This is a genomic window from Nonomuraea sp. LP-02, from assembly GCF_036289125.1.
In the GTDB taxonomy this organism is placed as follows: domain Bacteria; phylum Actinomycetota; class Actinomycetes; order Streptosporangiales; family Streptosporangiaceae; genus Nonomuraea; species Nonomuraea bangladeshensis.
This window is the reverse complement of record NZ_JAXCLK010000001.1, coordinates 4,118,260-4,172,315: the sequence shown is the minus strand read 5'-3', so window position 1 is coordinate 4,172,315 and position 54,056 is coordinate 4,118,260. Positions and strand designations below refer to the sequence as shown.

57 protein-coding genes and 2 pseudogenes (2 of these 59 only partly in view) are annotated in these 54,056 nt (G+C 72.4%); 30 read left to right on the top strand and 29 right to left on the bottom strand.

The features are described from left to right. The 4 genes and pseudogenes from vanY-N to SMD20_RS48365 form a co-directional block, all read left to right on the top strand. Positions 1–319: the 3' portion of a D,D-peptidase/D,D-carboxypeptidase VanY-N gene (vanY-N, locus tag SMD20_RS19340; protein WP_329582903.1), read on the top strand. It extends 242 nt beyond the left edge of the window; 319 of the gene's 561 nt are visible here — the last part of the coding sequence; its start codon lies beyond the left edge, outside the window; its stop codon occupies positions 317–319. Between the two features lie 138 nt (positions 320–457). Beyond that, entirely contained in the window at positions 458–841 is a 384-nt protein-coding gene (locus SMD20_RS19335) for a YybH family protein (protein ID WP_329582900.1), read from the top strand. Continuing rightward, entirely contained in the window at positions 838–1,578 is a 741-nt protein-coding gene (locus tag SMD20_RS19330) for an SDR family NAD(P)-dependent oxidoreductase (RefSeq protein ID WP_329582897.1), read from the top strand. Before SMD20_RS19335 ends, SMD20_RS19330 begins: the two co-directional genes overlap by 4 nt. A gap of 4 nt (positions 1,579–1,582) precedes the next feature. Beyond that, positions 1,583–1,985: pseudogene (locus SMD20_RS48365) on the top strand (hypothetical protein); the annotation flags it as partial. On the opposite strand, the gene SMD20_RS19320 reads toward SMD20_RS48365, so the two are convergent. Genes SMD20_RS19320 through SMD20_RS19310 form a run of 3 tightly spaced genes read right to left on the bottom strand, consistent with a single transcriptional unit; the run spans position 1,900 to position 4,942 of the window. Further along, the gene (locus SMD20_RS19320; protein ID WP_329582892.1) at positions 1,900–2,592 is read right to left on the bottom strand and encodes an aspartate/glutamate racemase family protein; all 693 of its coding nucleotides are present in this window, start codon (positions 2,590–2,592) and stop codon (positions 1,900–1,902) included. The pseudogene SMD20_RS48365 and the gene SMD20_RS19320 overlap by 86 nt on opposite strands. A gap of 14 nt (positions 2,593–2,606) precedes the next feature. Further along, positions 2,607–3,989 (bottom strand): UDP-N-acetylmuramoyl-tripeptide--D-alanyl-D-alanine ligase, encoded by a 1,383-nt coding sequence (locus tag SMD20_RS19315; protein ID WP_329582889.1) that lies wholly within the window; start codon positions 3,987–3,989, stop codon positions 2,607–2,609. Then, on the bottom strand, positions 3,986–4,942 hold the full coding sequence (locus SMD20_RS19310) for a D-alanine--D-alanine ligase family protein (RefSeq protein WP_329582887.1): 957 nt from the start codon (positions 4,940–4,942) through the stop codon (positions 3,986–3,988). Before SMD20_RS19310 ends, SMD20_RS19315 begins: the two co-directional genes overlap by 4 nt. Positions 4,943–5,089: 147 nt before the next feature. Between SMD20_RS19310 and SMD20_RS19305 the strand changes: the two genes are divergently transcribed. Next, positions 5,090–5,764, top strand: coding sequence for an MOSC domain-containing protein (locus SMD20_RS19305; RefSeq protein ID WP_329582884.1), 675 nt, complete (start codon positions 5,090–5,092; stop codon positions 5,762–5,764). A 16-nt stretch (positions 5,765–5,780) separates the two neighbouring features. On the opposite strand, the gene SMD20_RS19300 is transcribed toward SMD20_RS19305, so the two are convergent. Then, entirely contained in the window at positions 5,781–7,034 is a 1,254-nt protein-coding gene (locus SMD20_RS19300; protein ID WP_329582881.1) for a glycoside hydrolase family 18 protein, read from the bottom strand. 124 nt (positions 7,035–7,158) lie between these two features. On the opposite strand from SMD20_RS19300, the gene hemW reads away from it, so the two are divergent. Then, on the top strand, positions 7,159–8,379 hold the full coding sequence (gene hemW, locus SMD20_RS19295) for a radical SAM family heme chaperone HemW (RefSeq protein ID WP_329582878.1): 1,221 nt from the start codon (positions 7,159–7,161) through the stop codon (positions 8,377–8,379). Here hemW and SMD20_RS19290 read toward each other — a convergent pair. Genes SMD20_RS19290 through SMD20_RS19280 form a run of 3 tightly spaced genes read right to left on the bottom strand, consistent with a single transcriptional unit; the run spans position 8,376 to position 10,435 of the window. Beyond that, the gene (locus tag SMD20_RS19290; RefSeq protein ID WP_329582876.1) at positions 8,376–9,074 is read right to left on the bottom strand and encodes a DUF4870 domain-containing protein; all 699 of its coding nucleotides are present in this window, start codon (positions 9,072–9,074) and stop codon (positions 8,376–8,378) included. The two genes, hemW and SMD20_RS19290, sit on opposite strands and share 4 nt — an antisense overlap. Then, positions 9,071–9,883, bottom strand: coding sequence for a DUF3097 domain-containing protein (locus SMD20_RS19285; RefSeq protein ID WP_329582875.1), 813 nt, complete (start codon positions 9,881–9,883; stop codon positions 9,071–9,073). Before SMD20_RS19285 ends, SMD20_RS19290 begins: the two co-directional genes overlap by 4 nt. Positions 9,884–9,901: 18 nt before the next feature. Continuing rightward, complete coding sequence (locus tag SMD20_RS19280; protein WP_329582873.1) at positions 9,902–10,435, bottom strand: hypothetical protein; 534 nt, start codon at positions 10,433–10,435, stop codon at positions 9,902–9,904. Positions 10,436–10,847: 412 nt separating this feature from the next. On the opposite strand from SMD20_RS19280, the gene hrcA reads away from it, so the two are divergent. From hrcA to SMD20_RS19265, 3 genes are read left to right on the top strand one after another with little or no spacing between them, the layout of a single operon-like run. Further along, a complete protein-coding gene (hrcA, locus tag SMD20_RS19275; protein WP_091083786.1) occupies positions 10,848–11,861 on the top strand; it encodes a heat-inducible transcriptional repressor HrcA in 1,014 nt (337 codons plus the stop codon). 11 nt (positions 11,862–11,872) lie between these two features. Further along, positions 11,873–13,006: a molecular chaperone DnaJ gene (gene dnaJ, locus SMD20_RS19270; RefSeq protein ID WP_329582869.1), complete on the top strand. Its 1,134-nt coding sequence runs from the start codon at positions 11,873–11,875 to the stop codon at positions 13,004–13,006. 1 nt (position 13,007) lies between these two features. Further along, on the top strand, positions 13,008–13,736 hold the full coding sequence (locus SMD20_RS19265; protein WP_329582866.1) for a 16S rRNA (uracil(1498)-N(3))-methyltransferase: 729 nt from the start codon (positions 13,008–13,010) through the stop codon (positions 13,734–13,736). Between the two features lie 8 nt (positions 13,737–13,744). Here the strand turns inward: SMD20_RS19265 and SMD20_RS19260 are convergent, their stop codons facing one another. Further along, entirely contained in the window at positions 13,745–14,389 is a 645-nt protein-coding gene (locus SMD20_RS19260; RefSeq protein ID WP_329582864.1) for a hypothetical protein, read from the bottom strand. Continuing rightward, positions 14,386–14,898 (bottom strand): SigE family RNA polymerase sigma factor, encoded by a 513-nt coding sequence (locus SMD20_RS19255; protein ID WP_033408433.1) that lies wholly within the window; start codon positions 14,896–14,898, stop codon positions 14,386–14,388. Before SMD20_RS19255 ends, SMD20_RS19260 begins: the two co-directional genes overlap by 4 nt. 278 nt (positions 14,899–15,176) lie before the next feature. On the opposite strand from SMD20_RS19255, the gene SMD20_RS19250 reads away from it, so the two are divergent. The 8 genes from SMD20_RS19250 (at position 15,177) to era (ending at position 21,179) form a co-directional block, all read left to right on the top strand. Next, positions 15,177–15,521 carry a histidine triad nucleotide-binding protein gene (locus tag SMD20_RS19250; RefSeq protein WP_329582861.1) on the top strand — a complete coding sequence of 115 codons (345 nt, stop codon included), beginning with the start codon at positions 15,177–15,179 and terminating at the stop codon, positions 15,519–15,521. A 140-nt stretch (positions 15,522–15,661) separates the two neighbouring features. Beyond that, entirely contained in the window at positions 15,662–16,702 is a 1,041-nt protein-coding gene (locus tag SMD20_RS19245; RefSeq protein WP_329582859.1) for a PhoH family protein, read from the top strand. Beyond that, the gene (gene ybeY, locus SMD20_RS19240) at positions 16,699–17,175 is read left to right on the top strand and encodes an rRNA maturation RNase YbeY (protein ID WP_329582856.1); all 477 of its coding nucleotides are present in this window, start codon (positions 16,699–16,701) and stop codon (positions 17,173–17,175) included. Before SMD20_RS19245 ends, ybeY begins: the two co-directional genes overlap by 4 nt. Continuing rightward, positions 17,148–18,476 carry a hemolysin family protein gene (locus SMD20_RS19235; protein ID WP_442942488.1) on the top strand — a complete coding sequence of 443 codons (1,329 nt, stop codon included), beginning with the start codon at positions 17,148–17,150 and terminating at the stop codon, positions 18,474–18,476. Before ybeY ends, SMD20_RS19235 begins: the two co-directional genes overlap by 28 nt. A 297-nt stretch (positions 18,477–18,773) precedes the next feature. Next, a complete protein-coding gene (locus SMD20_RS19230) occupies positions 18,774–19,433 on the top strand; it encodes a hypothetical protein (RefSeq protein WP_329582850.1) in 660 nt (219 codons plus the stop codon). Positions 19,434–19,457: 24 nt separating this feature from the next. Continuing rightward, complete coding sequence (locus SMD20_RS19225) at positions 19,458–19,775, top strand: cytidine deaminase (protein ID WP_329582848.1); 318 nt, start codon at positions 19,458–19,460, stop codon at positions 19,773–19,775. Between the two features lies 1 nt (position 19,776). Then, positions 19,777–20,256, top strand: coding sequence for an NUDIX domain-containing protein (locus tag SMD20_RS19220; RefSeq protein ID WP_329582845.1), 480 nt, complete (start codon positions 19,777–19,779; stop codon positions 20,254–20,256). A 14-nt stretch (positions 20,257–20,270) separates the two neighbouring features. Continuing rightward, a complete protein-coding gene (era, locus tag SMD20_RS19215) occupies positions 20,271–21,179 on the top strand; it encodes a GTPase Era (RefSeq protein ID WP_329582843.1) in 909 nt (302 codons plus the stop codon). Here era and SMD20_RS19210 read toward each other — a convergent pair. Genes SMD20_RS19210 through SMD20_RS19180 form a run of 7 tightly spaced genes read right to left on the bottom strand, consistent with a single transcriptional unit; the run spans position 21,170 to position 26,104 of the window. After that, positions 21,170–21,646 carry a hypothetical protein gene (locus SMD20_RS19210; RefSeq protein WP_329582840.1) on the bottom strand — a complete coding sequence of 159 codons (477 nt, stop codon included), beginning with the start codon at positions 21,644–21,646 and terminating at the stop codon, positions 21,170–21,172. The genes era and SMD20_RS19210 overlap by 10 nt on opposite strands. 4 nt (positions 21,647–21,650) lie before the next feature. Next, the gene (locus SMD20_RS19205) at positions 21,651–22,409 is read right to left on the bottom strand and encodes an urease accessory protein UreD (RefSeq protein WP_329582837.1); all 759 of its coding nucleotides are present in this window, start codon (positions 22,407–22,409) and stop codon (positions 21,651–21,653) included. A 14-nt stretch (positions 22,410–22,423) separates the two neighbouring features. Continuing rightward, positions 22,424–23,098: an urease accessory protein UreG gene (gene ureG, locus SMD20_RS19200; RefSeq protein WP_329582834.1), complete on the bottom strand. Its 675-nt coding sequence runs from the start codon at positions 23,096–23,098 to the stop codon at positions 22,424–22,426. Between the two features lie 17 nt (positions 23,099–23,115). Then, complete coding sequence (locus SMD20_RS19195; RefSeq protein WP_329582832.1) at positions 23,116–23,784, bottom strand: urease accessory protein UreF; 669 nt, start codon at positions 23,782–23,784, stop codon at positions 23,116–23,118. A gap of 7 nt (positions 23,785–23,791) precedes the next feature. Next, complete coding sequence (locus tag SMD20_RS19190; protein WP_329582829.1) at positions 23,792–25,501, bottom strand: urease subunit alpha; 1,710 nt, start codon at positions 25,499–25,501, stop codon at positions 23,792–23,794. Next, complete coding sequence (locus SMD20_RS19185) at positions 25,494–25,805, bottom strand: urease subunit beta (RefSeq protein ID WP_329582827.1); 312 nt, start codon at positions 25,803–25,805, stop codon at positions 25,494–25,496. Before SMD20_RS19185 ends, SMD20_RS19190 begins: the two co-directional genes overlap by 8 nt. Continuing rightward, on the bottom strand, positions 25,802–26,104 hold the full coding sequence (locus SMD20_RS19180) for an urease subunit gamma (RefSeq protein WP_329582825.1): 303 nt from the start codon (positions 26,102–26,104) through the stop codon (positions 25,802–25,804). Before SMD20_RS19180 ends, SMD20_RS19185 begins: the two co-directional genes overlap by 4 nt. A gap of 198 nt (positions 26,105–26,302) precedes the next feature. Between SMD20_RS19180 and urtA the strand changes: the two genes are divergently transcribed. The 5 genes from urtA to urtE are packed head-to-tail and all read left to right on the top strand — an operon-like array spanning position 26,303 to position 30,787. Beyond that, complete coding sequence (gene urtA / locus SMD20_RS19175; protein ID WP_329582822.1) at positions 26,303–27,508, top strand: urea ABC transporter substrate-binding protein; 1,206 nt, start codon at positions 26,303–26,305, stop codon at positions 27,506–27,508. Continuing rightward, on the top strand, positions 27,508–28,356 hold the full coding sequence (gene urtB, locus SMD20_RS19170) for an urea ABC transporter permease subunit UrtB (protein ID WP_329582820.1): 849 nt from the start codon (positions 27,508–27,510) through the stop codon (positions 28,354–28,356). The genes urtA and urtB overlap by 1 nt, the downstream gene beginning before the upstream one ends. Next, complete coding sequence (gene urtC, locus SMD20_RS19165) at positions 28,353–29,384, top strand: urea ABC transporter permease subunit UrtC (protein ID WP_329582817.1); 1,032 nt, start codon at positions 28,353–28,355, stop codon at positions 29,382–29,384. Before urtB ends, urtC begins: the two co-directional genes overlap by 4 nt. Beyond that, complete coding sequence (gene urtD, locus SMD20_RS19160; RefSeq protein ID WP_329582814.1) at positions 29,368–30,120, top strand: urea ABC transporter ATP-binding protein UrtD; 753 nt, start codon at positions 29,368–29,370, stop codon at positions 30,118–30,120. The genes urtC and urtD overlap by 17 nt, the downstream gene beginning before the upstream one ends. Next, positions 30,095–30,787: an urea ABC transporter ATP-binding subunit UrtE gene (gene urtE, locus SMD20_RS19155; protein ID WP_329582811.1), complete on the top strand. Its 693-nt coding sequence runs from the start codon at positions 30,095–30,097 to the stop codon at positions 30,785–30,787. Before urtD ends, urtE begins: the two co-directional genes overlap by 26 nt. 5 nt (positions 30,788–30,792) lie before the next feature. On the opposite strand, the gene SMD20_RS19150 is transcribed toward urtE, so the two are convergent. Continuing rightward, positions 30,793–33,363: an AfsR/SARP family transcriptional regulator gene (locus SMD20_RS19150; RefSeq protein WP_329582808.1), complete on the bottom strand. Its 2,571-nt coding sequence runs from the start codon at positions 33,361–33,363 to the stop codon at positions 30,793–30,795. Positions 33,364–33,408: 45 nt separating this feature from the next. Next, positions 33,409–34,143, bottom strand: coding sequence for a Mut7-C RNAse domain-containing protein (locus SMD20_RS19145; RefSeq protein ID WP_329582806.1), 735 nt, complete (start codon positions 34,141–34,143; stop codon positions 33,409–33,411). Between the two features lie 26 nt (positions 34,144–34,169). Here SMD20_RS19145 and SMD20_RS19140 point away from each other — a divergent pair, with 26 nt between their 5' ends. After that, positions 34,170–35,075: a TAXI family TRAP transporter solute-binding subunit gene (locus SMD20_RS19140; RefSeq protein ID WP_329582803.1), complete on the top strand. Its 906-nt coding sequence runs from the start codon at positions 34,170–34,172 to the stop codon at positions 35,073–35,075. On the opposite strand, the gene SMD20_RS19135 is transcribed toward SMD20_RS19140, so the two are convergent. Beyond that, complete coding sequence (locus SMD20_RS19135; protein WP_329582800.1) at positions 35,066–35,980, bottom strand: helix-turn-helix domain-containing protein; 915 nt, start codon at positions 35,978–35,980, stop codon at positions 35,066–35,068. The genes SMD20_RS19140 and SMD20_RS19135 overlap by 10 nt on opposite strands. A 105-nt stretch (positions 35,981–36,085) precedes the next feature. Between SMD20_RS19135 and SMD20_RS19130 the strand changes: the two genes are divergently transcribed. After that, complete coding sequence (locus tag SMD20_RS19130; protein ID WP_329582797.1) at positions 36,086–37,609, top strand: MFS transporter; 1,524 nt, start codon at positions 36,086–36,088, stop codon at positions 37,607–37,609. Here SMD20_RS19130 and SMD20_RS19125 read toward each other — a convergent pair. The 6 genes from SMD20_RS19125 to SMD20_RS19100 all read right to left on the bottom strand — a co-directional run bounded on the left by SMD20_RS19125 (position 37,573) and on the right by SMD20_RS19100 (position 44,622). Further along, the gene (locus SMD20_RS19125) at positions 37,573–38,889 is read right to left on the bottom strand and encodes a sensor histidine kinase (protein ID WP_329582795.1); all 1,317 of its coding nucleotides are present in this window, start codon (positions 38,887–38,889) and stop codon (positions 37,573–37,575) included. The genes SMD20_RS19130 and SMD20_RS19125 overlap by 37 nt on opposite strands. Continuing rightward, positions 38,889–39,551: a response regulator transcription factor gene (locus SMD20_RS19120; RefSeq protein WP_329582793.1), complete on the bottom strand. Its 663-nt coding sequence runs from the start codon at positions 39,549–39,551 to the stop codon at positions 38,889–38,891. Before SMD20_RS19120 ends, SMD20_RS19125 begins: the two co-directional genes overlap by 1 nt. Before the next feature lie 24 nt (positions 39,552–39,575). Further along, entirely contained in the window at positions 39,576–40,886 is a 1,311-nt protein-coding gene (locus tag SMD20_RS19115; protein WP_329582790.1) for an MFS transporter, read from the bottom strand. A gap of 126 nt (positions 40,887–41,012) precedes the next feature. Continuing rightward, positions 41,013–43,310 (bottom strand): protein kinase domain-containing protein, encoded by a 2,298-nt coding sequence (locus SMD20_RS19110; protein WP_329582787.1) that lies wholly within the window; start codon positions 43,308–43,310, stop codon positions 41,013–41,015. A gap of 40 nt (positions 43,311–43,350) precedes the next feature. Continuing rightward, complete coding sequence (locus SMD20_RS19105) at positions 43,351–44,325, bottom strand: GNAT family N-acetyltransferase (protein ID WP_329582784.1); 975 nt, start codon at positions 44,323–44,325, stop codon at positions 43,351–43,353. A 51-nt stretch (positions 44,326–44,376) separates the two neighbouring features. Then, positions 44,377–44,622 carry a DUF2630 family protein gene (locus SMD20_RS19100; protein WP_329582781.1) on the bottom strand — a complete coding sequence of 82 codons (246 nt, stop codon included), beginning with the start codon at positions 44,620–44,622 and terminating at the stop codon, positions 44,377–44,379. Positions 44,623–44,881: 259 nt separating this feature from the next. On the opposite strand from SMD20_RS19100, the gene leuA reads away from it, so the two are divergent. Continuing rightward, positions 44,882–46,588 (top strand): 2-isopropylmalate synthase, encoded by a 1,707-nt coding sequence (gene leuA / locus SMD20_RS19095; protein ID WP_329582779.1) that lies wholly within the window; start codon positions 44,882–44,884, stop codon positions 46,586–46,588. 63 nt (positions 46,589–46,651) lie between these two features. Here leuA and SMD20_RS19090 read toward each other — a convergent pair whose 3' ends face one another. The 3 genes from SMD20_RS19090 to SMD20_RS19080 all read right to left on the bottom strand — a co-directional run bounded on the left by SMD20_RS19090 (position 46,652) and on the right by SMD20_RS19080 (position 48,411). Further along, positions 46,652–46,864, bottom strand: a complete 213-nt coding sequence (locus SMD20_RS19090; RefSeq protein ID WP_329582775.1) for a DUF397 domain-containing protein — start codon at positions 46,862–46,864, stop codon at positions 46,652–46,654. After that, positions 46,852–47,676, bottom strand: coding sequence for a helix-turn-helix domain-containing protein (locus SMD20_RS19085; protein ID WP_329582773.1), 825 nt, complete (start codon positions 47,674–47,676; stop codon positions 46,852–46,854). The genes SMD20_RS19090 and SMD20_RS19085 overlap by 13 nt, the downstream gene beginning before the upstream one ends. A gap of 165 nt (positions 47,677–47,841) precedes the next feature. After that, a complete protein-coding gene (locus SMD20_RS19080) occupies positions 47,842–48,411 on the bottom strand; it encodes a dihydrofolate reductase family protein (protein WP_329582770.1) in 570 nt (189 codons plus the stop codon). A 159-nt stretch (positions 48,412–48,570) separates the two neighbouring features. Here SMD20_RS19080 and SMD20_RS19075 point away from each other — a divergent pair, with 159 nt between their 5' ends. The 4 genes and pseudogenes from SMD20_RS19075 to SMD20_RS19060 all read left to right on the top strand — a co-directional run bounded on the left by SMD20_RS19075 (position 48,571) and on the right by SMD20_RS19060 (position 52,907). Next, positions 48,571–49,968 (top strand): MFS transporter, encoded by a 1,398-nt coding sequence (locus tag SMD20_RS19075; protein WP_329582768.1) that lies wholly within the window; start codon positions 48,571–48,573, stop codon positions 49,966–49,968. After that, positions 49,965–50,725, top strand: a pseudogene (locus SMD20_RS19070) (PEP/pyruvate-binding domain-containing protein); the annotation flags it as partial. The gene SMD20_RS19075 and the pseudogene SMD20_RS19070, both read left to right, overlap by 4 nt. Before the next feature lie 51 nt (positions 50,726–50,776). Further along, positions 50,777–52,306 (top strand): PEP-utilizing enzyme, encoded by a 1,530-nt coding sequence (locus tag SMD20_RS19065; RefSeq protein WP_329592602.1) that lies wholly within the window; start codon positions 50,777–50,779, stop codon positions 52,304–52,306. Between the two features lie 10 nt (positions 52,307–52,316). Next, the gene (locus SMD20_RS19060; RefSeq protein ID WP_329582765.1) at positions 52,317–52,907 is read left to right on the top strand and encodes a TetR/AcrR family transcriptional regulator; all 591 of its coding nucleotides are present in this window, start codon (positions 52,317–52,319) and stop codon (positions 52,905–52,907) included. 24 nt (positions 52,908–52,931) lie between these two features. Here the strand turns inward: SMD20_RS19060 and SMD20_RS19055 are convergent, their stop codons facing one another. Beyond that, positions 52,932–53,633 (bottom strand): TetR/AcrR family transcriptional regulator, encoded by a 702-nt coding sequence (locus SMD20_RS19055; RefSeq protein WP_329582762.1) that lies wholly within the window; start codon positions 53,631–53,633, stop codon positions 52,932–52,934. 118 nt (positions 53,634–53,751) lie between these two features. On the opposite strand from SMD20_RS19055, the gene SMD20_RS19050 reads away from it, so the two are divergent. Continuing rightward, a protein-coding gene (locus tag SMD20_RS19050) for a YrdB family protein (RefSeq protein ID WP_329582760.1) crosses the window boundary here: on the top strand, positions 53,752–54,056 show its 5' portion. It continues 49 nt past the right edge of the window; only the first 305 of its 354 coding nucleotides appear in the window; it begins with the start codon at positions 53,752–53,754; its stop codon lies off the right edge, out of view.

Below are 54,056 nucleotides of genomic sequence, written 5' to 3'. Positions count from 1 at the left end.
GCTCATCGGCCTCACCTCGGGATACCGCGATCCCGTCGTCCAGCAGCGGATGTTCGACGAGGAGGTCCGCCGCTCCGGCTCCCCGGCCTTGGCACGCATGCTCGTGCTGCCGCCGGCGGAGTCCGGTCACGTCAAGGGCATCGCGCTGGACGTCCGTCCCCACGAGGGCGCGCGGTGGCTGGAGGAGCACGGCGCCCGCTTCGACCTCTACCGCTTGTACGACAACGAATGGTGGCACTTCGAGCACCGCCCGGAGTGCGGCGGCACGCCACCACCACGACGGCCCCACCCGGGCGTGGGCCACGTCATCGGGAACTAGCCGAGTAAGTCCTCAGCGCCCGGCGGGCCGCGGATGGCCGGTCATCGAGCCGGCGGTGTGGCCTTCCGACTCCGCCCGTTTTGACTCCGACGAGCGTGAGCTGGAAAGATCGGGGCGATGCCACTTACCCCTGTCGAAATGGCCCACCACGTCGCCGCCGCCCTTCAAGAAGCTCATGCGCGCGAAGACGTTGACCGGTACGTCGAGCTGTTCGACCCGGCTTCGACCTGGATCACGAGCCGAGGGACCTTGATCGTGGGGCGCAAGGAGCTGGCGGACTATCTGGCTCGCGTCATGCCAGGTGGTCTTGCCGGTGGGTCGGTCGCCTATCGAGTGGCTCATGCCCGTCCCGCCGGCGACGGTGCTGTGGTCATGGTCATCGAGCAGGAGTACCGCCGGGCCGATGGGACATTGAAAGAGGTCGGCGGCCAGCACCGCCACACGTACGTCGTAACGACCGAGCCTGCCGGCGGGTGGAGCATCGTCGCCGGCCAGAACACAACGGTGGCGGTTGACGCATGAGCAGCGCACACTCGTTCGTCGTCACAGGTGCGAGCGGAGGCGTCGGCAGCGCGATCGCGGAGCACCTGTCCTCCATCGGTCACGTCATCAACCTCGACCCGACTCCCGCCCGCAGCGCGAACCCTCGCGTGCACCATGTCGAAGGTGACGCCGGCGATCCCGCTGCCGCCGCGGCCGCGGCGCAGCTTGCGGAGAAGCATGGCCCTCTGAGCGGGTGGGTCAACAACGCTGCGATCTTCCGCGACGCCAGCCTTGCCACGGCAACAGCGGAGCAGATCAGCGCACTCATTGCGCTCAACCTCAATCTCGCCGTTGTCGGGTGCCACACCGCCGTGCAGCACTTCCTCTCGCACTCCCGGCCCGGCTCGATCGTGAACGTTTCCTCACACCAGGCGCAGCGCCCCGTGCGGGGCGCTCTGCCCTACGCCACGGCGAAGGCCGCCGTCGAAGGGCTCACGCGAGCGGCTGCTGTCGACCACGGCCCGCAGGGCATTCGCGTCAATGCCGTTGCGCTGGGGTCGATCACGACGGCCCGGTACGAGGAGTACCGGCGTGAGCACCCTGAAGCCGACCAGCAGATGGCCGCATTGCACCCCTTGGGGCACGTCGGTCACCCCCTCGATGTCGCACATGCCGTCGCGTTCCTGCTCTCTGCGGAATCAGCCTTCATCACCGGCGCTGTCCTGCCCGTCGACGGCGGCAGGGCAGCCCTCGGCCCCGACCCGGAAAGCGCCTAAGGCACCGGCCCTGCACAACAAACGCCTACGCGCCGCCCTGCCCCTGCTCAAACGCGTCATCGACTCCACCCCCGTCGAATGCGGCCGATCCCGACCGACCGCCCTGCGCTCACAGCCGGCCGGCTGGGCCTCCTACGGCTGCTGGCGCTCCCACTCTCGCTGGTCAGTGACCGTCCCGGCCTGCTGATCATCGGCGACAAGGCGGGGGCGCAGTTGCTGCGCCCGTCCTACCGCAACCGCGCCCCACGTCCCGGCGAGCAGTACCTCAAACGATCCGCCAGCTCATCCTTGCCCTGACCGCCACCGTTTGGCACAACTCGTCTAGCCGCTCAGGGCGAAGCCGGCCGCGGCCTCCGCGTGCAGCCGCGCGCTCGGCAGCAGCGGAACCGGGGTGTCCTTCTCGGTGATCAGGAGCTCGATCTCCGTGCAGCCGAGGATGACACCCTCCGCTCCGCGGGCGGCGAGGTCGGCGATGATCCGGGCGAACGCGTCCCTGGACGACTCCTTGAGCACCCCGCGCACCAGCTCGTCGAAGATCACGCGGTGGACCAGCTCCCGCTGCTCCCGCCGTGGGACGACCACGTCGAAGCCGTGGGCGGCCAGCCGGTCCCGGTAGAAGGGCTGCTCCATGGTGAAGCGGGTGCCCAGCAGGCCGACCCTGCGCATCCCCCTGGCCCGGACCTCGGCGCCCACGGCGTCGGCGATGTGCAGCACGGGCACGCTCGCGGCGCGCGCCACGTCGTCGCTCACCCGGCTGAAGGTGTTGCTGCAGACGAGCAGGACGCCGGCGCCGAGGCTCTGCAGTTTCCGGCCGGCGTCGGCCAGCAGCGCACTCACCTCGTCCCAGCGGTCGGCGAAGATGAGGTCCTCGACGGTCGTGTAGTCGACCGACCAGATGAGGCTGTCGGCGGAATGGCTGCCGCCGAGCCGCTCGCGTACCCGCTGGTTGATGATCTGGTAGTAGATCACCGTCGACTCCCAGCTCAACCCGCCGATGAGGCCGATGGCGCGCATGGAACTCCGTTTCGCTAGTTTGCGGTGGCCAGGGCCCTGGCGCAGGCGCCGAGCCCGTACTCGCTGGAGGCTTTGACGAACACCACGTCGCCCGGTTCGAGGAGGGCGGTGGCCAGCTCGATCGCCTCTGTCACGTCCTCGACGGTGTGGACGGCCACGCCCTGGCCCGAGGACCGCGCCGCCTCCGCCGTCGCGAGCGGATCGCCCGCGCCGACCGTGATCAGCACGTCGAAGCGGAGGTCGGCGACGAGCCGGCCCACCTCCGCGTGCCGGGCGCGGGAGGCGTCCGCCTGCTGCCCCATCCCGCCGAGGACGGCGACGGTACGGCGGACGCCGGCCAGGGCCTTGGCCGCGCGCAGCCCGGCCCGCATGGATTCGGGGTTGGCGTTGTAGGCGTCGTCGACGACTGTGACGCCGTCGGGTCGTTCCGTGATCTGCAGCCGGCCTGCGGAGCGCCGCCGGGCGGCGTTCAGCCCGTCCGCGATCTCGGCGGCGTCCAGGCCGAGCGTGGTGGCGACGGCGGCCGCGGCCAGGGCGTTGCTCACCTGGTGCTCGCCTATGAGTCCGAGCGCGACCGGGGCGCGGCCGGAGGGCGTCACCAGCTCGAACGCCGTCCGCGCCCGATCGTCCATCCGCACGTCCTCGGCGCGCACCCGCGCCCGCGGCGACCTGCCGTACAGCACGATCCGGGCCTCGGTGCGGTCGGCCATGCCCAGGACGTACGGGTCGTCGGCGTTGAGCAGCGCGTACCCGTCCGCGGGCAGCGCCTCGACCAGCTCGCCCTTCGCCTCGGCCACGTCGGCCCGCCCGGTCCCCATCCGTTCCAGGTGCGCGGTGCCGACGTTGAGCACCAGCCCGATCCGGGGCGGCGCGATCCCGGTCAGGTATGTCAGATCGCCCTTCCTGCTCGCGCCCATCTCCAGCACCAGGTAGCGGGTGGCGGCGTCGGCGCGCAGCACGGTGAGCGGCAGCCCGAGCTCGTTGTTGTACGACCTGTTGGTGGCGACCGTGGCCGCGTGCCGTTCGAGCACCTGGGCCAGCAGGTCCTTGGTGGTGGTCTTGCCCACGGAGCCGGTCAGGCCGATCACCGTCGGGCTGATGCGCCGGAGCAGCTGCCTGGCCAGCAGGCCGAGCGCGAGCTGGACGTCGTCCACCACGAGGGCGGGCACGCCGACGGGCCGCGCGGCCAGCACGGCCACGGCGCCGGCCGCGACGGCGGCGGCCGCGTGGTCGTGACCGTCGGTGCGCGCGCCGGCCGTCGCGGCGAACAGGCCGCCGGGCACCACCTCGCGGGAGTCGACCGCCGCGGGCGCCGTCACCAGCGACTCAAGGTCGGGTACGTCGTGCGGGCTCGCGCCGCAGGCCCGCGCGATCTCGTCCAGCGTCATCGGGATCATGAGCCGCTCCTCGCGAACGCGAGGTCGATGAGGCGGCGCAGCAGGTCCGGGTACGGGACGCCGCTCGCGGCCCAGGCCCTCGCGTAGACGGACCGGGAGGTGAAGCCGGGCATGGTGTTGATCTCCAGCACGTACAGGCGTCCCGTGTCCTCCTCGTGGAGGAAGTCGACCCGGGCCAGGCCGTAGCCGCCGATCGCACGGAAGGCGCGCAGGGCCAGCTCGCGCATCTCCCCGGCCACCCGTTCGTGCAGGACGGCGGGGATGGTGGCGATCTCGGCCCCGCTGAGGTATTTGGCCTCGTAGTCGAGCCAGTCGCCGGGCACGATGAGCTCGCCCGGCACCGAGACATCCGGCCTGTCGTGGCCGCCGAGCACGCCGCAGATCAGCTCGCGCGCGGTCACGCCCTGCTCGACGACGACCGTCCGGTCGTAGGCCAGCGCCAGCTCCACGCCCGCGCGCAGCTCCTCCATGGTGGTGACGCGGGAGATGCCGATGGAGGAGCCCAGGCCGGCCGGTTTGACGTACATCGGCCAGTCGAGCGGCTTCACCAGCTCCCCGTGATCGGTGGCCGTGCGCCATTCGTACGCGGTGAACCACACGTGCGGGGTGACCGGGATGTCCTCGGCCAGGAACGCGCGCCGCATCGCGACCTTGTCCATGGCCACGGCCGAGGCCAGGACGCCGCACCCCACGTACGGGATGCCCAGCGTCTCCAGGTGCCCCTGGACCACGCCGTCCTCGCCGAACGGGCCGTGCAGCACGGGAAAGACCACGTCCGCCAGGTCGCGTCGCAGGTCCACCGGCCATCTGCCCTCGCGGTCGATGATGACGGGGACGGGCTCGTACAGATCCCTCGGCAGCGCGCCGAGCACGGACTGCGCCGATTGCAGGGACACCTCGTGCTCGGCGGACGGGCCGCCCGCCAGCACCGCCACGCGTACGCGTCGGGCCACGTTCGATCAACCTTCCTCAGCGGTGGGTACGGCCCCACCACTGTCGGCTGATCATGTCCTCGCCCGGTCAGCGCCGTGTCATCGTTGTGTCACGGCCGTCGCCGGACGGACTCGCCCGGCGGGAGGATGCTCGGTTAACGTTCAGGAATGCGCATCATCTCGGTAAATGTCGGCGTCGCGGTGACGGCTGAGTGGGCGGGGAAGCTGGGACGGACCGCGATCGACAAGCAGCCCGCCGGGCACCGCGTCCCGGTGCTCCTCGGCGGGCTCGCCGGCGACGAGCGCGCCGACCGCAAGCACCACGGCTCCTCCGACCAGGCGGTCTACGCCTACGCCAGGGAGGACTACGACTGGTGGCAGGAACGGCTCGGGCGGGAGCTGCGCGACGGACTCTTCGGCGAGAACCTCACCACCTCCGGGCTCGACGTCAACGGGGCCGTCATCGGCGAGCGGTGGCGGATCGGCGGCGCGCTGCTGGAGGTGACCGGGCCCCGGGTGCCGTGCGTGGTGTTCCGCAACTGGCTGGACGAGCCGAGGTGGGTCAGGCGGTTCACCGAGGCGGGACGGCCGGGGGCGTACCTGCGGGTGATCGAGACCGGTGACGTGGGCGCGGGCGACGAGGTGGCGATCGTCGCACGGCCCGGGCACGGGGTGACGGTGTCCGACTGGTTCCTGGCCCGCCACGGCGACGGGGACGCGATGCGGCGCATGCTGACGCTGCCGGGCCGCGACCCGCACTGGGACGAACTGGCGGCGAGGACCCTGGGGGCGCCGGTCCGGAGCGCCGGGCAGGACGAGCCCGCGGCGGCTCCGGCCGGCTGAGTCCCCAGCAGGGGTGTCAGCGGAGGACCGAGTACAACGCCGACGTCAGGGAGGCGCGGGAGTCGTCCTGGTCGATGGACCACATCATCGAGCCGCCCAGCCCCTTGAGCCGGATGTACGCCGCCTTCTGCACCAGCACCGCCGGATCGTCGTACGACCAGAACTCGTTGCCGTCGTACAGCCACATCGCCCCGGTCAGCAGGTCCCGGTACCGCTTGCCCGGCTTGTTCACCAGGTCCTTGTAGTCCTCGTTGCCGGCCGCCCACTTGCCGGGCGCGGGGCCGGTGGCGGGCTTGTAGAGGCCGTCGCCGCCGCCGGTCACGCCGGTCCAGCCCTGGCCGTAGGCGGGCACGCCGATCACGAGCTTGCGGGCGGGCGCGCCCCGCGAGAGATAGTCGCGCACGGTCTGGTCGACGCTGTACCTGACGGGGTTCGGGTCGCGGCGGTCGGTGAGGAGGTTGCCGTTGTGGCCGGTCTGGGGCTCCCAGGTGCCGTGCAGGTCGTAGCCCTGGACGGTGGCGAAGTCGAGCTGCTTGAAGACGCGGCGCACCTCGTACCCGGCGTCGATCTTGGCGGCGGCGGCCGGCAGGAAGGCGCTGAGCTCGGCGTCGCGGGCATGGGCGTCGAGCTGCCCGCGCAGCTCCTCGACGAACAGCGTGAAGTTGCGCTTGTCCTCGGGGCGGATGACGTTCCCCTCGGCTCCGGCCGAGCCGGGCCACTCCCAGTCCAGGTCGATGCCGTCGAAGACGCCGGCGCCCGCGCCCGGCTCCAGCCCCGGCAGGTTGCCGCGCAGCCACAGGTCGACGCAGGACCGGGCCAGCTTCGCGCGCGAGTCGGGGGTGAGGACGGCGTCGGAGAAGTACTTGGACCCGGTCCAGCCGCCGAGCGAGATCAGCACCTTGAGCCCGGGGTGCTTGGCCTTGAGCTTGCGGAGCTGGTTGAGGTTGCCGTTGAGCGCCTGGCCGGGCGCGTCGGCCACGCCGTCCACGCTCTGCTCGGCCGGCACCGGACGCTGCCAGTCGGCCCACGGGTCCGCCGAGTAGCAGGAGCCCCCGGCGTCGACGAAGCCGAACGCGTAGTTGAGGTGGGTGAGCTTGGCGGCGGCGCCGCTGACGTCCACGTCCCTGACGTGGTAGTCGCGGCCGTAGACACCCCATTGGATGAAGTACGCGACCCGCTTGAAGCCGCTGCGGGTCTGGGCCTCGGCGGGCACGGAGACCGCCGTGAGGCCCAGTAAGAGCGAGAGGATGATCAGAGTCTTCTTCTTCACCGGGCGACTCCTGTCAACTTATAAGAAACTTTCCTATAAGTTGACGTGATGGTAGAGCCCGCGCACCAGGGCGTCAACGATCCCCCAGGCGGGACCACCCCCTGACGACCGGCAGACTGGAAGGGTGCCATCCACCCTGCCCGACGGCGACCCCGCGCCCACCACGGGCGAGCTGCCCGACAGCGCCCTGCGCGGCCTCGGCGAGCGGCCGTTCGGCTTCTACGTCCACGTGCCGTTCTGCGTGACCCGCTGCGGTTACTGCGACTTCAACACCTACACCGCCGCCGAGCTCGGCCCCGGCGCCTCCCAGCGCGACTACGCCGACACGGTCGTGGAGGAGGTGCGCCTCGCCCGGCGCGTCCTGGGCGAGCGCGAGCTGCCGGTGGACACCGTGTTCTTCGGCGGGGGCACCCCCACGCTGCTGCCGCCCGAGGACCTCGCGCGGATCCTCGCGGCGATCGACTCCGAGTTCGGGCTGCGGCCGGGGGCCGAGGTCACCACGGAGGCCAACCCCGAGTCCGTCGACCCCTCCTCGCTGGAGAAACTGCGCCACGGCGGGTTCAACCGCATCAGCTTCGGCATGCAGAGCGCCCGCGAGCACGTGCTGCGCGTGCTCGACCGCAAGCACACGCCGGGACGCCCGGCGGCGGCCGTACGCGAGGCCAGGGAGGCCGGGTTCGAGCACGTCAACCTCGACCTCATCTACAGCACGCCGGGCGAGTCCGACGACGACTGGCGGGCCTCGCTGGCCGCCGCGATCGAGGCCGGGCCCGACCACGTGTCGGCCTACTCGCTCATCGTCGAGGACGGCACCAGGCTCGCCGCCCGCATCCGGCGCGGCGAGCTGCCCCTGCCCGACGACGACGTGGCCGCCGACCGCTACCTCATCGCCGACGAGATGCTGGCCGAGGCGGGCTTCCACTGGTACGAGGTGTCCAACTGGGCGACCTCCGAGCGGGCCCGCTGCCGGCACAACCTGCTCTACTGGACCGGCGGCGACTGGTGGGCCGCCGGGCCGGGCGCGCACAGCCACGTGGGCGGCACCCGCTGGTGGAACGTCAAGCACCCCGCCGCCTACGCCCAGCGCCTGGCCGCCGGCGTCTCGCCCGCCCACTCCCGGGAGGTCCTGGACGCCGACGACCGCGCCGCCGAACGCCTCATGCTGGAGCTGCGCCTGGTCACCGGCTACCCGCTCGCCGACGTGGCGCCGGAGGCGCGCCCGGTGGTGGCGGGCGCGCTGGCACGGGGGCTGCTGGAGCCCGAGCCGTTCAAGTCCGGGCTGATGGTGCTCACGCTTCGGGGGCGGCTGCTGGCCGACGCCCTCGTACGCGACCTGCTGGTCTAGGTGATCATCCGGATGGAGAGCGGGTAGCGGTACCGCTGGCCCTTGTTCGTGGCCACGGCCGCCTGGATGTGGAAGATCAGCGAAAGCACCCAGATCACCGGCAGCAGCAGGACGCCGATGAACACCACCGACAGGACGGCCGCCACGACGTAGCCGATGAACATCGTGATCTGGAAGTTCAGCGCCTCCGCCGCCTGGTCGCGGACGTAGGGGGACTGGTCACGCTTGATCAGGTAGATGATCAGCGGGCCGATCCAGGAGGCGAGCAGGCCGAGCAGGTGCGCCAGCATCGCCATCGTGCTGTCGTCGGTGCCGGGGCGGGGGCCGTACATGCCCGGCACGTACGGCCCGCCGGGCGGCTGCGCGTAGCCGTAGCCGGGCGGGGGCTGCTGCTGGTAGCCGTATCCGGGCTGCTGACCGTAGCCATAGCCCGGCTGCTGGCCGTAGCCCGGCTGTGACGGGGGTTGCTGGCCGTACCCGTAACCGGGCTGAGAGCCGGGTTGCTGGCCGTAGCCGTAGGCGGGCTGGGAAGGGGGCTGCTGGCCGTACCCGTAACCGGGCTGGGAGGGCGGCTGCTGGCCGTACCCGTAGCCCGGCTGCTGGGGGGCGCCGCTTTGGCCCGGGGGTACGGCCGACGGCGGGACGTACCGGGTCGCGTCGTCGTCCGGCGGCGAGGCGTGGGGATCCTGGCTCATGATGTCTCCGTAACGAAGTCGATCAGTTCTTCGACCCGGCCGAGCAACTCCGGCTCCAGGTCGGAATAGGTCGAGACGGCGCCGAGGATGCGCCGCCAGGCGTCGGCCGGCTCCGAGCGCCAGCCCAGCGCGGCGATCACGCCCTCCTTCCACGGCACCCCGCGCGGCACCTCGGGCCAGGCGGGGATGCGCAGCACGGACGGCTTGACCGCCTGCCAGATGTCGACGAACGGATGCCCCACCACGAGCACGTCCGGCGAGGTGATCTCGGCGGCGATGCGGCTCTCCTTGGAGCCGGGGACGAGGTGGTCCACGAGGACCCCCAGCCGCCGCCCCGGTTCGGGGCCGAACTCGGCGACGATGTCCGGCAGGTGGTCCACGCCTTCGAGGTATTCGACCACGACCCCTTCGACCCGCAGGTCGTGGCCCCAGATCTTCTCCACGAGCGCGGCGTCGTGCACGCCCTCGACGTAGATGCGGCTCTCCCTGGCCACGCGGGCCCGCAGCCCCTCGACGGCGATGGAGCCCGACGCGCTGCGCCCGGGGCCCGCGGGGGCGGCGGACGGCGCGGGGCGCACCAGGGTCACCGGCCTGCCCTCCAGGAGGAACGCGGCCGGCGCCAGCGGGAACAGCCGCCGCCTGCCGAACCGGTCCTCCAGCGTGACGGCCTCCTTGTCGCAGGCCACCACGGCGCCGCAGAAGCCGCTGTCGGCGTCCTCCACGACCAGATCCGGCTCGGCGGGCACCTTCGGAATCTTGCCCTTGCCGGGCCGCCGCCAGTTACCCGCCAGAACATCACCGTCGTACACAGGGGGGACCGTAGCAAATCACCCGGCTGCCGCAAGGCGCTTGCGCGCGGAGGAGCGGCGCACCAGGACCACGATGGTGGTGATGATCGCGAGCAGGATGCCCGCGCCGGGGATCGCGAGCAGCGCGACGACCCCGCCGAACACTCCGCCGACGGCGGCCGACAGCGGCTTGCCGACGCCGTACTTGACCGTGGCCGACTCCTCGTTGCTGCAGGTGAGCTGGTAGTCGCCCTTGGCGGGGGCGTTGATCACGAGGATCTGCTCCCACACGACGCCGTTGACGGTGACGGTCTGCGAGCCACTGGTCTTGGCCAGCTTGGCCTTTCCTCCGCCGCCGGCGATCTGGCAGGCGTAGTTGACGGGCGTGTCGGCGGAGAGGTAGACGGCGGGCTTGTCGGCCGGGTCCACGGCGACGGTGACGCTCTCGCCCGAGGCGAACGTCTTGGTGGGCGCGAGGTCGCTCACGCCGCCGGCGACGCCCCCCACGAAGAGCACGATGCCGAGGACGCCGCAGAGCACGGCCACGATCCAGGCGCCGCCGATCCACCACAACCTGGGTTTGATGGCTTTGGAATCGATTCGTGGTGGGAACTGTGGTTGTTGGCCGTATTGTCCGTACTGAGGCGGCGGACCATACGGCTGCGAAGGTGCGCCGTATCCCGGCTGCCCACCGTATCCGGGCTGCGGCCCGTATCCGGGCTGGGAGCCGGGTTGCGGACCGTATCCGGGCTGAGGCGGGAATGGCTGATGGTGGTACGGACCCTGTCCGGGCGGTGGCCCGTACGGGGGCTGTGCTTCGTCCGACATGTCCGCAAGTGTGAAGCCTGTCGCTTGTAAGACGCTAGCAAGAGGATGGGAGCCGGTGTCATCGCACCCTGTGGGCGAGAGCCGTACACTTGGCACTCGGGAACACAGAGTGCTAGGCACCGCGTTTTCCCTACGGGCAGAGGCAGGAGGTGAGCACGTGCTCGACGAACGGAAGCTGGCGGTGCTCCGCGCCATTGTCGAGGACTACGTGTCCACCAACGAACCGGTGGGCTCCAAGGCGCTGGCCGAGCGCCACAATCTGAAGGTCTCCCCGGCGACGGTCAGGAACGACATGGCCGCGCTGGAGGAGGAGGGCTACATCACCCAGCCGCACACGAGTGCGGGGCGGGTGCCGACGGACAAGGGCTACCGCCTGTTCGTCGACCGGCTCTCGCAGATCAAGCCGCTGTCGGGCGCCGAGCGCCGGGCGATCGAGACGTTCCTGGCCGGCGCGGTCGACCTGGACGACGTGGTCATGCGCACGGTGCGGCTGCTCGCGCAGCTCACCCGGCAGGTGGCCGTCGTGCAATACCCCACGCTCACCCGCTCGACCGTCCGGCACGTCGAGCTGGTGCCGCTGAGCGAGCGCCGCGTCATGCTGGTGCTCATCACCAATACCGGCCGCGTCGAGCAGCGCGTCGTCGAGCTGCCCGAGGCGCTGGAGGACACCCGCATCGCGCACCTGCGCGCGGTGCTCAACTCCGGCCTCGACGGCTGCCAGCTCAGCAGCGTTCCCGAGCTGGTCGCCGACCTGCCGGAGCGCCTGCCCGTGGAGGACCGTCCGGCCGCCGCCACGATCCTTTCCGTGCTGCTGGAGACCCTGGTGGAGCGGTACGACGAGAAGATCGTCTTCGCGGGCGCGGCCAACCTCGCCGGAGCGGACTTCTCCATCGGCCTTCGCGACGTGCTGGAGGCACTGGAGGAGCAGGTCGTGCTCATGCGGCTGCTCGGCGAGACCTCCCCCGACACCCCGTCCGCGCTCACCGTACGGATCGGCTCGGAAAACCCCTACCTCCAGGGCACATCCGTGGTCGCAACCGGATACGGTCTTGGCGACAACCAACTCGCCCGGCTCGGTGTGCTGGGTCCCACCAGGATGGACTATCCCGTGACGATGGGCGCCGTGCGCGCGGTGGCTCGCTACGTCAGCCAGATCCTGGCTGCATCATAAGAGGTCGATAAGTGGCAAACAGCGACTACTACGCCACCCTCGGGGTGCGGCGTGACGCGAGTCAGGACGAGATCAAGAAGGCATACCGCCGGCTCGCCCGCGAGTTGCACCCCGACGTGAACCCCGATCCTGACACCCAGGAGCGGTTCAAGGAGATCACGCAGGCCTACGAGGTGCTGTCCGATCCGAACAAGCGCCAGATGTACGACCTGGGGGGCGACTCCTCCTTCGCCGGCGCGGGAGCGGGCGCCGGCTTCGGCGCGGGCTTCCCGTTCAGCGACATCATGGACGCCTTCTTCGGCACCGCCGCGGGGGCCCGTGGCCCGCGCTCGCGCGCCCGCCGGGGTCGCAACGCCACCATCCGGGTCGAGCTCGACCTGCGCGAGACGGCGTTCGGCACCACCCGCGAGCTGGTCGTCGACACGGCCGTGGTGTGCGAGGTCTGCCACGGCGCCGGCGCCTCGCCCGGCACCCACCCCGACACCTGCGACATGTGCAACGGGCGCGGCGAGATCTCCCAGGTCACCCGCTCGTTCCTGGGCCAGGTCATGACCTCGCGGCCGTGCCCGCAGTGCGGCGGCTTCGGCACCATCATCCGCCACCCCTGCCAGGAGTGCTCGGGCGACGGCCGGGTGCGCACCCGCCGCACCATCAAGGTCCGCATCCCGGCGGGCGTCGAGGACGGCACCCACATCCAGCTCGCCGGCGAGGGCGAGGTCGGCCCCGGCGGCGGCCCGCCCGGAGACCTGTTCCTGGAGATCGTCGAGCGGGCCCACGAGATCTTCGAACGGCGCGGCGACGACCTCCACTGCACCGTCCAGCTCCCGATGACGGCCGCCGCGCTCGGCACCGTGCTCGCGGTCGAGACGCTCGACGGCACCGAGGAGGTCGACGTCCGGCCCGGCACGCAGTCCGGCCAGGTCATCACCATGTTCGGGCGGGGCGTGCAGCGCCTCAACGAGTCCGGCCGGGGCGACCTGCTCATCCACGTCAACGTCGAGACCCCTTCGAAGCTCGACGCCCAGCAGGAGGACCTGCTGCGCGAGCTGGCCAGGCTGCGGGGCGAGGAGCGCCCGCCGGGCAAGTTCGCGCCGGGGCAGCAGGGCTTCTTCTCGCGCCTGCGCGACGCGTTCAACGGCAGGTGACGTGAGCGTTCCGGTGTTCATCGCCCCCGAGCTGGGCGACGGTCCGGAGCTGACGCTCGACGGCCCCGAGGGGCGCCACGCCGCCTCCGTGCGCCGTCTGCGGGCCGGCGAGCGGGTCGATCTCACCGACGGCGCCGGCCGGGTCGCCGAGTGCGTGGTGCGCGAGGCGTCCAAGGACGCGCTCGGGCTGGACGTGCTGCGCCGCTACGAGGTGCCGGCCCCGCGGCCGCGGCTGACCGTCGTGCAGGGGCTGCCCAAGGGCGACCGGGGCGAGCTGGCCGTCGAGATGATGACCGAGGCCGGGGTGGACGTCATCGTCCCCTGGTCGGCCTCGCGCAGCATCGCCCAGTGGAAGGGCGACAAGGTCGCCAAGGGTCTCGGCCGCTGGCGCGCGACCGCCCGCGAGGCGGGCAAGCAGTCCCGCCGCTTCCACCTGCCCGAGGTGAGCGAGCCGGCCACCACCGCGCGGGTGGCGGAGCTGCTGGCCGGGGCGGCGCTCGGGCTGGTGCTGCACGAGGAGGCGGCCGAGCCGCTGTCGAAGGTGGCGCTGCCGGCCGAGGGCGACATCGTGGTGGTCGTCGGCCCGGAGGGCGGCGTCTCGGGCGAGGAGCTCGACCGGTTCAAGGCAGCGGGGGCGGTGCCGGTGCTGCTCGGGCCGACGGTGCTGCGCACGTCCACGGCGGGCGTGGCGGCGGCGGCCGTGCTGCTCACGCGCACAGGCCGGTGGTGAGCACGTAGTTAAGGGGTGGTGCCGCCGGTCTCGATGAGCGGGGTGGCGATCTCGGCCGGGCTCTCGCTGATGCTGTCGGCCGGGCACTGCTCGGTGGGGCACGTCGAGGGCTGAGCGGCGGGGTCGGCCTCCGTGGGCGCCGGCGACGCCGAGGTGGCAGGGCAGTCGTCGCCCGGGTCGGCCGGGGTCGCGGCCACGGGCGGGCAGGTGGTGGTCTCCGTACGCGGGCTCGGTGACGGCCGGCTCGTGGACCCGGCGGTCCTGGGCGGCTTGCTCGGCGACTCGGTGGTGGGCTCCGGCGGCACGACGACCGGGTTGTCCTGGCTGGGCGGAGGCGGGGGCGGCTGGTGGGAGCGGGTGGTGGAGGAGTTGGACGGCACCCTGCCGGTGGTCTCCTGATCGACCACCGTGATCGGGCTCTCGTTGATCACCTTGGACCGCAGCTCGGGCACCACCATGACGATCGTGCCGGCCACCAGGACGGCGCTGGCCGCGGCCGCGCCGGCCCGCCACCAGAACAGGTTGCGCACGCCGCGCCGCTCGATCCGGGCACGGATGATCTCCAGACCCTCCGGCGAGGGCACGACCGCGTCCGCCTCCGCGCGGAGCGCACGGCGCAGGAGGTCGCCGTGCTCGTCGGGGCGAAGGGTCATGACATTTTCTCCAGGACGGATCGCAACGCGGCCATGCCACGGGCGGTGTGGCTCTTGACCGCGCCCTTGCTGATGCCCATCGCGTGAGCGATCTCAGCTTCGGACAGATCACCGTAATACCGCAGAACCAGTGCTTCTCTCTGCCGGGTCGGGAGGGCTCGTAACGCCTCGATGACGGCGGACCGTTCCAGCTCGCCGATCGCGCCGTTCTCGGCGCTCGGCGCGTCGGGCAGGCCCTTGGGCGCGTATTTCTCGACGACGGCGCGGTGGCGCAGCACCGAACGCGAGCGGTTGACGACGGACTGACGGAGGTAGGCGAGTGCTTTGTCGGGGTCGCGCAGCCTGCGCCAGGCGCCGTGAATGGCGACGAACGCGTCCTGCACGACCTCCTCGGCGGTCGCGATGTCGCGCACCAGCAACACAGCGAGACGCACCAACGACCGAAAGTGCGCGCTGTAGAGCGCGGTAACGGCCATGTCGGCATCCCACTCGACCGGCACCGCCCCCATCGACCTGTCGGCCAGAAGGGTTTCGGTGGTCACATCAGTGGGACGCGCGGCCTTCCCAGTGGGTTTACGCTCTTCCGGTTCTTGAGGTTTCCCCGGTTCGTTAGGGTGCATTACCCAGTCGTGTCCTCGCCAGGTGGCGCTCGCCCGACCCTGAATCGTCTTTTTTGTTGAAGTGTCGCACACCCACCCTAACCGCGTTGATCTTCCCGCGCACGACACCGCCGATTACCGATTCGCAACGGACCGGCCAACGGGAGGCGGGTCGGTATGGTGCTGCTGTGAAGGACTGCCTCTTCTGCAAAATTGTCGCCAAGGAGATTCCCGCCGAGATCGTCTACGAAACCGGCAGGACACTGGCGTTCCGCGACATCGACCCCAAGGCGCCGACCCACGTCCTGGTGATCCCCAAGGAGCACCACGCGGACGCGGCGGCGCTCGCCGAGGCCGACGACGGCCTGGCCGACGAGGTGCTGAAGACCGCGCACGCCGTGGCCGTGCTCGACCAGGTGGCCGAGAGCGGCTACCGCGTCGTCTTCAACACCGGACCCGCCGCCGGACAGACCGTCTTCCACACGCACGCCCATGTCCTGGGCGGCCGCGGCCTCACCTGGCCGCCCGGTTAGAGCCGCCCGGTTGGACCCGTTGTGGTGGTGCGAGGGGCCGGTGCGGTGATATTGACGCGAGCAAACCGCCTGGCCCCGGATACGATGGGCGGAGAAGAACTCCGCAAGAGACCGGGAGGCATCAGGCCGCTGGCCTGCCCATGTCCGAACTACATGAATCCCGACGAACGGCACCTCCCTCGCGCACTCAAGCCAAGGTGCTGATTCCGGACGAATACCCGATGGTCAGCCTCCTCGGCTCCCGTGACGAGCTGCTTCGCGTCATCGAGGGCGCTTTCAAGGCCGACATCCATGTACGGGGCAACGAGATCACCGTCACCGGCAGCCCGGACGAGAGCGGCGGCGTCGTGCGCCTGTTCGAAGAGCTCGTCGAGGTGCTCCGCAGCGGCGGCGAGCTCACCCCCGACGCGGTCGAGCGCAGCATCGCGATGCTCCGCATGACCTCCGATCGCCCCGCCGAGGTGCTGTCGCTCGACATCCTGTCCTCGCGCGGCCGCACGATCAGGCCCAAGACCGTCAACCAGAAGCGCTACGTCGACGCGATCGACAAGCACACGGTCGTCTTCGGCATCGGCCCCGCCGGCACCGGCAAGACCTACCTGGCCATGGCCAAGGCGGTCCGGGCACTGCAGGAGAAGCGGGTCAACCGCATCATCCTGACCCGCCCGGCGGTCGAGGCCGGCGAGCGGCTCGGCTTCCTGCCCGGCACGCTCTACGAGAAGATCGACCCCTACCTGCGCCCGCTCTACGACGCGCTGCACGACATGGTCGACCCCGACTCCATCCCCAAGCTGATGGCCGCCGGGACGATCGAGGTCGCGCCGCTCGCCTACATGCGCGGCAGGACGCTCAACGACGCCTTCATCATCCTCGACGAGGCACAAAACTCCTCGGCCGAGCAGATGAAGATGTTCCTCACCCGGCTGGGGTTCAACTCCAAGATCGTGGTGACCGGTGACGTCACGCAGGTCGACCTGCCCTCGGGCACGGTCAGCGGGCTGCGGGTGGTCCAGGAGATCCTCGACGGGATCCCCGACATCCACTTCGCCCGCCTGTCCAGCGCCGACGTCGTCCGCCACAAGCTGGTGAGCGAGATCGTCGACGCCTACGGACGCTACGACGCCTCGCAGGCGGCTCAGGAGCCCAAGGCCATCCAGCAGCGAGGGAAGCGCCGGCCATGAGCATCGAGATCAACAACGAGTCCGGCGTCGGCGTCGACGAGGAGAGCCTGGTCGCGCTGGCCACGCACGTGCTCGGCGAGATGGGCATCAACCCGCTCGCCGAGCTGTCCATCGTCGTGATCGACGAGGACGCCATGGCCGAGCTGCACGAGAAGTGGATGGGCGAGCCCGGCCCCACCGACGTGCTCGCCTTCCCGATGGACGAGCTGCGTCCCGGCGGCGGCGCGCGCGGTGACTCCGAGAGCCCGGCCGACCCGGCGCTCCTCGGCGACGTCGTGCTCTGCCCGCAGGTGGCGGCCCGGCAGGCCAAGGAGGCCGGCCACGCCACCGCCGACGAGCTTGAGCTGCTGTGCACGCACGGCATCCTCCACCTGCTCGGCTACGACCACGCCGAGCCGGAGGAGCACAAGGAGATGTTCGGGCTCCAGGCCCAGCTCCTGGAGTCATGGCAGGAGGTGCGCGACTCGCGGTGAACGTGCCCTGGTTGCTCCTGGCCGTCGCGCTCGTGATCATCGGTGGCCTGATCGCCAGTGCGGAGACCGCGCTGACGCGCATCTCCCGGGTGCGGGCCGAGGAGTTCGTCCGCGACGGCCGGCGGGGGGCGCGGCGGCTGCAGGCCATCGTGACCGACCCGCCGCGCTATCTCAACCTGCTGCTGCTGCTCCGGCTGAGCTGCGAGCTGGTGGCCACGGTCATCGCCACGCTGCTGTTCATCGACGTCATGGAGGACCAGGGCTGGGCGTACGTCTGGGCCGCGGTCGTGATGATCGTGATCAGCTACGTGGTGGTCGGGGTCATGCCCCGCACGCTGGGCCGCCAGCACGCCGAGCCGGTCGCGCTGGCCAGCGCGCCGGTCGTCTACGGGCTCACCCGCATCTTCGGCCCGCTGCCCAAGCTGCTCATCCTGCTCGGCAACGCGCTCACGCCCGGCAAGGGGTTCCGCGACGGCCCGTTCACCTCGGAGGCCGAGCTGCGTGACCTGGTCGACCTGGCCGAGGAGCGCCGGGTGATCGAGCCGGACGAGCGCGAGATGATCCACTCGGTGTTCGAGCTGGGCGACACGCTGGTGCGCGAGGTCATGGTGCCGCGCACCGACATGGTCTACATCGAGCGCGGCAAGACGATCAGCCAGGCGCTGTCGCTGGCGCTGCGCAGCGGCTTCTCCCGCATCCCGGTCGCGGGCGAGAACGAGGACGACGTCGTCGGCATCGCCTATCTCAAGGACATCGCCCGCAAGATCCACGAGTCGGGCGAGGGCGGCGGCAAGGAGCCGGTCGAGACGATCATGCGGCCGGCCGCGTACGTGCCGGAGAGCAAGCCCATCGACCAGCTCATGCGCGAGATGCAGGCCCGGCAGATCCACATCGCCATCGTCATCGACGAGTACGGCGGCACCGCCGGCCTGGTCACCATCGAGGACGTCCTGGAGGAGATCGTCGGCGAGATCACCGACGAGTACGACCAGGAGGCCCCCCGGGTCGAGCGGGTCCCCGACGGCGCCCTGCGGGTCACCGCCCGGATGCCCGTCGACGAGCTGGCCGAGCTGTTCGACACCGAGATCGAGGTCGACGACGTGGAGACCGTCGGCGGCCTGCTGGCCCACGCGCTCGGCCGGGTGCCCATCGCGGGCTCCCACGCGGAGGTGGCCGGGCTGTCGCTGACCGCGGAGACGCTGGCCGGCCGGCGCAACCGCATCAGCACCGTCGTCGTACGCCGCGTGGCTTCCCCCGAGGAGGACGAGGAGTCGGTCCCGGCGAACGCGGGGCAGGAGTAGGGCGCGAGGGCCGCTCGCAAGCGATCTACAAGTTTTCTGCAAGCACCCTCGGGCACTCTGTGAATCACGACATCCAGTGCGGTGGGTGTCAAGGGGGAGGCGTCCGAACGCCGGGTGGGGTTCGCGGCGGGAGGACGACTCCAGGGGGGACGACAGCGTCCCGGCCGGGCGGCCGGCTGAGACGCTGGTCGGCGTAAAGGGTGTTCTTGTCCGGCAAGACCGGATGAGGACACCCTTTTTGCGTGTCGCCGAGATCCCCGAGTGAGCCCCCAGGGCATCCTCCGCGCTGGGGGAATCATGAGACGAAGACGGAGGACCGCCGCCGCGGCCCACCTGCTCGCCTGGGCGCTCGCCGGAGTGCTCACGGGCGCGCTGGCGGGCTGCGGCGGCGGTGGCGGGGAAAGCTTCATCGACCCGCGCGCCATGGCGCAACTGCGCGAGGCGCTCAGCAAGGAGCCGAGCCTGCCCGAGGGCTTCACGGCCCGGCCCGACCAGGCGTGGCGGATGCCGTTCGGCCCGGCGGAGCGCAGTTGCCGCGCGCTGCTGGAGCCCGCCGCCGGGAACGCGCCCGGCCAGGCGCTCACCGCGCAGGCGGCGGTCAGCTACCAGGGCGACGGGCTGGGGGAGCAGGCCGGGGTGGGTCTGGCCCGGTACGCCGGCGGGGAGGCCGGGGCGCACCTCGACGAGCTGGACAGGGCCCGCAGGGAGTGCCAGGAGGTGCGTACCTCGTCGGGGACCGACCTGTGGCTGAGCGAGCTGCCGCCGGAGGCCGCCGGGGACGACGCCGTAGGCGCGCGGCTGCAGGGACGGCTGCACGGATATCCGTACGCGCTGGACGTGGTCTTCTCCCGGGTCGGCGACACGCTCGTGTCGGTGGTGCACACGGGCATGAACGACGTGGACCCGGCACGCACCAGGCAGGTGGTCGAGGCGGCCATGGCGATGGCCGGCACCTGATCCAGGGCGCCTAATCTAGAGCGCGTGACTCTCGATCCTGAAGACAGCAAGATCATTACCTTGGCGCGGGCCGCGCGGGCGCGCAACGGCTCGGCCGAGGGCGCCGCGGTGCGCGACGAGACCGGGCGCACCTACTCGGCGACCGACGTCAAGCTGGCCGCGCTCTCGCTCTCGGCCGTGCAGGTGGCGGTGGCCATGGCCATCTCCAGCGGCGCGCGGTCCCTGGAGGCGGTCGCGGTGGTGAGCGAGGGCGAGCCGGGCGACGGCGACCGGGCCGTGGCCGCGGAGCTGGGCGTGTCGTCGCTGCTCGTGGCCGGCCCCGACGGCACGCTGCGCAGCTGACATGCCGATGTCCCCGTTCCTCGCCAGGCTGCGCGAGAAGGTGGGCGGCGAGCTGCTCATGCTGCCCTCGGTGTCCGGGTTCGTCTTCGACGGGGCGGGGCGGCTGCTGGTGGCCAGGCACGGCGACGTGGGCCTGTGGGCGGCGCCCGGCGGCGGCGTCGACCCCGACGAGCGCCCCCAGGACGCCGTGACGCGCGAGCTGCGCGAGGAGCTCGGCATCGAGATCGAGGTACGCGGCCTCATCGGCGTCTACGGCGGCCCGGAGTTCCGCGTCCGCTACCCCAACGGTCACCAGGTCGGCTACGTCATCGCCGGTTACGCCTGCGTGATCGCCTCGGGCGATCCCGAGCCCGACGGCGACGAGATCACCGGGTTCCGGTGGGTGAGCGAGGAGGAGCTGGCCGGCCTCCACACCACCGTCTGGATGCCGCTGGTGGCGCCCGAGGCGTTCGCCTGGTGGCGTGAACACGCCCGCCGATAGGACAGAATGCAGAGGTGACCTCGCCAGACAGCCATCGCGCCGGATTCGCCTGCTTCGTGGGCAGGCCGAACGTCGGCAAGTCCACGCTGATGAACGCCCTGGTCGGCTCCAAGGTGGCGATCACCTCCTCCAAGCCGCAGACCACCAGGCGCGCCATCAGGGGCATCGTGCACCGCCCCGACGCCCAGCTCGTCATCGTGGACACCCCCGGCCTGCACCGCCCGCGCACGCTGCTCGGCGAGCGGCTGGACAGCCTGGTGCTGTCCACGCTGACCGAGGTGGACGTGATCGGCTTCTGTGTCCCGGCCAACGAGCCGATCGGCAAGGGCGACCGGTTCATCGCCGACAAGCTGTCGGCGGTGAAGAAGACGCCGGTGGTGGCCGTGGTCACCAAGTGCGACCTGGCCTCCCGCGACCAGATCGCCGAGCAGCTGCTCGCGGTGTCGCAGATCGCGGAGTTCGCCGACGTGGTGCCGGTCTCGGCGCAGTCCGGCGAGCAGCTCGACGTCGTCGGCGACGTGCTGATCAAGCACCTGCCGGAGTCGCCGCCGCTCTACGAGGACGGCACCCTCACCGACGAGCCCGAGCAGGTGCTGGTCGGCGAGCTGATCAGGGAGGCCGCGCTGGAGGGCGTGCGTGACGAGCTGCCGCACTCCATCGCCGTGGTCGTCGACGAGATGCTGCCCCGCGAGGGGCGTGACGACCTGCTCGACATCTACGCCCACATGTTCGTCGAACGGCCCTCGCAGAAGGCCATCGTCATCGGGCACAAGGGCGAGCGGCTGCGCGAGGTGGGCACCAAGGCCCGCAAGCAGATCGAGGCGCTGCTCGGCACCCGCGTCTACCTCGACCTGCGCATCAGCGTGGCCAAGGACTGGCAGCGCGACCCCAAGCAGCTGCGCCGCCTCGGCTTCTACGACTGAGCGCCGGTCCTGGCCCGCCTGACCAGCGCCAGGACCCCGAGCACGACGAGCGCGAGCGCGCAAGCCAGCGTGGCGAACCAGCCGGCCCTGATCACCGGCGTGACCGACAGCAGGCCGAGATCCACCGAGACGCGGTCCCGCAGGCCGCCCCCCTGCAGCTGGAACATCAGGGTGGCGGCCACGGCCAGTCCGCCGGGCAGCACGGCCAGGGCGGCGAGGCGCGGATGGGCCAGCAGCCCGGCGAGCCCGCAGGCGAGCGCCGCCAGCCCGGCCAGCAGGGCATAGACGCCGAGCCCGTCGTCGATGCCGCGCACGTCACCCGACACCTCGGCGCCGAGCATGCCGATCCTGGCCTCGACGCCGGCCCACGGCAGGATCGCACAGAACACCAGGAGCGCCGCGACGGCGGTCACGGCCAGCGGGTAGCCGCGGCCGGGGCGGCGGACGAGCTGCAGGTCTTCGGCCACACGATCAGAGTATGCCGGGCCGGGCGCCACCGCCACGGCCTGCGACAGTGTCGTCACCATCCATGGACACCGCGCGCTCCCCGCGTTCCAGGCGGGAGCGCAGCTCCACCGCGTCCGCGGCGAGGGCCGACACCACCGTGCCGGACGCGGCCAGCGGCAGCACCGCGAGCCCGTCGGAGACCAGCGGCTCCTTCGCGGTGGCGGTGAGGAACGTGGTGCCGAGGCAGCGCGCCCCGCCGAGCACCGCCGGGGAGGCGTCCAGGACGGGATCGCCGAGCGTGAGCTCCTGCCGCAGCAGCGGGCGGCCGGCGAGGGTGGCGTCGAAGCGCGTGTGGCAGCGGCCGGGCCGCTCGCCGTGCCGGCCGAGCACGATCTCCTCGCGCCACAGCGCGCTCGCTTCCGGCTCCAGCTCCAGGCGGACGATCAGCCGGTGCGCGCAGCCGGCGGCGAGCACCGTCGGCTCGGGCACGAAGCGGAGCCGCGCGCCCGCGCCGACCCGGGCGGTGACCAGCAGCTCCGACTCGCCCGTGCCGGGCAGGACCAGCGTGCTCGCCACCGACGCCAGCTCCAGCGTCGTACCGGACGCGACGTCGAGGTCCAGCGACAGGCGGTCGCCGCCGAGCGGGCCGGCCGCCGTCGAGATCAGGTGCACGGTGTGCGGGCCGGTCTGGCGCAGCGTCAACGGCGGCGCCGAGGCCAGCCGCCGCAGCACGGTCCGCCCGCCGGCGCCGAGCGCCGTCGCCACGGCCGCCGCCGCCCGCATCCCGGCCCTCCGCATCAGGACGCGGGGGTCGCGTGGGCGTGGGACCAGGCGGTCACCTGGTCGCTGACCCAGCTCGCGACCGCGCCGGCCGACGGCTGCTCGCGGATCGAGGTGAACAGGACCGGGCGCTCACCGCGTACGGCGGCCGCGTCGCGGTCCATCACGCCGAGGTCGGCGCCCACCATCGTCGCCAGGTCAGTCTTGTTGATCACCAGCAGGTCTGCGGTGGTGACGCCGGGCCCGCCCTTGCGCGGCACCTTGTCGCCGCCCGACACGTCCAGGACGAAGATCTGCCGGTCGGCGAGCCCGCGGCTGAACGTGGCCGTGAGGTTGTCGCCGCCGCTCTCCACGATGACCAGGTCGAGCGGCCCGAACCGGTCCTCCAGCGTCTCGACGGCGTCGAGGTTGGCCGCGATGTCGTCGCGGATGGCGGTGTGCGGGCAGCAGCCGGTCTCGACGGCGAGGATGCGCTCGGGGTCGAGCACGCCCGCGCGGCGCAGGAAGTCGGCGTCCTCGGTGGTGTAGATGTCGTTGGTCACCACGCCCAGGGACATGACGGGCCCGAGCGTACGGCACAGCGCGGCCACCAGGGCCGTCTTGCCGCTGCCCACGGGGCCGCCCACGCCGAGGCGCAGCGCCCGGCCGTGGCCGTCGGGAGCGCGGTGATGGTCGTCGTGACGAGCGCCCATGGTGTGAAGGGTCCTTCCTAGGAGACGAACAGCCGGACCTCGGCCGTGGCGTGCTGCTCGGCCAGCAGGTCCAGGGCCGGGGCCGAGCACGCGGGCAGCTCCGCCCACGAGCCGGGCGGGTGTGCGCGCCCGGCCACCGCCGCGAGGTCGGGGCCGAGGGCGGCGAGCAGGGCGTGCACGGCGACCGGGTCCAGGCCGAGCAGCCGGACCGCCGCCGTGGCCGGGCCGCTGACCGCGTGGTACGCCGCCGCCAGCGCCGCCTCTCCGGCCGTGGCCCCGGCGGCGTACGCGGCCACGCCGAGCGCGACCGGGTGGTGCGGGCTCGGCGTCCGCCGCGCCAGCTCTTCCAAAGCCTCGGCCGGCCACACCCGGCGGGCGACCCGCAGCAGCAGGCGGCCCTGCGTACGGGACGCCGCCCGCTGCGCGGGGGAGGCGGTGCGGGCGTCGGCCTCCTCGTCCAGCAGCTCCCACCCGGGACTCTCGGCCACGGCACCAGCGCAGGCGGCGGCGGCCAGGGCGGCGGCCGGCACGCCCGCCGTGTGCAGCCGCCCCCGCAGGAACCGCTCCAGGGACGGCACGTCGTGCACCGCTCCCGACGCGATCGCCCGCTCGGCGCCGCCGGAGTGCGCGTGGCCGCCGGCCGGCAGGCGGGAGTCGGCGAGCAGCAGCAGACCGGGACTCAGCATGACGCCATCAGAACAGGAAATAGCGCTGGGCCATGGGCAGGCTGACGGCCGGGGCGGGCTCGATCAGCTCGCCGTCGACCCGCACCTCGAACGTGTCGGCCGCCACCTCGATCCTCGGCAGGGCGTCGTTGAGCGGCATGGCGGCCTTGCCGCGGCGGCGTACGTCGGCGGCCGGAGCGAGCCGCCGACGCACGTCGAGCCGGTCGGCGAGCCCCGACTCCAGCGCCATCGGCGCCACGAAGTGCAGCGAGGTGGCCGCGGCGGTCACCGGCGAGGCGCCGAACATGGGCCGCGGCAGCACCGGCTGCGGCGTCGGGATGGAGGCGTTGGCGTCGCCCATCTGCGCCCAGGCGACCACGCCGCCCTTCAGCACGAGGTCCGGCTTGACGCCGAAGAACGCCGGGTCCCACAGGACGAGGTCGGCGAGCTTGCCGCGTTCGACGGAGCCGACCTCGCCGTCCAGGCCGTGGGCGACGGCCGGGCAGATGGTGTATTTGGCGACGTAGCGGCGGGCCCGCAGGTTGTCCGCGGGGCCGTCGCCGAGCGAGCCGCGGCGGGTCCTCATGACGTGCGCGGTCTGCCAGGTACGGATGATCGTCTCGCCGATGCGGCCCATGGCCTGCGAGTCGGAGCCGATCATCGAGATCGCGCCCATGTCGTGCAGCACGTCCTCGGCGGCCATCGTCGTGGGCCGGATGCGCGACTCGGCGAAGGCGAGGTCCTCGGGGATCGACGGGTTGAGGTGGTGGCAGACCATCAGCATGTCGAGGTGTTCGTCGAGCGTGTTGACGGTGTGCGGCCGGGTGGGGTTGGTGGAGGAGGGCAGCACGTTGGGGTAGGCGGCGACGCGGATGATGTCGGGGGCGTGGCCGCCGCCCGCGCCCTCGGTGTGGTAGGCGTGGATCATCCGGTCGCCGATGGCGGCGAGCGTCGACTCGACGAACCCGGCCTCGTTCAGGGTGTCGGTGTGGATCGTCACCTGCACGCCGGTCGCGTCGGCCACCCGCAGGCAGGCGTCGATGGCGGCCGGGGTGGTGCCCCAGTCCTCGTGCAGCTTGAAGCCGGAGGCGCCGGCCCGCAGCTGCTCCAGCAGGCCCTCGGCGCTGACGGTGTTGCCCTTGCCGAGCAGCGCGAAGTTCAGCGGGTAGGAGTCGAGCGACTCCAGCATGCGGCCGAGATACCAGGCGCCGGTCACGGTGGTGGCCTTGGTGCCGTCCACGGGGCCGGTGCCGCCGCCGACGATCGTGGTGACGCCCGAACCGATGGCCTCGTCGAGGAGCTGCGGGCAGATCAGGTGGACGTGCGAGTCGACGGCCCCGGCGGTGAGGATCTTGCCGTTGCCGGACAGGATCTCGGTGGACGGGCCGATGACGAGGTCGACGCCGTCCATGGTGTCGGGGTTGCCGGCCTTGCCGAGGCCGTGGATCCGGCCGTCGCGGATGCCGACGTCTGCCTTGATCACGCCCCAGTGGTCGAGGATGACCGCGCCGGTGATGACGAGGTCCATGGCGCCCTCGGCGCGGGTGGCGCGGGACTGTCCCATGGACTCGCGGATGACCTTGCCGCCGCCGAACACGGCCTCGTCGCCGGCGCCCGCCGGGCCCATCGACAGGTCCTCGGTGACCTCGATGAACAGGTCGGTGTCGGCCAGCCGGATCCGGTCACCGGTGGTGGGGCCGTAGAGCGCGGCGTAGCGGGCCCGCGAGAGGTCAGCCATCGAGCGGCCCCGCCCATTCCGGACGCAGGCCGGGGACGATCCGGGCGCCGGTCAGCGGCACGAGCGTGACGTCGCGCTCGACGCCCGGCTCGAACCTGATCGCGGTGCCCGCGGGCACGTCCAGCCGCATCCCCCACGCCGCCTTCCTGTCGAACTCCAGCCCCGGGTTGACGGCGGCGAAGTGGTAGTGGGAGCCCACCTGGACCGGCCGGTCGGCCGTGTTGACCACGCGCAGCGTCGTCCGTTCGCGCCCCGGGTTGAGCGGGTGGGAGCCTTCGGGGTGCGCGTACTCGCCGGGGATCACGGGATCGGCCTGTGCACGGTCACGAGCTTGGTGCCGTCGGGGAACGTGGCCTCGATCTGCACGCGCTCCAGCATCTCCGGCACGCCCTCCATGACGTCGGCCCGGCTCAGCACCGCGCGGCCGGCCTCCATGAGCTCGGCCACGGTGCGCCCGTCCCTGGCGCCCTCCATGAGGAACGAGGCGATGACGGCGGTGGCCTCGGGGTGGTTGAGCCGCAGGCCCCTGGCCTGCCGCTCGCGCGCCACCCCGGCGGCGACGTGGATGAGCAGCCGTTCCTGCTCGTGTGAGGTAAGCCGCATGGCCGGACCATAGGAACCGGGGGTTTCGCCGCCGTTGCCGGGGGATGTCGTGTCTGTTTCGCCCTGCGGCGAAGGCGCACATGACGGGTTATACGCACTGGTGAAGATCCGGCAAAGACGTATTAACGCCCGGGATCCGCGCGCGAAACGCGCCGGGGTCACCTTTCTCGCAGAACCGGTCGGCAGGAAGGAACCGCCGTGCGCATCTCCCGCCCGATTGTCTCAGTAGTCCTCGTCTTAGCCCTAGCGGCCTGCGGGTCCGATGCCCAGCCGGCCGCCGAGGCCCAGGAGATCAAGGTCGGCCTCCTCCACTCGCTCAGCGGCACGATGGCGATCAGCGAGGTCACCGTACGCGACGCCGAGCTGCTGGCCATCGACGAGATCAACCGGGCAGGCGGGGTGCTCGGCAAGAAGCTCGTCCCCGTGGCCGAGGACGGCGCCTCCGACTGGCCGACCTTCGCCGAGAAGGCCACCAAGCTCATCAGGCAGGACAAGGTCGCCACCGTCTTCGGCGGCTGGACCTCCGCCAGCCGCAAGGCCATGCTCCCGGTCTTCGAGCGCTACAAGGCGCTGCTGTGGTATCCGGTGCAGTACGAGGGCCTGGAGAGCTCGCCGTACATCTTCTACACCGGCGCCACCACCAACCAGCAGATCATCCCCGGCCTCGACTACCTGAAGGAGCAGGGCAAGAAGAAGGTCTTCCTGGTCGGCAGCGACTACGTCTTCCCGCGCACCGCCAACAAGATCATCAAGGCGTACGCGGCTGCCAACGGCATGGAGGTCCTCGGCGAGGAGTACACGCCGCTCGGCCACACCGAGTACTCGACCCTCGTCAACAAGGTCGTCCAGGCCAAGCCGGACGCGGTGTTCAACACCCTCAACGGCGACAGCAACGTCGCCTTCTTCAAGCAGCTCAAGAGCGCCGGCGTCACCGCCGAGGCGATGCCCGTGCTGTCGGTCAGCGTCGCCGAGGAGGAGGTCACCGGCATCGGCGTGGACAACATCGCCGGCCACCCGGTCGCCTGGAACTACTACCAGACCACCGAGACCCCGGCCAACGAGGCGTTTGTCAAGGCGTACAAGGCCAAGTACGGCGCGAACAAGGTCACCTCCGACCCCATGGAGGCCGGCTACAACGCCGTCTACCTGTGGGCCGAGGCCGTCAAGAAGGCCGGCACCACCGAGGTCGAGGCGGTGAGGAAGGCCGCGCCCGGCATCTCACTGGACCGCCCCGAGGGCAAGGTCACCATCGACGGCGAGAACCAGCACATGTACAAGACCGCCCGCATCGGCATCATCCAGCCCGACGGGCTGATCAAGCAGGTGTGGGACTCCGGCGAGCCGATCAAGCCGGACCCGTACCTGAAGGCCTACCCCTGGGCGGCCGGGCTGGCGGCCTCCTGATGACGGCCTTCGTCAACCAGCTTCCCATCGGGCTGTCCATCGGGGCGGTGCTGCTGCTCGTCGCGCTCGGGCTGACGTTCACGTTCGGCCAGATGGGCGTGATCAACATGGCGCACGGGGAGTTCATCATGGCGGGCGCGTACACCGCGTTCCTCATCGGCGACCTCGTGCTCGCGCTCCCGGCGGCGTTCCTCGTCGCCGGGGCCATGGGGCTGGTCCTGGAACGCGCGGCCGTCCGCCACTTCTACGGCCGCCCGCTGGACACGCTGCTGCTCACCTGGGGCGTCAGCCTGGTGCTGCAGCAGCTCGCCCGCGACCTGTTCGGCGCGCCGAACGTGCAGGTGCCCGCGCCCTCCTGGCTGGCCGGGGGCGTCGGCATCCTGCCCTACAACCGGCTGTTCATCATGGCGCTGGCCGTCGCCGGCGTGGTCGCGGTCTGGGTCTACCTCAACCGCACCGCGCTCGGCCGGCGTACGCAGGCGGTGGTGCAGAACCGGCGGCTCGCCGCGACCAGCGGGATCGACACCGGACGGGTGGACATGCTGACGTTCTTCGTCGGCTCCGGGCTGGCCGGCGTGGCCGGGGTGGCGCTCACCCTCATCGGGCCGGTCGGGCCGGGGCTCGGCACGTACTACATCGTGGACGCCTTCCTCGTGGTGGTCGCGGGCGGGCTCGGGCAGCTGCGCGGGGCGGTGCTCGCGGCGGCCGGGCTCGGCCTGCTCAACTCCTACGCCGAGTTCTGGTCGGACGCCTCGCTGGCGAAGGTGATCGTGTTCGCCGTGATCATCGCGTTCCTCCAGGTGCGCCCGCAGGGGATGTTCGTCCTCAGATCGCGGGTGCTCACATGAGGGAGCTGATCCGGCGGAACCTGCCGTTCGCCGCCGTCGCCGTGGTGGCGCTGGTCGCCGCGCCGCTGCTGCTGGAGCCGTTCCGGCTGGGCCTGCTGGCGAAGTACCTGTGCTACGCGATCGTCGCGCTCGGCATCGGGCTGGCGTGGGGCAAGGGCGGCATGCTCACCCTCGGGCAGGGCGTCTTCTTCGGGCTCGGCGGCTACGCGATGGCGATGTACCTCAAGCTCACCGAGGCCGGTCCCGGCGGGCTGCCGGACTTCATGGTGTGGAGCGGCGTGGAGGAGCTGCCGGCGCTGTGGGCGCCGTTCGCCAGCCCGGTCCTCGCGCTCGGGATGGCCGTGCTCGGGCCGATGGCGCTCGCGGTGGTCCTCGGCACGCTGGTGTTCCGGCAGCGGGTGCGCGGGGCGTACTTCGCGATCCTCACCCAGGCGCTGGCCGCCGCCCTGGTCATCCTGCTGGTCGGCCAGCAGGGGCTGACCGGCGGCACCAACGGCATGACGAACTTCTTCGAACTGTTCGGCCAGGACCTCGCCGAGGACTCCACGCAGCGCGGGCTCTACCTGGTGACGGCCGGCGTGCTCGGCGTCCTCTACCTGGCGACCCGGCAGCTCGTGAACAGCCGCTTCGGCCGGCTGCTGGTGGCGGTGCGCGACGGCGAGGACCGGGTGCGCTTCCTCGGCTACGACCCGGCCCTCGTCAAGACCGTCACCTTCGCGATCTCGGCCGGCATGGCCGGGCTGGCGGGCGCGCTGTTCGTGCCGGTCGTCGGCATCATCTCGCCGGCGCTGCTCGGCGTCGTGCCGTCGCTGGAGCTGGTGGTCGCGGTGGCGGTCGGCGGTCGGCACGCCCTGGCGGGGGCCGTGCTGGGCGCGGTCGTCATGGGCTACGCCAAGACCGCCTTCAGCGAGCAGTTCGCCGACGGCTGGCTCTACCTGCAGGGCGCGCTGTTCATCCTGGTCATGACCCTGGCCCCCAAGGGGATCGCCGGGCTTCTCGGGAGGGTGCGCCGTGCTCGAACTGCGTGACGTGCGGGTGGAGTTCGACGGCTACCGGGCGCTCGACGGCGTGGACCTGACGGTCCCGGAGGGGGAGCTGCGCTTCCTCATCGGGCCGAACGGCGCGGGCAAGACCACGCTGATCGACGTGATCACCGGGCTGACCCGGCCGGTGGCCGGCAGCGTGCGCTTCGCCGGTCACGACCTGGTGGGCCGCAAGGAGCACCAGATCGTCCGGCTCGGCGTCGGCCGGACGTTCCAGACCTCGGTGGTGTTCGAGGAGCTGACCGTCCTGGAGAACCTCGACCTGGCGGCCGGCTTCCGCAGCCCGCTCTGGTCGCTCGCCCGGCGGCGGCGCGGCGTCTCCGAGGCCGTCGCCGAGGCCCTGGCCAGGACCGGGCTCGAAGAGCTCGCCGAACGTTCAGCGGGCGTTCTCTCCCACGGCCAGCGCCAGTGGCTGGAGATCGGGATGCTGCTGGCGCAGCGGCCGAGGCTGCTGCTGCTGGACGAGCCGGTGGCCGGCATGTCTGGCGACGAACGCGAGCGCACCGGCCGGCTGCTCATCGAGATCGCCGCGGACCACACGGTGATCGTGGTCGAGCACGACATGGAGTTCCTGAGGCGGCACGCGTCCACCGTGACCGTGCTGCACGAGGGCAAGGTGCTCGTGGAGGGGTCGGTGGAGCAGGTCAGCGCCGATCCGCGGGTGCAGGAGGTCTATCTCGGGAGGAGGCCGAGCGATGCTGCTGTCGGTGAACGGACTTGAGTCGGGGTACGGACGGGCGCGCGTGCTGTTCGGAGTGTCGCTGGAGGTGGAGCCCGGCCGGCTCGTCTGCGTGATGGGCCGCAACGGCGTCGGCAAGACGACCCTGCTCAACACCGTCATGGGCGTGCTGCCCGCCACGGCCGGCACGGTCGCCTTCGACGGCCGCGACGTGACCGGGCTGAAGCCGCACGAGCGGGTCAGGCTCGGCATGGGGTACGTCCCCCAGGGCCACCAGTGCTTCCCCCAGCTCTCCGTGCTCGGCAACCTGCTGGTCACCGTCGAGGCCGCCAAGCAGCCGAAGGAGGCCGTGGACGAGGCCCTGGACCTGTTCCCGGCGCTCAAGCCCATGCTCAGGCGGAGCGCCGGGCACCTGTCCGGCGGTCAGCAGCAGCAGCTCGCGATGGCCCGCGCCCTGGTCACCCGCCCCCGGATGCTCATCCTGGACGAGCCGACCGAGGGCATCCAGCCGTCGATCATCCTGGAGATCGAGGCGGCCATCGAGCGGCTGCACGCCGCCGGGCTGGCGGTGCTGCTCGTCGAGCAGTATCTGGACATCGCGCTGCGGCTCGCCGACCGGTTCGTCATCCTCGACGCCGGGCACGTCGTCAGGACGGGGGACGCCGAGGAGCTGCGGCGCGACGACGTACGCAGGCTGCTGGCGGTGTAGGGATCTCAGGCGGGGGCGCCGAGGAGGGCGAGCAGGCTGCGGGCGTTCGCGGCGCCCCGGCGCTCGCCCGTCCTGTCGAAGATCTCCAGCGCCGCCCTGGCCAGCTCGCCCGCCCGCCCGGCCGCGCCCTCCGCCCGGCCCACCCGGGCGAGGGCCAGCAGGGCGTGGGCGTCGAGCAGCCGGTCGCCGAGGCGTACCGCGAGGCTTCTCGCCTGCTCGGCGGCGGCGCGGGCGTCCGGCTTGCGCCCCTGCGCCAGCCGCGCCGCCGCCAGCTCCAGCAGCGTGTCGGCCTGCCGGTGCCGGTCGCCCAGCGCGGCCAGCCGGCCCACGGCGGCGGTCAGCCGGTCGGCGGCCTCGTCCAGGCGTCCCGCGCGGCGCAGCACCATGCCGAGGGCCTGCTCGGCGTCGGCCGCGTCGCGCTGGTTCTCCGCCCGCGCCAGGCAGGCCAGCAGCGTCCGCTCGGCCTCCTCCAGCCGGCCCAGCTCCAGGTGCACCCGGCCGAGCCTGCGGGTGGCGCGGGCGCTCTCCCGGGGCTGTCCCGCCAGCTTCGCCAGCGCCGCGAGCAGCCGTTCCTCGGCCTGCGCCCAGTCCCGCTCGGCCAGGTGCAGATCGCCCAGGTCCAGCAGGACGAGCCCCTCGCCGTCGCCGGAACGCCGTGCCGACACCAGCGCGAGTGAGGTCACGGCTCGCCAGTCGTCCAGGAAGCGCTGCCGCTCCAGGTAGGGCGCCAGCAGGTGCGCCAGCCGCCAGCACGGCTCGTCCAGGCCGGCCGCGTGCAGGTCGGCCACCAGGCTCACCAGGAAGCCCCGTTCGGCCGCCAGCCACTCCACCGACTCCCGGATGTCGCGGGTCGCCACGGTCGTCGCGGGATCGCCCGACACCAGCGAGAAGCGCGAGGCGCGGACCCGCTCCAGCACCACCTCCGCGAGCCGCGGCAGCACCTCCGGCACCGGCCGCTCGCGGGCGAACAGCCGGGTCAGGTCGTGCAGCCGGTAGCGGACCTGGCCCGCCACGTCCACGCCGTGCGTCTCCAGCAGCCCCGCGTCCACCAGCGCCTCGGCCTGGCCGCCCAGCAGCTCGGTCACCCAGTCGGCGAAGTCGGGGGCCGACAGCGCGCCGAGGCCGCGCAGCGTCCGCCTGGCCGCCTCCGGCAGCCCGTCGAACCCGATCGCGAACACGCTGCGCACCGCCAGGTCGCCGGCGTGCAGCCGGTCCAGCCGCTCGTGCTCGTCCTCCAGCAGGCGGACCAGGTAGCCGACGGTCCACTCGGGACGGGCCGCGAGGCGCGAGCCCGCGATGCGCAGCGCGATCGGCAGACCGCCGCAGAAGCGGGCCAGGCCGCGCAACCCGTCGTCCCCCGCCCGGCCCGAGCTCCTGGCCAGCAGCTCCAGCGCCGCCGCGTCGTCGAGGACGCCCACCGACAGCCGCCGCGCGCCCGGCAGCCCGCCGAGCGGTGAGCGGCTGGTCACCACCGTCGGGCAGGCGCTGAGCAGCGGCCGGACCTGCGCCTCGCCGATGGCGTTGTCCAGCAGCACGAGCAGCCGCCGGTTGGCGGTGTAGGCGCGGAACAATCGCTCGCGCTGCTCCAGCCCGGCCGGGATCGCCTGGGCGGGGCAGCCGAGCCAGCGCAGGAAGTCCTCCAGGACGGCGGCCGGGGTCGTGGTCTCGCGCAGGTCGGCGTACAGGATGCCGTCGCCGAAACGCTCGCGGGCCCGCCAGGCCGCGTGCACCGCCAGCGCCGACTTGCCCGCCCCCGCCTGCCCGTGGACCACGACCAGCCCGCCGACCACCTCGCCCAGCAGGTCCTCGCGTCCCGTGAAGTCGGCCACGTCGGGCGGCAGCAGCACCGGCGGGCCGGCCGACACGTGCAGCGACACGTCGTCGTGCAGCATGCGGTGGTAGAGGAGCTGCAGCTCGGGATCCGGCTCGATCGCGTGCCCGCCGTCGAGCCGGTCGCGCAGCACCGCGTACGCGGCCAGCGCGTCCACCCGACGCCCGCTCCGGTAGAGCGCCAGCATGTACTGGCCGCGGAAGCGCTGCCACAGCGGATACCGCTTGGTGAGCTGACGCAGCTCCGCCAGCAGCTCGCGGTGCCGCCCGGCGTCCAGGTCGGCCTGGAGCCGCCGCTCCAGGGCCAGCAGCCGCAGCTCCTCCAGCTCCTCGCGCAGCCGCCGCGTCTCCACCCACCGCTCGCCGTCGGGGTCCAGGTCCTCCAGCGCCTCGCCGCGCCACAGGCCCAGAGCCTCCTCGTACGCGCCCTCGCCCACCAGCAGCCGGAACCGGTCCACGTCGAGCCGGCCGTCGCCGAGGTGCAGCACGTACGCGCCGGAGACGGTCGCGATCGTGTCCTGGCCGATGAGCTTGCGGAGCTGCCCGACGTAGCCGCGGATCAGCGAGTCGGAGCGCTCGCCGCCCTCGCGCGGCCACAGCAGCCGCCGCAGCCGCTCAGCGGTGAGCGGCCGCCCTGCGTTGAGCAGGAACATCGCCAGCAGATCCCGGTGCTTGGGGACGGCCGGGGTGCGGTCCGCGCCGTCGGCGTCCCGGACCTCCAGCGGCCCCATGATGCGGAACTCCACCGCCCTTCCCTATCAGGCCGCTGGAGCTCCGGCCAACCGGAAACGTCAACCCGGTGTCGTGCCGCCGGTCCAGGCGAGGGCCGAGCGCACGATCTCCTCCAGCCGGCCGCTGTGGGCGCCGCGCCAGTAGACCTGGCCGCAGTCGCGGCAGCGGCCGTAGGCGTCGTAGCTGCGTCTCGTGCCCGACTCCAGCTGCCGGGAGATCTCCTGCTTGTCGACCGGGTCCAGCTCGCCGTTGCAGGCCGTGCAGCGCGACCACGGGCGCAGGGGCGGCGAGAAACGGTCGAGGAGGTCGTGCAGCTGGTCGGCGGGGTCGGAGCCGCGGACGTACGCGCCGAGCCACAGCGCGCGGCGGCGCAGCAGGCCGCGGTCCTGGGTGAGCAGCACGCGGCGCTCCGCGTTGGCCTGCGCCACGAGCGAGGGGTCGTCCATGTCGTTGTGGTAGGCGGCGTCGACGCCGAGCAGGCGCAGGCGGCGGGCCAGCGTGCCGAGGTGCACGTCCAGCAGGAAACGGGGGTCGTCGGGCAGGCGCTGGGGCCGGGGCTTGGGCGGGACCTCCGCCACGTCCCCGGGCGCGAGCTGGTAGGAGAAGGGCACCGGACGGCCGGCCACGGTGAGCTGGCCCACCTCGGTCAGCGGGACGCCGGTCGACTCCACGTGATGGCCCAGGGTGGAGGTGCCGTCCGGCGTCACCTCGTGCCACTCCTGGCGGCGGCTCACGGGCAGGAACATCCTCAGCTCTGGGGCGATGCGCAGGCGAGCGGTGGTCACAAGGTCCATTCTGCTCCGGCGGATACCGTGAGTTCATGTCCATTACCCGCCGGTCGCTGCTCGCGCTGCCCCTGGTGGCGGCCGCCTGCTCGGGCGGCGGCCCGCCCGAGGCCGAGCTGCGGCTGGTCACGGGGCAGACCGGCGGCGCGTACGGGCAGCTCGGCGACCGCCTGGCCGGGGAGCTGCGGCGGGACGGGCTCCGCGTACGGGTGCTGTCCACCGCGGCCAGCGTGCAGAACCTGACGATGATGGCCGACGGGCGGGCCGACGTCGGCTTCGCGCTGGCCGACACCGCCGACGACGCGATCCGGGTACGCCACCAGGCGGTCGCGGCGCTCGGCCGCGTCTACATGAACTACGTCCACCTTGTTGTGCCCGCCGGCTCCGGGATCGTCGCCGTCGGCGGCCTCGCCGGGCGCAGGGTCGCGATCGGGGCGGAGGGGTCGGGCACCGCGGTGACCGCCACCCGCGTGCTCGCCGCGGCCGGGCTCGCCCGCCCGCCCGAGCTCGTCCGGCTGGAGCTGGACGCGTCCATCGCGGCGCTGCGGGCCGGGGAGGTGGACGCGTTCTTCTGGTCCGGCGGGGTGCCGACGCCCGCGCTGGAGGCGGCCGGCGGGATCCGGCTCGTGCCGCTTGACCCCATGGTGACGGTGCTGCGGCGGGAGTTCGGGCCCGTGTACGAGCACGGCACCGTCCCCGCCGGCGCGTACGGCGCGGCGGGGCCGGTGGCCACCATCGGGACGCCCAGCTACCTGATGTGCCGGGCCTCGCTGGGGGAGGACGTGGCGTACACGGTGGTCGAGACGGTGTTCCGGGCCCGCGACCGGCTCCAGGCGCCGTCCGCGCCCGGCGGGCGGCTCGACCCGCGGTACGCCATCGGCACCGGCGTGGTGCCGCTGCACCCGGGCGCGATCCGGTACTACCGCTCGGTCTACGGCTGAAGTCCTTCTGAGAAGGAGAGAGGAGCTGGGCTGAGCTGAGGTCCTTCCAGGCCGGTGTCCAGCCGGGCCCGGCTCTGATGGGCCAGGATGCGCAGGGCGTCGGCGGAGCCCGGGTCGTCCGGGGTGTAGATCTCCAGCCGGTGGTCCGGGCTGTCGGGCTGGAGCCAGACCTGGTAGGTGACGCTCACGGCGCCGACGGTGGGGTGCCGCAGGCGCATGGCACCCATGGTGCAGTCGGCGACCTCGCCGGCCGCCCACATCGTCGCGAACGTGTCGCTGCGCATCGTGAGCTCGCCGATCAGCTCCGCCAGGCGCGCGTCCGTGGGGAATCGCCCCGCGGTGAGCCGGAGGTAGGCGACGTGGACGCGGGCGAGCTCGTCCCAGTTGCGGTGCAGGTCGCGGGTGAGCGGATCGAGGAAGAACATCCGCGGGACGGACGGGCGGCGCGCCGGGTCCCGCGGCGCGTCGAAGGGGAGGTGCTCGGCGACGAGCGCGTGACCGGCGCGGTTCCAGGCGAGCACGTCGCCCCGGCGGCCGAGCACGATCGCCGGCGTCGCGTCCGCCAGAGCGCGCAGGAGCGCGAGGACCCGCGGGTGCGGCTCCTCCGGGGGCGGTTCCGAGAGACCGGGCCGCGCGGGTTGCCTGGCGAGGTTGTGCAGGTGGACGGTCTCGACCGGGTCGAGCCGCAGCACCCGCGCCAGCGCGTCGAGCACCTGCTCGGAGGCGGTTTCCGCGTGTCCCTGCTCCAGGCGCGTGTAGTAGCCGACGCTCACCCCCGCGAGCTGGGCGAGCTCTTCGCGCCGCAGGCCGGGAACCCGGCGGGCGGTCCCGAAGGTGCGCAGGCCGATCGCGGCCGGTGTCACCTGGTCACGCCGGCTCTTCAGAAAGGCTCCAAGGGTCTCCACGCCGTCGATCGTAGGCTGAGCGGGCGCCCTGGAGGGTGTCCCTGTCAAGTGCACCCACGACAGGGGGATGGTTGCCGACTCCCCTCCTGGCGGACCGTCGATGCCATGTCTCGACAGCACGCGCACACCTCGCTGGGGCCGCGGGCCTGGCTCGGCCTGGTGGTGATCCTCGGGCCCGTCCTGCTGGTCTCCATGGACGGGTCCATCCTCTTCCTGGCGATGCCCCGGATCAGCCAGGACCTCACGCCGACCGCCGACCAGGCCCTGTGGATCCTCGACGTCTACGGCTTCGCCGTCGGCTCCCTGCTGATCGCGTTCGGCAACCTCGGCGACCGGTACGGCCGGTTGAAGCTGCTCGTCATCGGCGCGACGGCGTTCGGGATCGGCTCGGCGGGAGCGGCGTTCGCGCCCGGCCCCGAGCTGCTGATCGCCGCCCGCGCGCTGATGGGGGTGGCGGGCGCCACGCTGCTGCCGTCGGCCCTGGCGGTGCTGAGCGAGCTGTTCGCCGATCCGCGGCGGCGGGCGCAGGCCGTCGGCATCTTCGCCGCGGCGTTCGCGGCCGGGTTCGCCATCGGCCCGGTCGTCGGCGGGATCCTGCTGGAACGGTTCTGGTGGGGCTCGGTCTTCCTGATCAACCTTCCCGTCGTCGCCCTGTTCCTGCTCCTCGCGCCGACGCTGTTGCGCGAGGTCCCCGCGGCTCGCCCGGACCGCCTCGACGCGCTCAGCGTCGTGAGCTCCGCGGCCGGTCTCCTGCTCGTCATCTACGCGCTCAAGCACGCCGCCGCCGAAGGTCCGTCGGTCGTCGCGGTCGTGCCGGGGATCGCGGGACTGGCGCTGCTGGCGTGGTTCGCCCGCAGGCAGCGCGGCCTCCGGCACCCGTTGGTGGACTTCTCGCTCTTCCGCGACCGGGTCTTCACGGTGGCGATCATCACGGGGCTGCTGCCGCTGGCGGCATGGTCGGCTACCGCGTACCTGGCGGGCGTCTACCTGCAGTCCGTGCTCGGCCTGCCCGTCCTGAGCGCGGCCCTTCTCGCGCTTCCCGGCGCCGTGGTCCTCACCGTCAGCTGCGTCGTCACGCCTCTCGTGGTCGAGCGCGTCGGGAAGCGCGCCGCCCTCGCCGTCTGCCACCTCTCCATCGCGGCCGGCCTGCTGCTCCTGCTGCCCACGGCTGTCACGGGCGGGACGGGCTGGTACGTCGCCTCCACGGTCGTCGCGGGCGTCGGCTACGGCATCTGCTTCAGCGTCGTCGCCGACACCGCCGTCGGCGCCGTCCCCGCGGCCCGAGCGGGCTCGGCGGGCGCGATCGCGGAGACCAGCAACGAGCTGGGCAACGCCCTCGGCATCGCGCTCCTCGGCTCGCTCGCCGCCTTGGTCTTCCGCCTTCAGGGGCCGGACCTGGCGCCCACCCTCGGCGAAACCCTCCAGCTTCCCGATCTCGCGGCCGCGGCGGCCGCGGAGGCGAAGACGGCCTTCGTGACCGGCCTGCACGTGGCCGCCGTCGTGGCCGCCGTCCTCCACCTGGCACTCGGCGTCTTCGCTCTCCGCCGGCTCCCCGGATCGGCGCAGACCGGCCCCAGAATCCGACACGAAGGTCATGAGGGGAGACGGAGCTCCACGGTCAGGCCGTGAGGGGTGGTGGGCAGGAGGTGGAGGGCGCCGCCGCAGGCGCGGGCCAGCTCGGCGGCGATGGCCAGGCCGAGCCCGCTCCCCGGCACGTTCGCGTGCGAGCCCGCCCGCCAGAAGCGCCCCAGCGCCTCGGACCGCTCCTCCTCGCCCAGCCCCGGCCCGTCGTCGGCCACCCGCAGCACCCCGTCGGCCAGGGTGACGGTCACGGTCCCGCCCTCGGGGACGAACTTCTGCGCGTTGTCCAGCGCGATGTCGGCGATCCTGGCCGCCGCCTCCGGCACCTCGCCGTGCTCGGGGGCCACCAGGGCGAGCCCCTTGGCCGCGTACACCTCACGCCAGACCGCGAGGCGTGGCCCCAGCGGGACCGGCCGGGGTTCCAGGCCCGCTCCGGCCTCCACCCTGGCCAGCGTCAGCAGGTCCTCCACCAGCAGCGCCAGCCGGTCCAGCTCGGCCATCGCCTCCGCGTACTCGGCCGTGCCCTCGGCCTTCAGATGCGGCTCCAGGTTCTCCAGCCGCAGCCCCAGCACGGTGAGCGGGGTGCGCAGCTCGTGCGAGGCGTCGGCGACGAACGCCCGCTGCCGCTCCATCGCCCCTGCCACGGCGTCGGCCATCGCGTTGAAGCGCTCCTCCAGCCGCCGCAGCTCCGACGGCCCGGCCCCCGGATGCGCCCGCGCGTCGAGCCGGCCCCGGGCGATGGCCCGGGTGGTGCGGTCCAGCTCGGTGACCGGGCGCAGGATCCAGCGGGCCAGCCGCCGCGCCACCAGCGCGCCGAGCCCGAGCGCGGCCAGCGCGCCGAGCGCCAGCGCGCCCCACACCAGCGACACGTCCAGCCGGGCGCGGCCCGCCGGGGCCTGGAGCAGCACCACGCCCGAGAGCTGCGCGTCCCGCCCGGCGGGCTCGGCCAGCAGCGCGTACGCCGGCCCGAACGGCGTCGTCATCGGCAGGTCCTCGGTGGTACGGCCGGACAGCGCCAGACGGGTGGCGTCGCGGTCGTCGGCGGAGAAGGAGCCGGCGGTGAAGCGGACCGAGCCGTCCCGGTCGCGGACGCGGACCGCCGCACCGTACAGGTCGGCGTAGCGGCGCACCTCCTCGGCCAGGCCCGCGTAGTCGCCCTCGCGCGCCGCCTGGTCGGCCAGCTCGGCGAAGCGGGTGGCGTCGGCGCGGCGGTCGAGGAGCAGCCGGTTGGTCCGGTGGGAGGCGTACGCCCAGCCGAGCGGCACCGCCAGCGCCGCGATGAGGATCGCGATCAGAGCGGTGAACGTGACCACCAGCCGCGCGTTCATCAGGCGGAGCCCAGCCGGTAGCCCGTGCCCCGCAGGGTCTCCACCAGCCCCGGCCGGCCCGTCTTGGCGCGCAGCCCCGCCACGTGCACGTCCAGCGACCGCGACGCCGACAGCAGCGGATCGCCCCACACCTCGTCGAGGATCTCCTCCCGGCTGCGCACCACGCCGGGCTCCCTGGCCAGCAGCGCCAGCACGTCGAACTCCCGCCGGGTCAGCGTCACCGCCTCCCCGGCCACCGTCACCTGCCGCGTCTCCAGGTCGATGCGCACGTCGCCGACGTGCACCACGTCGTCGCGGTGCGGCAGCGGGCGGGTGCCGCGCCGCACGACCGCCTCCATGCGGGCCATCAGCTCCGCCGTACGGAACGGCTTGACCAGGTAGTCGTCGGCCCCCGAGCGCAGGCCGCGCAGCACCTCGCGCTCCTCGGTGCGGGCGGTCACCACGATCAGCGGCACGGCCGACACCCGGCGCAGGCGGCGCAGCACGTCGAGGCCGTCCATGTCGGGCAGACCCAGGTCGAGCAGGACGAAGTCGACGCCCCCCGCCAGGCGGAGGGCGTCGACGGCCAGACCCGCCCGCGTCACCCGGTGGCCGTGCCGGGCGAGCGCCGTCGTCAGCGCGGCGGCCAGCCGGTCATCGTCCTCGACCAGCAGAACTCGCATGCCGCCAGGGTAGACGCGCGCGGGCTATACCCGTTCCGGGACGGCCCCCGCCGTCTGCTCGGCCCGCGACAGGGCCGCGTCCCTGGTCTCGCGCATGAACAGGTAGACGATGAGCGAGACCGCGGCGCAACCGGCGACGTACCAGAAGAAACCGGACTCCATCTTCGCGTCCTTGAACCACAGCGCCACGTACTCGGCGGTGCCGCCGAACAGCGCGTTCGCGATCGCGTACGGCAGCGCCACCCCGAGCGCCCGCACCCCGGTCGGGAACAGCTCGGCCTTCACCACCGCGTTGATCGAGGTGTAGCCGGTGACGATCACCAGCCCGGTCAGCGACAGCGCCAGCGCCCCGCCGAACCCGCTCGCCCCGCCGAGCGCCGTCATCAGCGGCACCGTCCCCAGCATCGACCCGATCCCGAACGTGATCAGCAGCGGCCGCCGCCCGATCCGGTCCGACAGCGCCCCCGCCAGCGGCTGCAGGCACATGAAGACGAACAGCGCGCAGAAGCTCACCAGCGTGGCCGTCTCCTTCGGCAGGCCCGCCGTGTTGGACAGGTATTTGGTGAGGTACGTCGTGTAGGTGTAGTACGCCACCGTGCCGCCCATCGTCAGGGCGATCACCAGCAGCGCCTCCCTCTTGTGGGCGAGCAGCCCCCGGATCGTCCCCCGGTCCGAGCTCTCCTCGGCGTGCCGCTCCTCGTCGTACGCCTCGGTCTCCAGCAGGCTCCGCCGCAGGTAGAACACGACCGCGGCGGCCAGCGCGCCGACGACGAACGGGATGCGCCAGCCGTAGGAGCTGAGCGCCTCCTTCGACATCGTGTTCTGCAGGATGATCTGCAGGCCGAGGCCGACGAGCTGGCCGGCGGTCATGGAGACGTACTGGAAGCTGGAGGCCAGGCCGCGGCGGCCGCGCGGGGTCGCCTCCGTGAGGTACGTGGCGCTGGCGGCGTACTCGCCGCCCACCGACAGGCCCTGGAGCAGCCGGGCGACGACCAGCACCAGCGCGCCGAAGTAGCCGACCGACTCGTACGTCGGCGCGATCGCGATCAGCAGGGCGCTGGCCGACATCAGCGTGACGGTCAGCGTGAGCGCCGCCTTGCGGCCCCGGCGGTCGGCGTATCGGCCGAGCAGCCAGCCGCCGAGCGGGCGCATGAAGAAGCCGACGGCGAAGATGGCCGCGGTGTTGAGCAGCTTGGCCGTGTCGTCGCCCTCCGGGAAGAAGGACGCGGCGAAGTAGACGGCGAAGCTGCTGTAGACGAACCAGTCGTACCACTCGACCAGGTTGCCGACCGAGCCGCCGACCACCGCCTTCCACGGCACACGGGGTTTGCTCACTTGGGGACCTCCAGGGGGCTGGGGGAGTACGTGCAGGTCAGAGCCTCACCCCAGGAAGGAGCCCGGACAAGGTGGAGGGGCCGAGATCTAACGTCCGCTTAACATCGGCGCCTTCCGGCGGAAACGTCAGCGCAACGGCGGATTCGCCAGCTTCGCCCGCTCCAGAGCGAGCTCCGCCCACCACGTGCCCGCCTCCGGCGCGACGACGCCCCACTCGGGGTCCTTGTCGCCCTTCGTGCCGCGCCGGCAGCGGCCGCTGGAGGTGCCGGGACGGGCGATCCACAGGTAGGCGTCGGCCAGCTCCTCGCCGGTCTCGGTCGTGGGACGGTCGCCGACGCCCCTGCCCGGCGGGTTGCACCAGGTCTGCGGGTCCGCGTAGTGCTTGTCCGGCGCCCAGGAGCCCCGGCCGTTGCGGGCGGTGTCGACGACGAAGTGCGGCAGCGCGGCCAGGTCCACCGGCGCGTCGAGCGGGCAGTCGGAACGGCCGGCGCGGCGCAGGGCGATGCAGGCCGAGAGCTGTTTGCCGTACCCGACGGCTTTCGCGGTGTGCTGGAAGGCGGCGGCGTTGACGAAGAAGCCGTCGGTCTCGCCGACGCCCGCCTTGAGCAGGCGCTCGGCCATGATCTCGGTGCCGGGGTAGAGGTCCTGGGCGCCGTCGAGGTAGACGGCGGTGCGCGGGTTCGCCTTGAGCGCGCGGGCCGCCTCGCGCAGGGCCGCGTAGCGCTGGTCGGGGGAGCCCTGCGGGTCGCAGTTCTTCGTGCCGGGCAGCTTGACCAGGCTGCCCGGCTCCAGGACCACCACGGCCGGGGACGGGCCGATCTGGCCGGCGATCCCCTTGATCCAGCTCTGGTACGACTCCAGCTCCGCCGGGGTTGCGGGACGGCACTGGTCGCTGCCGGGCAGGTAGTTGACCAGGAACACCGGGACCCCGCCCTCGGCGTTGTCCACGGCTTGGGCCACCTTGTCGCGTACCTCTGGGTTGCCGAGGCGGATGGCGTGCGGGACCTTCGACAGCTTGTCCATCAGGGCGGCGTCCTGGGGGCGGTCCTTCTGCCAGAGGGTCGCCTGGTCGGCGGCGTAGGGCTCCCGGGGGGAGTAGAAGGCGACGGGACGGGCGGCCCGCAGCGGGTTCCCGTTCTCCGGCGCGGTGGCCGTCGCCCTGGGGGCGCTCACCTGTGAGGTTGCGCTCTCGGCGGGCGAGCCGCCGTCGCCGCCGGGCCCGGTCATCCCGTTCCACACGAGCGCCGCCGTCACCCCGACCACTGCCACCGTCGCCGCCGCCGCTCCCGCGACGACCACCCTGCCCCGCCTCCGGCCGCCACCCTCCAGGGCGGGTGCGCCGGCGGGTTGGACGGGCGCGGGGGCGGAGGCCGGCTGGGTGGGGTCCGAGGGCGCCAGGCTCGGCTCCGTCCCACCCGCCCGCTCGCGGTCCGTTACGCCCGCTCGCTCGCGGTCCGCCGCGCCCGCCCGCTCGCGGTCCGCCGCGCCCGCCCGCTCGCGGTCCGCCGCCCCCGGCGACTCCGCCGCCCCCGGGGAGGGCGGTGGGGGAGAGGCGGGGAAGGCGTCCGCGGGCAGGGTCGAGGGGGCGGCGGCGCCGAGGCGGTCCAGGAGGTCCTGGGCCGTGGGGTTGGCGGCGCTGAGGCGGTCCAAGAGGTCCTGGGCCGTGGGGCGCTGCGCCGGGTTCTTGGTGACCGCGGCCTCGACCAGCTCCCGCAGCACCCCCGACAGCCCGTGCAGCTCCGGAGCCTCGTTCACGATGCGCAGCAGGATCGTCGGCACCGAGCCCGTACCGAACGGCGACGCCCCCGACGCCGCGAACGCCACCGTGCACCCCCACGAGAAGATGTCCGACGCGGGCCCCACCCGCGACCCCGACACCTGCTCAGGCGACATGTACGCGGGCGTCCCCACGATCGCGCTGCTCACCTCCGCCTCGGTGAAGCGCGCGATCCCGAAGTCGATGACCTTGGGCCCCACCTGAGAGAGCAGCACATTGGACGGTTTGAGATCCCGGTGCACCACGCCCGCCCCGTGGATGGCCCGCAGCGCCACCGCCATGGCCGCCGCGAGCCCGTCCAGCGCCGACCCCGTCAGGGGCCCCGACGCGCGTACGGCGTCACCGAGGCTCGGCCCTTCGACGTACTCGGTGACCAGGTAGGCGGGGTCGCCGTCCACGTCGGCGTCGAGGACCGGGGCGGTGCAGAAGCGGGCGACCCGCCGCGCCGCGGCGACCTCCCTGGCGAAGCGGCGCCGGAACTCCGGGTCCGCGCTCATCCGCGCGTTGATCAGCTTGACCGCCACCCGGGCGCCGTCCGGCGCCCGCCCGAGGTAGACGATCCCCATGCCGCCCTCGCCCAGCCGGCCCAGCAGGGTGTAGGGCCCGGCCTGGCGTGGATCCCCGTCGCGCAGCGCGTCCAAGGTCATAAACGGTCAGGGTAACCCGCCCGCCGGTGCCTGGGGAGGGTCACAGCTCAAGCCGCCAGGTGTGCCACTCGTCGAACAGCCGGAAGCCCATGGCCTCGTTGATGGCCAGCATGTGGGCGTTCGTGGTGGCGTTCCAGGTGATGACGCGGTCGAGGTGCGGCTCGCTCTCGCGCAGCCACAGCAGGTTGGCGAGCTTGACGAGCAGGCCCAGGCGGCGGCCTCGGTGCGGGCGCAGCACCACCGTGTCCGCCTGGTTCGCCCAGCCGTCGGAGCGGTCGGCCTTGATGACGATGCGGGTGAAGGCGGCGGGCGCGCCGTCGGCGACGCGGCGGGCGATCGTCGTGTAGCAGATCTGGCCCGCCTCGGCGAAGCTCCGCTCGCGCTCGCCGGCCCGCTCGGCGTCGTAGTGGCTCGCCTCGACGCCGGCGTCGCGCGGCGCGTCGTTCATGCCGTCGAACAGGGCGGCGAGGTCGTCCAGGAGCTCCGGCCCCGCCGGGCCCACCCACTGGTGGAGCGTGTAACCCTCGACCGCGGGCCTCAGCGCCTCCAGCGCCGCCGGGTCGGCCGCGCGCAGATCGAGCGTGCGGCGCGCCTCGGTGGTCGAGGGCGTCATGCCGTGCGCCCGCGCGAACCGCGCGGCCGTTCCCGTGGCCGGCGTCTCGGTGAGCAGCAGCCGGCGGCCGTGCGCGCGGGCCCGGTCCACGGCGTGCTCGAACAGCGCGGCGCCCAGTCCGCGCCCGCGCCGCTCGGGCCGCACCACCAGCGGGAACACCGACGCGGTGTGCGTGTTGTCGAGGCGCGGCAGCCCCAGGCTGTAGCCGCCGATGACCTTCCCGCCCTCGGCCGCCACCCACATCTCCACGCCCTGGCCCGGCCGTTCGGCGCCGAAGCTCACGCGGAAGCGGGGCAGGGCGAGCAGGGGGCCCGGGTCGTCGGTGTTGGCCGCCGCGAACGCGTCGTACAGGCCCGCGACCATGCCTTCGTCCTGGCCGAGATCGACCCGCTGGATGCTCATCCGGTCAGCAAAGCGCACCCCGGGCGGCTCCGGCCACCGATTTCCGCGCGGCTACTGGCGGTAGTTCTCCACCTGGCCGGCCGGGCGGACCGCGGCCTCGTCAGGGTCCTCGCCCGCGCCGCGCCGGGCCCGGCGCTGCCTCAGCAGGTCCCAGCACTGGTCGAGCGCCGTCTCCAGCTCCTTGACGCGGTTGTGCTCGTCGTCCGTCGTCACCTCGCCGTTCGAGAGCTTCTCGCGCAACTGGTGCTCCTCGTCGACCAGGGCGCTGATCCTCGTCAGAATCTCGTCATCACTCATGCGAAAACTCTAGTCCGGGCCCCCATAGCGCGGACGGGCGGAGGCGCGCTCATGGGGGAGTGAGCTCCGACACGACGTTTCTCGCGATCTGAGATAACGCACGGCGCATACCGAGACGTCTGATAGCGTGCAAGACATGCTGCGCGGGCTCCTTCTTAGCTGCCGCGGCGGGGGCCTTTAAGGCCGGCTCCCTCGCCGCGGAGCCAGTCATGCGCGTCGGCCGCTTCCTTTCCGAACCGCCCGACGAGGAGCAACGACCATGACCGCTCAGCAGCCCAGCCGGATGCCGATCCATCGCTACCAGCCGTTCCAGCCGGTCCGGCTGACCGATCGCACCTGGCCCGACAAGGTCATCACCAAGGCGCCCCGCTGGTGCGCGGTGGACCTGCGCGACGGCAACCAGGCGCTGATCGACCCGATGGACTCCCACCGCAAGCTCCAGATGTTCGAGCTGCTGGTACGCCTGGGCTACAAGGAGATCGAGGTCGGCTTCCCCGCCGCCTCGCAGACCGACTTCGACTTCGTCCGGCAGATCATCGAAGAGGGCCGCATCCCCGATGACGTCGTCATCCAGGTGCTGACCCAGGCGAGGCCCGAGCTCATCGAGCGCACCTTCGAGTCGCTGGAGGGCGCCAAGCAGGCCATCGTCCACCTCTACAACTCCACCTCCACCCTGCAGCGCCGGGTCGTCTTCGGCCAGGACAAGGAGGGCATCACCGCGATCGCCGTCGAGGGCGCCAAGCTGGTGAAGAAGCTCGCCGACGCGAGCGACGTGGAAGTCTTCTTCGAGTACTCCCCGGAGTCGTTCACCGGCACCGAGCTGGAGTACGCCGTCGAGGTCTGCGACGCCGTCAACGAGGTGTGGCAGCCCACCCCCGACCGCAAGGTCATCATCAACCTGCCCGCCACGGTCGAGATGGCCACCCCCAACGTCTACGCCGACCAGATCGAGTGGATGAGCCGCAACCTGCGCCACCGCGACTCGATCGTGCTGTCGCTGCACCCGCACAACGACCGCGGCACCGCCGTCGCCGCCGCCGAGCTCGGCTACATGGCCGGCGCCGACCGCATCGAGGGCTGCCTGTTCGGCAACGGCGAGCGCACCGGCAACGTCTGCCTGGTCACGCTCGGCATGAACCTGTTCTCCCAGGGCGTCGACCCCGAGATCGACTTCAGCGACATCGACGAGATCCGCCGCGTCACCGAATACTGCAACCAGCTTCCCGTGCACCCGCGCCACCCGTGGGGCGGCGAGCTGGTCTACACCGCCTTCTCCGGCTCCCACCAGGACGCCATCAAGAAGGGCTTCGAGCACCTGGAGCGCGACGCCGCGGCCGCCGGGACGCCGGTGGACGACTTCGCGTGGGCGGTCCCCTACCTGCCGATCGACCCGAAGGACATCGGGCGCACGTACGAGGCCGTGATCCGGGTCAACAGCCAGTCCGGCAAGGGCGGCGTGGCCTACATCATGAAGTCCGACCACCAGCTCGACCTGCCGCGCCGGCTGCAGATCGAGTTCTCCAAGGTCGTGCAGGCCCGCACCGACAGCGAGGGCGGCGAGGTCAGCCCCGCGGAGATGTACGAGATCTTCCGCGACGAATACCTCCCCAACCCCGCCAACCGCTGGGGCCGGCTGAGCCTGATGGCGCACCGCAGCGAGTCCACGGTCGACGACAAGGACCGCATCAGCGCCGACATCCGCCTCGACGGCGAGATCCGCGAGGTCGGCGGCACCGGCAACGGCCCGATCTCGGCCTTCATCGACGCGCTCGGCGGCGTCGGCATCGACGTACGGGTGCTCGACTACTCGGAGCACGCCATGAGCTCGGGCAGCGACGCCAAGGCCGCCTCCTACCTGGAGTGCGACGTCAACGGCGAGGTGCTGTGGGGCGTCGGCATCGACGCCAACACCACCACCGCCTCGCTCAAGGCCATCATCTCGGCGGTCAACCGCGCCTCCCGCTGAAACTGCAAGGGACGAGACTCCGAGAAGGTCCTGAGGACCTTCTCGGGTGATCGTTCGTCGCGGCTAGTCGAACTCACCGTCCTTCACCCCGTGGACGAAGGCGTCCCATTCGCCCGGGGTGAAGAGCAGGGCCGGGCCGGTGGGGTTCTTGCTGTCGCGGACGCCGCGGTGTCCCCCGGAGAGGGTGGCGATCTCGACGCAGTTGCCGCCGTTGCTGCCCGAGTGAGAAGACTTGGTCCACGTGGCTGCGCGGAGTTCCTGGGTCAGCTCGTCCATCGTTGCATCGTCTCCTCGATCAATCTGATGGATTCCCGTTGAGACAGAGCTTCGGAGCGGATCCCTTCGTACCTGAATGCCAGGATCCTGACGCTTTCTGGCCAATCGGTCACCTGGGCGTCGGAAGCGGCCTCGACGTACGCCATGTCAGGGGTTCCGTGTGCCTGGCTGATGGCGAAGCCGCCGAGCAGCCCCGTCGTGGAACGCGCGCTGAGCGGAAGAATCTGGATGGTGATCCGCGGTGCCGTGCCGAGTTCGGCGAGGTGCGCGAGTTGTGCGGCCATCACCGCGTGGCCGCCGATTGGGCGGTGCAGGACTCCCTCGTCGAGGACCGCCCAGAGCATCGGGGGCTTGGGCCGCCGGAGGATGGATTGGCGCTCCATGCGCGCGGTGAGGTGTTCCTCGATCTCCTGGGTCGTCACGCCGGGCTCACCGCTCAGTATCGCTCGCGCGTAGTCCTCGGTCTGGAGCAGGCCGGGAACGATCAGCGGCTCCCATGTCCGGATCGCCTCCGCGGTGGCCTCCGCGTCGAGCCAGGGCCGGAACCATGGAGGGGCCCATGCGTGGCTGACCATCGGCCAGAGCCGCATCAGCGCGCCTTCCGCTTCCAGCGCCTCGTCGCAGTGGCGGGCGAACTCCTCGGTCGGTGACCGCCTGGCCGTCTCGATCATGCTGATCGTTCCGACGGAGTAGGGCACCGCCTTCGACAGGCGGATCTGGGACCAGCCTCGGGCCTTTCGATGGCGCCGCAGTTCGAAGCCGAAGAGCGCGGTCGGCGAGTCAGAGGGGCATAGCTCGCTTTCCTTTGGCATCTGACCTCCTGGGGGGTCACCGCCGTTCCGACAGGACTTGTGTCGAAACGGTTGATGGCGTCGTGAAGTCAATCGGCTACACAATGTAGCCAAAGGTTGACGCGGAGCCGAGGGTTATCGGCTCGATCCAGTCGGGCAAGCCCGCGCTCTCCGTGCCGCGGGTGATTACTTCACGACGCGGAACCGCAGGTGCGTGACCGTGTCGGAGGCGATCACCTGCGTGCGGGTCAACTCGATGGGCGCGAGGTCGTCCAGCAGCCGGATTCCGGAGCCCAGCACGACCGGCACCAGGTTGATCAGCAGTTCGTCCAGCAGTCCGGCGCGCAGGAACTGTCGTCCTGTCCGGGCGCCCATCACGATCACGTCCTTGTCGCCGGCCACGTTCTGGGCGGCCGTCAGTGCGGCCTCGATGCCGTCGGCGACGAAGGTGAACGTCGCGCTGCTCATGACGAGCCGGTCGCGGGTCCGGTGGGTGAGGACGAAGGTCGGCGCCGGATAAGGGGTGTCCTGCCAGTGCGGCAGGCCGACGTCGAACGTACGCCTGCCGACCACGACCGCACCCACCGAAGCGGTCGTCGCGGCGAGGACCTCCTTGTCGCGCGGGTCGGGCCGGTCGGTGAACATCCACTCGTGCAGCCGCGTGCCGCCCCTGCCCATGGGATGCTCCGCTCCGACATCCGGACCGGCGACGAAGCCGTCCAGCGACATGCTCTTGTGCAGCACCACCGCACCCATCGGTACCTCCTGAACGTCGTCCTCCGGAGTTGGACCGGCCGGCCTTCCGCAACTCATCGCCGCCGAGTGCGACGGGAGCGGATATTCATGAGGTGTTGAATTCGGGCGACGGCAGATCTACTCTCTCTAGAGAACGGTTCGTTCACTAAGGGAGGCGTCATGGGGTTGGTGGTGACCGGGCTGATCCTGGCCATGCTGCTCGCGGCGCTCGATCAGACGATCATGGCTCCCGCGCTGCCCGTCGTGGCCGGTGACCTCGGCGGGCTCGACCAGATGCCCGGCGTCGTCACCGCCTACCTCGTCGCCGCCACCGTCGCCATGCCGGTCTATGGCAAGCTCGGCGACCGCTACGGCCGCAAGCCGACGCTGCAGGCCGCCGTCGTCGTGTTCGTGACCGGGGCCGTCCTGTGCGCGCTCGCCACGTCGATGCCGCAGCTCATCGTGTTCCGGGTGGTGCAGGGGCTGGGCGGCGGCGGGCTGATGATCGGCGCCCAGGCGGCCATCGGCGAGCTGGTCAGTCCGCGCGAGCGGGGGCGCTTCCTCGGCTACTTCGGCTCGGCGTACGTCGTGGCCGCCGTCGGCGGTCCGCTGATCGGCGGGTTTCTCATCGACCGGGTGAGCTGGCGGTGGATCTTCGCGATCTACCCGCCGCTCGGGCTGCTGGCGCTGGTCCTGCTCACCGTGGCGCTGCGGCTGCCGCGGCCGGAGGGCGGGCGGCGGCCCCTCGACGTGGCCGGGGCACTCGCGCTGGGCGCCCTCGTCGTGGGCGTGGTGCTGGTCGGGCAGACCCGTGAGCCGGTGTATCTGCTGGTGGCCGCGGGCGGGCTGGCCAGCTGGCTGGTCAGCGCCCGGTACGCGGCCGACCCCATCATGCCGCTGCGGCTCTTCCGTGAGCGGGCCTTCGCCGTGCCCGTGGCGATCAGCCTGCTCATCGGGTTCGCGCTGTTCGGGACGATCACGTACATGCCGGCCTACCTCCAGATCGCGCACCGCGCCGGCGCCACCCAGGCCGGGCTGCTGGTGACCGCGCTCATGGGCGGCGTGCTGGCCGCCACGATCGTGTCCGGGCGGCTGATCACCAGGACCGGCCGGTACAAACCGTTCCCCGTCGCCGGGACCGCCGTCGCGGCGGCCGGGCTCGCGCTCGTCGGGCTCACGGCCGGCTCGCCGCCCGCGCTGGCCGCGTCCATGCTGGTCACCGGGCTCGGGGTCGGCCTGGTCATGCAGGTCATGCTGCTGGCCGCGCAGAACGCCGTCCCGTACGGCGACCTCGGCACGGCCACCTCGTCGGTCACGTTCGTCCGGCAGATCGGGGCGTCGGCCGGGGTCGCGGTCGTGGGCGCCTTCATCACCCTGCGGTCCGGGATCTCCGCCACCGAGACCCCGGCCGCGCTGTCCGACGGCGTGCGCGAGTCGTTCGCGACGGCCGTGCCCCCGGTGTTCGGGGCCATGGCACCGCTGCTGGTCGTGGCGTTCGGGCTGGCGCTGGCGCTGCCGGCGCGCCCGCTCCGCACCACGGCGCACGCCGATGACATCCCCTTGAAGGAGAACACGTGAGACTCGTCGCGCCCCTGGACGCCGTCGGCCGCGCCGACCTGCCCCTGGCCGGAGGCAAGGGCGCAAACCTGGGCGAACTGATCAGGAACGGTTTCCCTGTGCCGCCCGGCTTCGTCGTCACCACGCACGCCTACGACTCGCGGGCCGGGACGGCGAGCTGCCCGGCGAGCTGCGGCGGGAGATCGCCGGCGCGTACGAGGCGCTCGGCGCCGGGCCGGTCGCCGTACGATCGAGCGCGACCGCCGAGGACCTGCCGGGAGCCGCGTTCGCCGGGCAGCAGGACACCTACCTCAACGTGGTGGGCGAGCAGGCCCTGCTCGACGCGGTACGCCGCTGCTGGGGCTCGCTCCACACCGAACGGGCCGTCGCCTACCGCGCCAGGCTCGGCATCGACGACGCCGGGGTGAGCATCGCCGTGGTCGTGCAGCGCATGGTCGAGGCGGAAACGGCGGGCGTCCTGTTCACCGCCGACCCGGTCACCGGCGACCGGGAGCGGATCGTCGTCGACGCCGGCGCCGGTCTCGGGGAGGCCGTCGTGTCGGGCCTGGTCACACCCGACCACTACGAGGTGGACCGTCAGGACCGCATCACCTACCGGCCCGGCCGGGGCGAGGTCGTCGTCCGCAGTGCTCCCGGCGGCGGCGTCGTCCACGAGACCCGCCCCGAGGACGGGACGGCACGGCTGCCGGACGCGGTCGTGGCGGAGCTGGCCGGGCTCGCCCGCAGGGTCGCCGCCCACTACGGCCGCCCCCAGGACATCGAGTGGGCCTACGCCGCCGGCCGCCTCCACCTGCTCCAGGCCCGGCCCATGACGGCCCTGCCGCCGCCCCCGCCCGGCCGGCTCAACCCGGTGCGGCGCCGGCTCACCGGCATCCTGATGGAATACCTGCCGGTCCGGCCGTACCCGATCGACATGACGACCTGGCTGCCGTACGGGCCGGCGGGGCTGATGGGCAAGGTGACCGGCGCGTTCGGGATCCGGGGCGGGTTCGAGGGGTTCCTGCGCGAGGAGGACGGCGTCGTCGTCGCGCTCGTCCCGCCGGCGCCGCGCCCGACGGCCAGGGCGCTGACCGCGCCGTTCCGTCTCGCGGCCAAGGCCAGGCGGTACGACCCCGCCCGCTGGACGGAGGACCGCCGTTTCACTGGCTACCTGGCTGCGGCGCGCGACCTGGCCGCCCTGGACCTCGGGGCGCTGCCGTGGGAGGAGCTGATCCGCGTGCCCAGGAGGGCGCTCGACCTGGTCGCCCCGGTGGCGGATCTGCGCATCGACTACCTGCCGGGCACCGGGCTCGCGCTGCTGCGCCTGCTGGTGGCCGTCAAGCTGCTGCGCCGGGGCCCGCTCTTCCCGGGCCTGCTGGCCGGCGCGGTCACCCGGACGAGCGAGACCAACCGGGCGCTGGAACGGCTGGCCGAGGTGGCCGTCCGCACCGGCGCGCTCGACGCCGACCCGAAGCCCGCCGAGTTCCTGGCCGCGTTCGAGGAGTTCCTGCGCGAGTACGGCCACCGTGAGACCGCCAGCCCCATCCTCGTCACCCCGCCCACCTGGGCGGACGCGCCGGAGACCGTGCTCGGCCTGGTCAGGATGCTGGCCGCGCACCCCGCGCCGGCGGCCGGGGAACCGGGCGACGCCCTCGACCGGCTGCTCGGCCACCCGCTCCTGCGCGCCCCCGGGCGGCGGGAGCGGATGCGGCGCTGGGTGACCGCCGCCCGCGCCGGGATCGCCTTCCGCGAGGACAGTCACTTCTTCTTCACGTTGCCGCAGCCCGTCCTGCGCCGCTCGCTCGTCGAGCTGGGCCGGCGGCTGTGCGCGGCGGGCCTGCTCGACCGCCCCGAGGACGTCTTCCACCTGCGGCTGGAGGAGCTGGAGGCGATCGGCGGCGAGGCCGCGCTGACCGGTCCTGACGGGGCCCGGCTGCGCGAGCTCGCGCGGGCGCGGGCGGCGAAGCGGGAGGAGCTGGCCGGCATACGCCTCATCGACCCCGCCGCCGTCTTCCCTCCCGCGGCGGTGGACGGGGACGCGCTGGTGACCGGAGCCCCGGCGAGCGCGGGCACCGCCACCGGACCGGTGAAGGTGATCAGGGAACCCGCCGAGTTCGGCCGGCTGGCGGCGGGCGACGTGCTCGTCTGCCCCTACACGAACCCGTCGTGGACGCCGCTGTTCCAGCGGGCCGCGGCCGTGGTCGTGGACAGCGGAGGGACGGCCTCGCACGCGGCGATCGTGGCGCGGGAGTACGGCATCCCCGCCGTCATGGGCACGGGCACCGGGACGTCCGCGCTGGAGGACGGCCAGGTCGTGACCGTGAACGGCGACGCGGGCACGGTCGTCCCCGCTGCCTAGGATGGCTGCCATGGTCACCGACCACCGCAAGCTGCCCCGCCGGAGAGGAGAGGCGCTCGACGCCGCGATCCATCGGGCGACGCTCGACGAGCTGGCCGAGAGCGGCTATGCCGGGCTCACCATGGAACGGGTGGCCGAGCGGGCGAAGGCCGGCAAGGCGTCGCTCTACCGGCGCTGGCCGTCACGCCTGGAGCTGGTGGCCGAGGCCGTGCGGACCGTCCTGCCCACGCCCGAGTCGGTCCCCGACACCGGGGAGCTGCGCGGCGACCTGATCGCCATGCTCGGTCAGGCCGCGCGCGCCCTGTCGGGGCCGGCGGGGGAGGCGCTGCGCGGGCTCCTCGGGGAGGCGCTGAGCAGTGGCTCGCAGCTCGGCGCGATGCGCAGGACGTCGCAGGGGATGGGCAGGAAGGCCATGGAGGAGGTGGTGCGGCGGGCGGTCGAGCGGGGGGAGGTCGATCCGGGCGTGGTCACCCCCAGGCGGCTGGATGCGGGGCATGCGCTGCTGCGGCACCACTTCCTCTTCAACGGCACCCCCATCCCCGACGAACTGGTGGTGCAGATCGTGGACGAAGTGCTGGTGCCGCTCTTTGAGAGAGGGTGAGGGCCACCCATCCCCTGCCGCTGCTCACACAGGGGTGAGGCCCATGGTGGTGGCGGTGAGGCGCATGGCGTGGTCGAAGGCGGCGCGGCGGTCGTCGATGACGTTGTTGAACTGGCCGAACACCTCGAAGTTGACCCACCCGTACAGCGCCGTCCACGCCGAGGCGGCCGTCCACAGGACGTCGTCCGGCACGCCGGGCATCAACTGGCGGAACGCCCCCGCCTGCGAGGCCAGCTCGGGTGGCGGCGCGGGCAGGCGGTCTGGCAGGTGCACGGCCCCGGCCCGCCAGGCGTCGGCGATGAGCCCGCCGAGCACGGTGACGTCCCGCGCCCGGGCCGCGACGGTGTCCTGAGGGGCGTGGTAGCCGGGCACGGGGGAGCCGTAGAGCAGGGCGTACTCGTGGGGGTGTGCGAGCGCCCAGTCCCGCACCGCGTGGCAGGCGGCCAGCCACCGCCCCAGGTGGTTCTCCCGGGGGCAGGCGGCCTCGCCCTGCTCGACGGCCTCGCCGAGCGCGTTGTAGCCGTCGATGATGAGGGCGGTCAGCAGGTCGTCGCGGCTCGGGAAGTAGCGGTAGATGGCCGAGGAGACCATGCCCATCTCCCGTGCCACCGCGCGCAGCGACAGCCCGCCCGCGCCCTCGGTGGCGAGCTGGCGGCGCGCGATGTCGGTGATCTCCCTGGTGAGCTCGGCCCGGACACGTTCTCTGGCGGTGCGGCTTGCGGTCATGACGGCAGGTTATCAGAGCGGTGCGAAAAAACGAGAGCACTGCTCTTGACGAACATCGCTCTTTTGAGAGAGCATTGCTCTCGTAAGCGAACGGCAGTAACAACCGCTGGAGTCCCCGATGCTCACCCTCGCCAAGCACGCCAACGCCGCCCTGATGTTCTTCCTGGAGCTGGCCGTGCTGTTCGGCGCCGGCTACTGGGGCTTCACGGTCAGCCCGAACTGGGCTCTGAAGCTGCTGGCCGGGCTCGGCGCGCCGGCGCTGTTCATCACGGCGTGGGCGCTGTTCGGCGCGAACGGCGGCGCGAACGCCGTCTACCCGCTCACGGGTCTGGCCCGCGCCGCCCTGGAGATCGTCTGGTTCGGCGGCGGCGCGCTCGCGTTCTACGCCGCCGGCGCCGCGACCCCCGCGGCCGTCCTCGCCGT

What these genes read in the sequence shown, in the direction of transcription:
- SMD20_RS19335 (WP_329582900.1), top strand. Translation starts at nt 458, where the DNA reads ATGGCCCACCACGTCGCCGCCGCCCTTCAAGAAGCTCATGCGCGCGAA.
- SMD20_RS19330 (WP_329582897.1), top strand. Translation starts at nt 838, where the DNA reads ATGAGCAGCGCACACTCGTTCGTCGTCACAGGTGCGAGCGGAGGCGTC.
- SMD20_RS19320 (WP_329582892.1), bottom strand. Translation starts at nt 2,592, where the DNA reads ATGCGCGCCATCGGCCTCATCGGCGGGTTGAGCTGGGAGTCGACGGTG.
- SMD20_RS19315 (WP_329582889.1), bottom strand. Translation starts at nt 3,989, where the DNA reads ATGATCCCGATGACGCTGGACGAGATCGCGCGGGCCTGCGGCGCGAGC.
- SMD20_RS19305 (WP_329582884.1), top strand. Translation starts at nt 5,090, where the DNA reads ATGCGCATCATCTCGGTAAATGTCGGCGTCGCGGTGACGGCTGAGTGG.
- SMD20_RS19290 (WP_329582876.1), bottom strand. Translation starts at nt 9,074, where the DNA reads ATGAGCCAGGATCCCCACGCCTCGCCGCCGGACGACGACGCGACCCGG.
- SMD20_RS19260 (WP_329582864.1), bottom strand. Translation starts at nt 14,389, where the DNA reads ATGACCCTTCGCCCCGACGAGCACGGCGACCTCCTGCGCCGTGCGCTC.
- SMD20_RS19255 (WP_033408433.1), bottom strand. Translation starts at nt 14,898, where the DNA reads ATGGGGGCGGTGCCGGTCGAGTGGGATGCCGACATGGCCGTTACCGCG.
- SMD20_RS19245 (WP_329582859.1), top strand. Translation starts at nt 15,662, where the DNA reads ATGTCCGAACTACATGAATCCCGACGAACGGCACCTCCCTCGCGCACT.
- ybeY (WP_329582856.1), top strand. Translation starts at nt 16,699, where the DNA reads ATGAGCATCGAGATCAACAACGAGTCCGGCGTCGGCGTCGACGAGGAG.
- SMD20_RS19235 (WP_442942488.1), top strand. Translation starts at nt 17,148, where the DNA reads ATGGCAGGAGGTGCGCGACTCGCGGTGAACGTGCCCTGGTTGCTCCTG.
- SMD20_RS19230 (WP_329582850.1), top strand. Translation starts at nt 18,774, where the DNA reads ATGAGACGAAGACGGAGGACCGCCGCCGCGGCCCACCTGCTCGCCTGG.
- SMD20_RS19220 (WP_329582845.1), top strand. Translation starts at nt 19,777, where the DNA reads ATGCCGATGTCCCCGTTCCTCGCCAGGCTGCGCGAGAAGGTGGGCGGC.
- SMD20_RS19205 (WP_329582837.1), bottom strand. Translation starts at nt 22,409, where the DNA reads ATGCGGGCGGCGGCGGCCGTGGCGACGGCGCTCGGCGCCGGCGGGCGG.
- ureG (WP_329582834.1), bottom strand. Translation starts at nt 23,098, where the DNA reads ATGGGCGCTCGTCACGACGACCATCACCGCGCTCCCGACGGCCACGGC.
- SMD20_RS19195 (WP_329582832.1), bottom strand. Translation starts at nt 23,784, where the DNA reads ATGCTGAGTCCCGGTCTGCTGCTGCTCGCCGACTCCCGCCTGCCGGCC.
- SMD20_RS19190 (WP_329582829.1), bottom strand. Translation starts at nt 25,501, where the DNA reads ATGGCTGACCTCTCGCGGGCCCGCTACGCCGCGCTCTACGGCCCCACC.
- SMD20_RS19180 (WP_329582825.1), bottom strand. Translation starts at nt 26,104, where the DNA reads ATGCGGCTTACCTCACACGAGCAGGAACGGCTGCTCATCCACGTCGCC.
- urtB (WP_329582820.1), top strand. Translation starts at nt 27,508, where the DNA reads ATGACGGCCTTCGTCAACCAGCTTCCCATCGGGCTGTCCATCGGGGCG.
- urtC (WP_329582817.1), top strand. Translation starts at nt 28,353, where the DNA reads ATGAGGGAGCTGATCCGGCGGAACCTGCCGTTCGCCGCCGTCGCCGTG.
- urtE (WP_329582811.1), top strand. Translation starts at nt 30,095, where the DNA reads ATGCTGCTGTCGGTGAACGGACTTGAGTCGGGGTACGGACGGGCGCGC.
- SMD20_RS19145 (WP_329582806.1), bottom strand. Translation starts at nt 34,143, where the DNA reads ATGGACCTTGTGACCACCGCTCGCCTGCGCATCGCCCCAGAGCTGAGG.
- SMD20_RS19140 (WP_329582803.1), top strand. Translation starts at nt 34,170, where the DNA reads ATGTCCATTACCCGCCGGTCGCTGCTCGCGCTGCCCCTGGTGGCGGCC.
- SMD20_RS19130 (WP_329582797.1), top strand. Translation starts at nt 36,086, where the DNA reads ATGTCTCGACAGCACGCGCACACCTCGCTGGGGCCGCGGGCCTGGCTC.
- SMD20_RS19125 (WP_329582795.1), bottom strand. Translation starts at nt 38,889, where the DNA reads ATGAACGCGCGGCTGGTGGTCACGTTCACCGCTCTGATCGCGATCCTC.
- SMD20_RS19120 (WP_329582793.1), bottom strand. Translation starts at nt 39,551, where the DNA reads ATGCGAGTTCTGCTGGTCGAGGACGATGACCGGCTGGCCGCCGCGCTG.
- SMD20_RS19110 (WP_329582787.1), bottom strand. Translation starts at nt 43,310, where the DNA reads ATGACCTTGGACGCGCTGCGCGACGGGGATCCACGCCAGGCCGGGCCC.
- SMD20_RS19105 (WP_329582784.1), bottom strand. Translation starts at nt 44,325, where the DNA reads ATGAGCATCCAGCGGGTCGATCTCGGCCAGGACGAAGGCATGGTCGCG.
- SMD20_RS19100 (WP_329582781.1), bottom strand. Translation starts at nt 44,622, where the DNA reads ATGAGTGATGACGAGATTCTGACGAGGATCAGCGCCCTGGTCGACGAG.
- leuA (WP_329582779.1), top strand. Translation starts at nt 44,882, where the DNA reads ATGACCGCTCAGCAGCCCAGCCGGATGCCGATCCATCGCTACCAGCCG.
- SMD20_RS19090 (WP_329582775.1), bottom strand. Translation starts at nt 46,864, where the DNA reads ATGGACGAGCTGACCCAGGAACTCCGCGCAGCCACGTGGACCAAGTCT.
- SMD20_RS19085 (WP_329582773.1), bottom strand. Translation starts at nt 47,676, where the DNA reads ATGCCAAAGGAAAGCGAGCTATGCCCCTCTGACTCGCCGACCGCGCTC.
- SMD20_RS19080 (WP_329582770.1), bottom strand. Translation starts at nt 48,411, where the DNA reads ATGGGTGCGGTGGTGCTGCACAAGAGCATGTCGCTGGACGGCTTCGTC.
- SMD20_RS19075 (WP_329582768.1), top strand. Translation starts at nt 48,571, where the DNA reads ATGGGGTTGGTGGTGACCGGGCTGATCCTGGCCATGCTGCTCGCGGCG.
- SMD20_RS19065 (WP_329592602.1), top strand. Translation starts at nt 50,777, where the DNA reads ATGACGGCCCTGCCGCCGCCCCCGCCCGGCCGGCTCAACCCGGTGCGG.
- SMD20_RS19060 (WP_329582765.1), top strand. Translation starts at nt 52,317, where the DNA reads ATGGTCACCGACCACCGCAAGCTGCCCCGCCGGAGAGGAGAGGCGCTC.
- SMD20_RS19055 (WP_329582762.1), bottom strand. Translation starts at nt 53,633, where the DNA reads ATGACCGCAAGCCGCACCGCCAGAGAACGTGTCCGGGCCGAGCTCACC.